The organism is Micromonospora marincola, from assembly GCF_056150385.1.
Genome location: NZ_JAXCFT010000030.1, coordinates 1 through 46,286, shown reverse-complemented (window position 1 = coordinate 46,286; position 46,286 = coordinate 1). Strand labels below are relative to the sequence as shown.

The following is a 46,286-nucleotide window of genomic DNA, read 5'->3' as shown; positions in this document are numbered from 1 at the left end:
CCCGGTCACATTCCGAACCCGGAAGCTAAGCCCTCCAGCGCCGATGGTACTGCACTCGGGAGGGTGTGGGAGAGTAGGACACCGCCGGACAAACATTCAGTCGAGGGCCGCCCCTACCAGGGTCGGCCCTCGACTGCGTTAGCGTTCTGGCGGAAACGCCATCAGGAAGGATGCACCTGTGAGCTCTGGACCGCAGGGCGGGGACCGCCCCCGCCGCTACGAGGATCGCGCCGATCGTGGGCAGGGGCGCGGCGACGCCCGTCGCGATGACCGGCCCTCGTACCGGGGCGGCCGTGACGACCGCGCCGGCGGCGCGCGAGGCGGCGACCGCCGTGAGGGCGGCTACAGCCGCGACGGTCGCTCGGGTGGCGCGCCTGGTGGTGATCGTCGTGAGGGTGGCTTCAGCCGGGACAGCCGTCCCGGCGGTGACCGTCGCGAGGGTGGTTACGGCCGGGACAGTCGCTCGGGTGGCGCCCCTGGTGGTGACCGTCGTGAGGGTGGCTTCCGTGGTGGTGACCGTCGTGACGGTGGCTACAGCCGGGACAATCGCTCGGGTGGCGCCCCTGGTGGTGACCGTCGTGAAGGCGGTTTCCGTGGTGGTGACCGCGAGGGTGGCTTCCGTGGTGGCGAGCGTCGTGAGGGCGGGTTCAGCCGGGACAATCGCTCCGGTGGTGACCGTCGTGAGGGTGGTTTCCGCGGCGGCGAGCGCCGCGAGGGCGGTTTCCGTGGTGGTGACCGTCGTGAGGGCGGGTTCAGCCGGGACAGCCGCTCCGGTGGTGACCGTCGTGAGGGTGGTTTCCGTGGTGGTGACCGTCGTGAGGGCGGGTTCAGCCGGGACAATCGCTCCGGTGGTGACCGTCGTGAGGGTGGTTTCCGTGGTGGCGACCGTCGTGAGGGCGGGTTCAGCCGGGACAATCGCCCCGGTGGTGACCGTCGCGAGGGTGGCTTCCGTGGTGGCGACCGTCGTGAGGGCGGGTTCAGCCGGGACAGCCGCTCCGGTGGTGACCGGCGTGAGGGTGGTTTCCGTGGTGGCGACCGTGAGGGTGGCTTCCGTGGCGGCGAGCGTCGTGAGGGCGGGTTCAGCCGGGACAGCCGCTCCGGTGGTGACCGGCGTGAGGGTGGCTTCCGTGGTGGCGACCGTGAGGGTGGCTACAACCGGGACAACCGTCCCGGCGGTTACCGTGACGCTGGCTCGCGTGGTGGTGACCGTCGCGAGGGCTACGCCGGCGGTGAGCGTCGTGAGGGCGGTTTCCGTGGCGGTGACCGTCGCGAGGGTGGCTTCCGCCGGGACGACCGCGAGGGTGGCTACCGAGGTGCGGGTGCCGAGCGGAACGGCGAACGCCGTGGCTACGGCGACCGGCCGGACCGGGACGAGCACCGGTCGGGCAGTTACGGTCCGCAGCGCGAGCGGCGGGACGAGCGCGGCGAGGGACGTACCGGCGAGGCGCCGGAGCTGCCGGACGAGGTGCTCGCGACCGACCTCGACTCGACCGTCCGGGCCGAGCTGCTCTCCCTTGCCAAGCCGATGGCGGAGACCGTCGCCCGGCACCTCGTCGCGACCGGCCTCCTGATCGACGACGACCCGGCGCTGGCGCTGGCGCACGCCATGGCGGCCCGTCGGCTCGCCTCCCGGATCGCTGCTGTGCGGGAAGCCGTCGGGTTGGCCGCGTACCACACGGGGGAGTGGCAGACGGCCATCGCCGAGCTCCGCACCTACCACCGGATGACCGGCCTTCAGATCCACCTGGCGGTTCTGGCCGACTGCGAGCGGGCCCTGGGCCGGCCGGAGCGGGCGATCGACCTGTTCCGCGGGGCGGACCGGGAGAAGCTCGATCAGGCCGTCGCCATCGAGCTGCTTATCGTGGCCGCCGGTGCGCGGGGCGACCTCGGGCAGAAGGACGCGGCCGTGGCGATGCTCCAGGTCCGTGAGCTGACCGCCGAGTCGTCCGAGCCGTGGGCGGCGCGGCTGCGCTACGCGTACGCGGACGCGCTGCTCGCGGTGGGCCGGCGCGAGGAGGCACGGGAGTGGTTCTCCCGGGCCGCCGACATCGACTCCGAGGGCGAGACCGACGCGGCCGAGCGGCTGCTGGAGCTCGACGGCGTGGTCATCGAGGGCGACGACGAGGACGACGAGCCGGACGCTGACGTGGACGGACCGGACGCCTCGGCAGCAGGCGACACCGACGACGACCTCGACGAAGACGACGACGAGGACGACGACGAGGACGACGACGAGGACGACGACGAAGACGGCGACGGGGGCGACGACGAGAGCGACGACCTCGACGACGAGAGCGACGGCGACGAAGACGACCTCGACGACGACGACCTCGACGACGACGAAGACGACATCGACGAGGACCTCGGCCGTGACGGCGACCTGCCTCGGGGCGGTGACCGCTCCGACGCGGCGGATGCCGTCGACGGCGCCGGTGACGCGGCGCAGGCCGGGTACCGGGACCGCGACGCCGGAGACCTGGGCGACGACGAGCTGACCGACACCGAGGCTAGCTCGCTCGCCACCACGGCCGCGCCGACCGACCCGACCGAGAACCGGCCGGCGGCCGGCGACACCAGGGCCGGTGACACCCAGGCCGGTGACACCGGGGCCGACGGGGACGAGGCGGCGGGGCGCCGGTGACCGGGCACGCCGGGGGCCCCGGCTCGGACACGGGCCGCGCACGGTCCGACCGTGACCGGACGGGCGGGCGGCTGGTCGACGCGTACGCCCTGGTCGTCTTCGACCTGGACGGGGTCATCTACCTGATCGACCGGCCCATTCCCGGCGCGGTCGAGGCGGTCGGCCGGCTGCGCGCCGAGGGGCGGGCGGTCGCGTACGCCACGAACAACGCCTCCCGTCGCTCCAGCGAGGTGGCCGACCTGCTCACCGGCATGGGCGTGCCGGCCGAGCCGGCGGAGGTACTCACCTCCGCGGGCGCCACCGCCGAGCTGCTCGCCGACCGGCTGCCGGCCGGCGCGCCGGTGCTCGTGGTCGGCGCGGAGGCGTTGCGGGCGGAGCTGCGCGCGGTGGGCCTGCGGCCGGTGTCGACGGCCGAGGAGGAGCCCGCCGCGGTCGCCCAGGGCTACGGGCCGCAGGTCGGCTGGTCCGACCTGGCCGAGGCGTCGCTGGCGGTGCGGGCCGGCGCGCCCTGGTACGCCACAAACACCGACCGCACGTTGCCGAGCCCGCGTGGGCCGCTGCCGGGCAACGGCTCGTTGGTGGCGGTTCTGCGTACCGCGCTCGACCGGGACCCCGACGTGGTGGTGGGCAAGCCGGAGCCGGCGCTGTTCGCCACCGCCGCCCGTCGCGCCGGCGCCGGGCGGGCCCTGGTGGTGGGCGACCGGCTGGACACCGACATCGAGGGCGCCCGCCGGGCCGGGTTGGACAGCCTGCTGGTGCTGACCGGCGTCAGCGACGCGGCCGAGTTGCTGGCCGCGCCCGAGCCGCGCCGGCCGGCGTACGTCTCGGTCGACCTGACCGGGCTGTTCGATCCGGAGGCCGTGGTGGCGGTGCCGGGCCGGGCGGAGACCGGCGGCTGGTCGGTGACGGAGGCCGGCGGGGAGCTGGTGCTCGACGGCGCGGGACGGCCGCTTGACGCGCTCGCGGCGCTCTGCGCGGTGGCCTGGTCGACGCCGGCAGGCCCGCGGGCGCGGGCCGCCTCCCCGGCGGCGGCGGAGGCGCTCGCGGCGCTCGGCCTCGGCGGCTGAGCGGGCGGCGTCTCAGAGCAGCTTGCGGAGCTTCATCAGGTCGAACGGGTTCGCCTTGACGGAGACCCGTCGGGCGGCCACCGCGGACATGATGTCGAGCTTGCCGTGCACCAGGGCGACCAGGTCGTCGCTGCCGGCGCTCAGCGCGATCTTGGCCTTCGGGTCGTCGCCGTCGGTCAGGCCGACCAGCCGGCCGCCTTCGAGCCGTCCGTGGAAGGCGGTGTCCAGGTCGGTGATCCGGCAGGCCAGGGTGCGGTCGAGGTCGATGCGCCCCTGCGCCTCGACGTGCCGGTCCAACCGGTCGACGAGGTCCTGCAACGCCTGCCGGCAGTCGTCCACGCTGGCCACATCGTCTCCTCACCACGAGCCACACCGTTGCGGGCACCGTACCGCAACGGTGTGTCCCAGGCGCCCGGTAGCGTGGCACCTGCACACCTCGCCCCGCGGAAGGACTCAGGCATGCAGGACGCGTGGCGCGCCTACCTCGAGCTGGCCATGGGCCTGACGGAGGCGCCCCGGAAGAAGGCGCAGGGCGCGGTGAAGCGTGCCGTCGGCCAGAGTGGCGCCACCGCCGTCGCGCTCCAGTCGCTCGCCGAGGAGCTGGTCGCCACCGGCCTGGCCAACCGGGAGGCGTTGACCAAGTTGGTCCGCTTCGAGGTCGACCGGGCCCTGGGCGCGGTCGGCCTGGCCACCGCCGACGAGGTCGCCGAGCTGACCCGTCGGGTGCACGACCTGGAGCGGCAGCTGCGCGAGGCGCGTGCGATCCCCGAGCCGGCGACCACCACCACCGGGGCCGAGCCGACGACCAGCCCCGCCGAGTCGTCCGCCGCCGATCCGGACGCCGGGCCGCCGCCGAAGGCGGTGGCGAAGAAAGCGGTGGCCAAGAAGGCGATCGCGCGCAAGCCCCCGGCGACGGTGGCGCGCACGCCGGCCGACGGGTCGCCCGCCGCGCCCGCCCGGCCGGCGCGGAAGGCCACCGGTCCCCGGGCGGCCGGCTCGTGACCGCGCCCTACCGGCCCGGGCCGCCGCCGGGGCCGCGTCCCGGGCCGCCCCCGGGGGTACGCTCCGCGCCGGTCGAGGAGGTCGGCGAGGCGCGGCATCCGGCGGTGGACGCCGCGGTGCGGGGCATGGCCAACGCCGAGGCGCTCGCCCCGGCGGACCAGATCGCCCAGTACGAGGCGGCGTACGAGACGCTGCGCGAGACCCTCGCCACCATCGACCAGGCGTGAGCAGAGGCGGAGAACGGACACACTGATGGCTCGTCGTATCCGACTGGACGCCGAACTCGTCCGGCGGGGCCTGGCCCGCTCCCGGGAGCAGGCCGCCGCGCTGGTGGCCGACGGTCGCGTCCGGGTGCGCGGAGTGGTCGCCGGCAAACCGGCGGCCATGGTCGACCCGGCCGACCCGCTGCTGGTGACCGGTGCGGACCCGACCACGGACTACGTCTCCCGTGGCGGCCACAAGCTGGCCGGCGCGCTCGCCGCGTTCGGGCCGGGCGGGTTGGCCGTGACCGGGCGGAGGTGCCTGGACGCGGGCGCCTCCACCGGCGGTTTCACCGACGTGCTGCTGCGCGCCGGCGCGGCCGAGGTGGTGGCCGTCGACGTCGGGTACGGGCAGCTCGCCTGGCCGCTGCGCAACGACGAACGGGTCCGGGTCTTCGAGCGCACAAATGTGCGTACCCTCACGCCGGAGGCGATCGGCGGCCCGGTCGACCTGACGGTGGCCGACCTGTCGTTCATCTCGCTGCGCCTGGTGCTGCCCGCGCTGGCCGGCTGCACCGGGGCCGACGGCGATCTGGCGCTGATGGTCAAGCCGCAGTTCGAGGTGGGCAAGGAGCGCGTCGGCGCCGGCGGTGTGGTGCGCGACCCGGCGCTGCGCGCCGAGGCGGTGCTCGACGTGGCCGCCGCCGCCGCGCGGCTCGGCCTCGGCCTGGCCGACGTGGCGGCCAGCCCGTTGCCGGGGCCGAGCGGCAACGTCGAGTTCTTCGTATGGTTGCGCCGGGGTGCGCCGGCCGCCGATCCCGACCGGGTACGCGCGGTGGTGGCCGCGGGTCCGCAGGGCGCCGCCGCGACGGCGGCCACGATCGAGGAGGTGTCCGGGTGAGTCGCACCGCGCTGCTGGTGACGCACACCGGTCGTCAACGCAGCACCGAGCACGCCCGCGCGGTGGCCGCCGACCTGATCTCGAACGGCTTCGAGGTGCGGGTGGTGGCCGAGGAGGCGGACGACCTCGACCTGCCCGGCGTGGTGCCGGTGACCGGCCCGGAGGCGGCCGAGGGCGCCGAGATCGTCTTCGCGCTGGGCGGGGACGGCACGTTCCTGCGCGCCGCCGAGCTGGCCCGGCCGGCCAAGGCGCCGCTGCTCGGCATCAACCTGGGCAAGGTCGGCTTCCTGGCCGAGGCGGAGATCAACGACCTGGACACCGCGGTGCGCGACGTGATCGGGCGCAACTACACCGTGGACGAACGCCTCACCCTCGACGTGACCGCCGAGTTCGACGGCGGGCCGACCGTCGAGTCGTGGGCGCTCAACGAGATCAGTGTGGAGAAGGGCGAACGCGCCCAGATGCTGGAGCTGCTCGTCGACGTGGACGGCCGGCCGCTGTCCCGGTACGGCTGCGACGGTGTGGTCTGCGCAACCCCGACGGGCTCCACCGCGTACGCGTTCTCCGGCGGCGGGCCGGTGGTGTGGCCCGAGGTGGAGGCGCTGTTGCTGGTGCCGATCAGCGCGCACGCGCTGTTCAGCCGGCCGCTGGTCACGGCGCCGACCTCCACGTTCGTCATCACCGTCGACCCGTTCACCACTCTCGCGGTGCTGTGCTGTGACGGCCGGCGGGTCTACGACCTGCCGCCGGGCGCCCGGGTGACGGTGCGCCGAGGCGCGTTGCCGGTGCGCATCGTCCGGCTGCGGGCGCGCCCGTTCACCGACCGGCTGGTGGCCAAGTTCGACCTGCCCGTGCAGGGCTGGCGCGGCAGCCGTCGCTGACCGGCGGCTCAGGATCGTCCGGCTCGCCCCGAGCGCGCGATACGGTGGGGCCACACGGGTCGCGCCGAGGTGAGCCCGGGCGCGGTGGTGAGGCCCACCGCTTTCCCAGGTGCGCGGCCCGGTGGTCGCGGCCCGATCAGGGGGTGGTCGGGATCGCGACGGTCGGGGTGCCGGCGGGTCGTTGCCAGTCGCACGGCCGGCCGGCACCCCGCCCCACCCCCAGGGCGCGCTGATTCACGGAAAGTGTGGCTATCCGCGGCTGGACAGCCACCCTTTCCGGGAAAGCGCGGAAACGACCGCGGCACGGGGGGGCGTCCACGCTCCACCGTGCCGGCTGGTCAACTGTCACCCGGCGGGGCTACTGTCGGGTGCTGTGCTGGAAGAGCTACGCATCACCGGACTGGGCGTCATCGAGGACACCACGTTGCCGCTGGCCGGGGGGATGAATGTCATCACCGGCGAGACCGGCGCCGGCAAGACCATGGTGGTGACCGGCCTCGGCCTGCTCTTCGGCGGCCGGGCCGACGCCGGCCGGGTGCGGGCCCAGCCGGGCCGCGCGGTGGTGGAGGGGCGGCTGCGGCTGCGCGGCCGGGTGGCCGAGGCGGTGCACGCCCGCATCATCGACGCCGGCGGCGAGCCCGACGAGGACGGGTCGCTGCTGCTCAGCCGCGCCGTCACGGTCGAGGGCCGGTCCCGGGCGCACCTGGGCGGGCGCAGCATGCCGGTGTCGACGCTCGGCGAGGTCGGCGAGCAGGTGCTTGCCGTGCACGGCCAGTCCGACCAACTGCGCCTGCTGCGGCCGGCCGAGCAGCGGGCGGCGCTCGACCGGTTCGCCGGGCCCGAGCACGAGAAGCTGCTCGACGCGCTGCGCGAGACGTACGGGCGGTGGCGGACGGTGGTCGACGACCTGGCCGACCGGCGGCGCAACGCCCGCGAGCGCAACCAGGAGGCCGACCTGCTGCGGCTCGGCCTCGACGAGATCACCCGGGTCGACCCGCAGCCGGGGGAGGACGACGACCTGAAGGCGGAGGCGCAGCGGCTGGAGCACGCGGAGGGGCTGCGCACCGCGGCCCAGGTGGCGCAGCAGTGCGTGGCCGGCGGCGTGGAGGCGACCGACGACACGCCCGACGCGGCCGTGCTGCTCGGCACCGCCCGCCGCACGCTTGAGGCGCAGGCCGGCACCGATCCGGCGCTCGCGGAGCTGGCCGCCCGGCTGGAGGAGGCCGCCACGCTCGTCACCGACGTGGCCGCGGAGCTGTCCACCTATCTGACCGCGCTTGACGCCGACCCGGCCCGCCTTCAGACGATCTACGAGCGGCGGGCCGCGCTGCGCGGGCTCACCCGCAAGTACGCCGACGACGTGGACGGCGTGGTGGCGTGGGCCGAGCGGGCCCGCATCCGGCTGTCCGATCTGGACAACTCCGACGAGCTGCTTGACGAGTTGGACCGCGAGGCGGTTCGGCTCGCCGGTGAGGTGGCCGACCTGGCCGGCCGGGTGTCCACCTCCCGGCGGGAGGCCGCCGTCCGCTTCGCCGAGCAGGTCACCGTCGAGCTGGCCGGGCTGGCCATGCCGCACGCCCGGATCGAGGTGGCGGTGCTGCCCCGGGCGGCCGGGCGGGCCGAGCCGAGCCTGCCGGTCAACGGCGCCGAGGTGGGTGTGGGCGCGGACGGCGCTGACGAGGTCGAGCTGCGTCTGCTGGCCCACCCGGGCGCGCCCGCGTTGCCGTTGCAGCGGGGCGCCTCCGGCGGCGAGCTGTCCCGGGTGATGCTCGCGATCGAGGTGGTCTTCGCCGGTTCCGGCGGTCCGCCCACGCTCGTGTTCGACGAGGTCGACGCCGGGGTCGGCGGCCAGGCCGCGGTGGAGATCGGCCGGCGGCTGGCCCGGCTGGCGCGCAGCCACCAGGTGCTCGTGGTCACCCACCTGCCGCAGGTCGCCGCGTTCGCGGACCGGCATCTGGTGGTGGCGAAGGACACCGGTGGCGCGGTGACCACGAGCGGGGTCCGCGTGGTGGAGGACACGGAGCGGTCCCGGGAACTGGCCCGGATGCTCGCCGGTTTGCCGGACTCCGATCTGGGTATCGCCCACGCCGAGGAGCTTCTGGCCGTGGCGGCCAAGGAAAGACGCCCGTGATGCCCCGATTGTGAGCGCAAGCACACCGGGGCGCGCTCCGGTGTGCTTCCCTGGGTAGGCGGCCCTGCTCAGGCATGTCGCGACAGCGGAACCTGCCACACATGCCAGGATGGTCACGATGCGTCTACCCACACTGCGCCGGACCCGCAACGCGGAACCAGGCTCGATCCTCGGCACCGCGCGCCTCGACCGCCGGACGAAACGTCTGGTGGGCCGCCTGCGTCCGGGTGACATCGCGGTCATCGACCACGTGGACCTGGACCGGGTGGCGGCCGACTCGCTCGTCGCGGTGGGGGTGGCCGCGGTGCTCAACGCCAAGCCGTCGGTGTCCGGGCGCTATCCCAACCTCGGCCCCGAGGTGCTGATCGCCGCCGGCATCCCGCTGCTGGACGACCTCGGCGAGAGCATCTTCGAGCAGGTCCGCGAGGGCGACGTGGTGCGCATCGAGGGCAACACGATCCTCGTCGGCGCGGATCCGGTGGCGCACGGCACGTTGCAGGACGCCGAGTCGGTGGGCAAGTCGATGGCCGACGCCCGGGAGGGCCTGTCGGTGCAGTTGGAGGCGTTCGCCGCCAACACGATGGACTACCTCCGGCAGGAACGCGACCTGCTGCTCGACGGCGTCGGCGTGCCGGACATCCAGACCCAGATGCGGGGCCGGCACTGCCTGATCGTGGTCCGTGGCTATGACTACAAGGCCGACCTGGACGTGCTGCGCCCCTACATCCGGGAGTTCAAACCGGTGCTGATCGGCGTCGACGGCGGGGCCGACGCGCTGGTCGAGGCCGGCTACACGCCCGACATGATCGTCGGCGACATGGACTCGGTCACCGACGACGTGCTGCGCTGCGGCGCCGAGGTGATCGTGCACGCCTACCCGGACGGGCGGGCGCCGGGCCTGGCCCGGGTCAACGGCCTGGGCGTGCCCGCGATCACCTTCCCGGCGGCGGCCACGAGCGAGGACCTGGCCATGCTGCTGGCCGACGAGAAGGGCGCCTCGCTGCTGGTGGCCGTCGGCACCCACGCCACGCTTGTGGAGTTCCTCGACAAGGGGCGGGGCGGCATGGCGTCGACGTTCCTCACCCGGCTGAAGGTGGGCGGCAAGCTTGTCGACGCGAAGGGCGTCAGCCGCCTCTACCGGCAGAGCATCTCCGGCTCCTCGGTGCTGCTGCTGGTCCTCTCGGCGGTGGCCGCGATGGCCTCCGCGGTGGCGGTCTCCACCGTCGGCAAGGCGTATTTGGGCGTGGTCTCCGAATGGTGGGACAATTTCGTGTTCCAACTCGGCCAGCTCTTCTAGCTCCCCGACGATCAAGAGGCTGTAAGCGTGATCAACTTCCGCTACCACGTGGTGTCCCTGACCGCGGTCTTCCTCGCGCTGGCGATCGGCCTGGTGGTCGGCACGGCCGCTCTCAACGGCCCGGTCGCCGACGCGCTCCGGGAGAACGTCAACGGCCTGCGCAAGGACAACTCCCTGATGCGCCAGTCGGTGAACGAGATGCAGAAGCAGCTGGCGACCGAGGACGACTTCGCCGGCGAGATAGCGCAGGTCGTCCTGCCGGGCAAGCTGACCGGCCGCCGGGTGCTGGTGCTCACCCTGCCCAGCGGGCGGGACCAGGCCGAGGGCGTGCTGAAGATGCTCCGCACCGCCGGGGCCGACGTCACCGGCCGCATCGACATGCAGGACAAGTTCATCAACCCGGACAGCAACAACAACCTGCTGGAGTTGGCGGTCACCGCCGCACGCCCGAACAGCGCCCCGGCCTCCAACCTGCCCGGTAACGGGCACGGCGTGGAGACGTCGAGCGCGTTGCTGGCGGCCGTCCTGGTGGACCGGCCGGCCGGCAGCGCGGCGGTCAGCGAGGCCGACCGGGTCACCGTGCTCCAGCAGTACGCCACCGCCGGCTACCTCACCCCGGAGGACAAGATCTCCGGCGCCGCCGAGGCGGTGGTGCTTGTCACCGGCCAGCCGTACGTGGACAAGGACTCGGCGAAGAAGGACGAGTCGGTGGTGAAGATCGCCGAGCAGTTCGACCGGGCGGGCGCGCTCGTGGTCGCCGGCATGGGGTCCAGCGGCGGCAACCTGGTGGCCGTGGTCCGCGGTGACCCGGTGCTGTCGCAGACCATCTCCACCGTCGACAACGCCAACACCGTGCAGGGGCAGCTCGTCACCAGCCTCGCCCTCGCCGAGCAGCTGAGCGGGAAGAAGGCCGGCCAGTACGGCGTGGGCGACAACGCCACCTCGAGGCTGCCTAAACTGCCCCAGTGACCGCGTCGGGCCGGAAGGTCCGTGCCGCGTCGCGTCGAGAGTCCGGATTCAGGAGGGGTCGCGTGAGACTGGGTCGGCTGCTGGCCGTGGGCGCGGGGGTGCTGACCGCCCGCTACGTACTGCGGGAGGTACGCCAGTCGCCGAGCGCGCCGGCGTTGGAACGCACCAACTACCGGGGCCGCACCGTGACCCTGGCCGCCGGCCCTGCCCTGGCCGTGGGCGCCGCGACCGCCGGCGCGCTCGGCGCCGGGAGCGCCCCGGCCGGCGCCGCCGCGCTGCTGGCCGGCGTCGGCGCGGGCGCGGTCGGGCTCTACGACGACGTGGTCGGCGCACGCCCGGAGCAGAAGGCCGCCAAGGGCTTCGCCGGGCACCTCGCCGCGCTCCGGGAGGGTCGGGTCACCGCCGGCCTGGTCAAGATCGCCGGGGTGGGCGCGGCCGGGCTGGGGGCCGCGGCGCTGCTCGCCGCCGACGCCCGGGTCGCCGCGCACCCGCGCCGGCAGCGCGCCGGCGCGTTCGGCCGCGGGCTCGACGTGCTGCTCGGCGCCGGCGTGGTGGCCGGCACCGCCAACCTGGTCAACCTGCTCGACCTGCGGCCCGGCCGGGCGCTGAAGTCCGGCCTGCTGCTCGGCGCGCCGCTGTCCACCGGCCCGTACGGGGGCATCGCGGCGGGCGCGGTCGGCGCGGCGGCCGGGCTGGTCGCCGACGACCTGGACGAGCGGGTGATGCTCGGCGACAGCGGCGCCAACGCGCTCGGCGCGCTGCTCGGGGTGAGCCTCGCCGCGCGTACCGGGCCGCTCGGGCGGGCCGGTGTGCTGGCCGTGCTCGCCGCGCTCACCGCGGCCAGCGAGAAGGTCAGCTTCACCCAGGTCATCAAGCGGACCCCGGGGTTGCGGCACCTCGACGAGCTGGGCCGGCTCCCCGACTGACGTGACGAAACCGGCACCCCTCGCCGCCGCCGGCCGCGTCGCCGGGGCGGCGGCCCTCATCGCCGTCCTCACCGTGGTCAGCCGCCTCGCCGGCTTCGGCCGCACCGCCGTGTTCACCTGGACGCTGTCCACAAGCGACCTCGGCGGCGCCTACCTGGTGGCGAACTACGTCCCGAACTTCATCTTCGAGATCGTCGCCGGTGGGGCGCTCGCGAGTCTCGTCGTACCGCTGCTGGCCGGGGCCGTCGAGGCGGGTGACCGGCGGGCGGTGGCCGCCACCACTGGCGCGTTGTTGACCTGGACGCTGAGCCTGCTGGTCCCGCTGGCGGTGCTGGTGGCGGTGTTCGCCGACCCGCTGCCGGGCCTGCTCGGCCACGGACTGAGCGAGGCCCAGCAGGCGTCCGGGGCGCGGATGCTGCGGGTCTTCGCGCCCCAACTGCCGCTCTACGGCGTGGGGATCGTGCTCACCGGCGTGCTCCAGGCGCACCGGCGCTTCGCCTGGCCGGTGCTCGCGCCGCTGCTGTCGAGCGTCACAGTCATCGCGGTCTACCTCGGGTTCACCGCCGTCGAGGGGCGGCAGGCCACCATCGGGGCGGCCGGTCGCGGCAGTGAGCTGCTGCTCGCCGGCGGCACCACGCTCGGCGTGGTGGTGCTCTCGCTGTCGCTGCTGATCCCGCTGCGCCGGCTGCGACTGCGGCCCCGGCCGGGCTACCGGTTCCCGGCCGACGCCCGGGCGCGCGTCGGTGGGCTGGTGGTCGCCGGCGTGGTCACCGTGGCCGCCCAGCAGATCGCCCTGGCCGTGACGCTCAACCAGGTCACCTACGGCCGGACCGCGGACGTCGGCGTCTACAACCTGGCCCAGACGGTCTACTTCCTGCCCTGGTCGGTGCTTGCGGTGCCGCTGGCGATCGCCGCGTACCCGACGCTCGTGGCGGCCCGGGCGACAGGCGACGAGCGGACCTACCGCGACACCCTCGCCCCGGCGGTGCGCGGGGTGGTGCTGTTCAGCCTGCTCGGCGCCGCCGCGCTCGCCGGCGCTGCGATCCCGCTCGGGCACTTCTTCTTTCCCGACCCGGTCGACGCGGGCACCGCCGCGGCCGGGATCGCCGGGTTCGCGCCCGGCCTGCTCGGCTACGGCCTGTTCGCGATCCTGACCCGGGCGCTCTACGCGCGTGGCGAGACCCGCTCGGCAAGCGTCGTCACGGCGCTGGGATGGCTGAGCGTGCCCGCCCTCGCGGTGCTGTTCGGCCAGGTGCTGCCGCTTGCCGACCGGGTGCTCGCGGTGGCGCTGGCGACCTCCGCCGGCATGCTGCTGCTCGGCGCGCTGCTGCTCGCCGCCGTCCGGCGTGCCGCCGGTCCGGAGGCGCTGGCCGGGACCGGTCGGGCCGGCGCGGCCGGGCTGCTGGCCGCCGCGGTCGCCGCGGCGGGTGGCGCGGTCACCGCCCGGGGTCTCGGCGGGCTGACCGACGGGACCCCGACGACACTCCAGGCCCTCGCACAGGGCATGCTGTCCGGGGTCGTGGTCGGTGTCCTGTTCCTCGCCGTCGCCTGGCTGACCGACGCCCGCGACCTCCGGCCGCTGCTCGCGGCCGTGGCCCGTCGGCTGCGGCGCGGGCGACCGGCCGCCGGCGCCGACGGACCGCCGCCGGACCAGCACCCCGGCGAGCGGGGCGACGGAAAGGAGACCGTTTCCTCATGACGGATGCCTCGCCGGCACCGCGCTGGCCCGGTTCGGTCGCCCTGGTGCTCGCCTCCAGCACCGGCGGGGTGGGTCAGCACGTCCGCTCCGTCGCCCGTGGGCTCACCGAGGCCGGCGCGTCCGTGCTCGTCTGCGGCCCGAGCGCGGTCCAGGACCAGTTCGACTTCACCGGGGCAGGCGCCCGGTTCACGCCGGTGGAGATCCCGGCCAACCCCACCCCCGCCGACGCCCGTGCGGTCACCGCGCTGCGCCGGGCGCTCGCGGAGACGCCTGTCGACGTGGTGCACGCGCACGGGCTGCGCGCCGGCCTGGTCGCCGCGCTCGCGCGCCCGGCCGCCCCGCTGATGGTCACCTGGCACAACGCCGTCCTCGCCGGCGGGTTGCGCGGCGCGTTGTCCCGGCTTGTCGAGCGCGTCGTCGCCCGGTCCGTCCGGGTCGCCCTGGGCGCCTCCGCCGACCTGGTCGAGCGGGCCGCCGCGCTCGGCGCCGCCGACGCCCGGCTGGCACCGGTCGCCGCGCCGGCGCTGCCCGCGCCACGTCGCCGCCGCGCCGCGGTGCGGGCCGAGTTCGGGGTCACCGGCGACCGCCCGCTGATCCTGTCGGTGGGCCGGCTGCACCCGCAGAAGCGGTACGACGTGCTTATCGACGCCGCCGCCCGGTGGCGTACCCGGACACCCGCGCCGGTGGTGGTGATCGCCGGCAGCGGGCCCGCCTACCTGCCGCTTGCGGCGCGGATCTCGGCCGCCCGCGCGCCGGTGACCCTGCTCGGCCACCGCACCGACGTGGCGGACCTGCTGGCCGGCGCGGACCTGGCGGTGGTCACGAGCGACTGGGAGGCCCGCCAGTTGTTCGCGCAGGAGGCGCTGCGCGCCGGCGTACCGCTTGTCGCGACCGCGGTCGGTGGCCTGCCGGAGCTGGTCGGCGACGCCGCGGTGCTGATCCCGGCGGGCGACGTCGACGCCGTGGACGCGGCGGTGCGCACGCTGCTCGACGACGACGCGCGCCGCGCCGAACTGGGCCGCCGGGGCGCGGTGCGGGCCGCGAGCTGGCCGACGGAGGCGGACACCGTGGCCGCCCTCGCCGAGCTGTACGCCGAGCTGACGCCGCAGCACTCGCCGGGGAACCGCTGATGCTGCGCAGGCTGACTCCGGTGCTGCTGACCCTGGTGGTGGTGGCCCTGGGCATCACCGCGCTGGCCGCCCGTCCGAACGACGGCGGGGCCCGGCGCAGCGCCGACTTCGTGGTCCTGGTCGGCGCCGCCGGCCTGCGGTGGGACGACGTGGACCCGCAGAACACCCCGACGTTGTGGCGGATGGCCGAGCGGGGCGCGATCGGTTCCCTCTCGGTACGCTCCGCGCACCGCCCCACCTGCCCGGTCGACGGCTGGCTGACCCTCGGCGCCGGGAACTTCGCGGCCTGGAACGGCACCCGCCCCGGCGGTGGCTGCCCGGCCGGCCCGGTGACCATCGAGCGACCCGACGGGATCGGCGCCAACCTGCCCGACCAGCCGGGCGTCGTCGCGCACAACCAGAACAAGCTGGCGTGGGGCGCCACGCCTGGTGCGCTTGCCGAGTCGGTGCGCTGCTCGGTGGCGGTCGGCCCGGGCGCCGCGGTGGCCGCCGCCCGCCCGTTCGGGCGGGTCGACAGGTACGAGGCGACGCTGCCCGACGACCCGGCGGAACTGCTCGGCTCCTGCGTGCTGAGCATCGTCGACGTGGGCACTGTCGACGACGACGACCCGGCCGTGCGGGCCGCGCAGGCGCGCCAGGCCGACACCCGGCTCGCCCGGGTGCTCGCCGCCCGGCCGCCGCACTCGCTTGTGCTTGTCGCCGGCGTGTCCGACACCGACTCGCCGGCGCGCCTGCACGTCGCCGTCGCGGACGGTCCCGGTTGGGACGGTGGCTGGCTGATCTCGCCGAGCACCGCCCGGGCCGGTTACCTGCAACTTGTCGACCTGGCCCCGACCGCGCTCGCCGCGCTCGGCCGGCCGATGCCGGAGCGGCTCTTCCTCGGCCGGCCCGCCGTGACCGTCGACGACCGGCCGGACGACCTGCGGACCGCGATCGGGTCGCCGGCCGACGCCGACCGGGAGGCCGCCGCCCAGCGCACGGTCGCCGGCTGGTTCTTCACGCTGCTGGCCGCCGCCCAGATGGCGCTCGCGGTGGCGGTGCTGCCGCTGCTGCGCCGGGCCCGCCGGCTCGCCGGTCCGCACGGGCCCGCGCCGGTGTCCCGGCGGGTGGTGGCGGTGGTGGAGCTGCTGCTGATCGCCGCGGCGCTGGCCGTGCCGGCGGCGCTGCTGGCCGACGCCGTGCCCTGGTGGCGCGGGCAGCACGCCGGCTGGTGGTTCGCCTCGGTGACCGCGCTGCTGATCGTCGGTGGCACGGCCGCGGTCCGGTTCACCCCCGGGCACGACCGCACGCTCGGGCCGCTTGGCGCGGTCGCCGGGCTGGCCACCCTGGTGGTCGGCGTGGACGTGCTCACCGGTTCCCGGCTGCAACTCAACGGCGTGGTCGGCTACTCCGCGCTGGAGGGCGGCCGGTATGCCGGCCTGGGCACCGTGGGGCTGGGCGTGTTCATCGCCGGGTCGCTTCTGACCGGCGGCTGGCTGGCCCAGCGGGTGCGCCGGGGCTGGCGGCCGACCGTCATGGTGGCGGTGGGCGGCACCGCCGTGGTGATCGTGGGCAGCCCGTACCTGGGCGCCGACTCGATCGGCGCGATCGCGCTCACCGCGGGTGTGAGCGTGGCGGCGGCGGTCTGCTCCGGCGGCTGGCTCACCGTCAGCCGTCTCGCCTGGGCGACCATGGCCGGGCTGGCGGTGACCATCGGTTTCGCCCTGGTGGACCTGGGGCGGCCGGCGACCGAGCGGGGCAGCCTGGGCCGGTTCCTGGCCGCGCTCGGCGACGGCACCGGCGGGCTCACCGTGCACCGGTCCAGCACGTCGAACTTCGAGACGTTCGTGAACAGTCCACTCACCGTGCTGGCCGTGGCCGGGGCCGCGTTGGTATGGCTGGCCCTGCTCCAGCCGTGGGGCGGGCTGTTGCGGCTGTTCGGCATCTATCCGGCGATCCGGGCGGCGATGGCCGGCACCGGGGTCGCCGCCGGGCTGGGCGGTGTGCTGGGCGGGTCGGCGCTTGACGTGGCCGGGGCGGCGGGCGCGCTCGTGGTGCCGATGGCGGCCCTGGCCGCGCTGCGGGTGCTCGACCACTCCACCGACCGCACCGTGCCCGACAGCGGACCGCCCGGGGGAGAGGGCGGCGCGGCGCCGTCGGACGGGCCCGGTCCCGGTGGCGCGGACCCGTCGGGCGGGCCCACGACGCGGGCGGAGGGGGCCTCACGTGCGCCGACAGCGGGTGCGACGGCAGCTCACGGTCCGAAAGGTGTTACCGTGGAGTCCCGTGGATCGCGTGATCACTTGGCTGATCGGCACGGCGGTTCGCACGACCGCTACGGACGACACGGGAGCAGGCCTTGGCCCCTTCAGCACGGACGACCAGGCACATTTTCGTCACCGGGGGAGTCGCCTCCTCGCTGGGCAAGGGCCTCACCGCCTCCAGCCTCGGCAACCTGCTGACCGCGCGCGGGCTGCGCGTGGTCATGCAGAAGCTCGACCCCTACCTGAACGTCGATCCCGGCACGATGAACCCGTTCCAGCACGGCGAGGTCTTCATCACCGAGGACGGTGCCGAGACCGACCTCGACGTCGGCCACTACGAGCGGTTCCTCGACCGTGACCTTTCCGGCAAGGCGAACGTGACCACCGGGCAGATCTACTCGGCGGTGATCGCCAAGGAGCGGCGCGGGGAATACCTGGGCGACACCGTCCAGGTCATCCCGCACATCACCAACGAGATCAAGGCCCGGATCCTCGGCATGGCCGACCCGGACACCGACGGCCAGGTCCCCGACGTGGTGATCACCGAGGTCGGTGGCACCGTCGGCGACATCGAGTCGCTGCCGTTCCTGGAGTCGATCCGCCAGATCCGCCACGATCTCGGCCGGGACAACTGCTTCTACCTGCACGTGTCGCTGGTGCCCTACCTGGCGCCGTCGGGCGAGCTGAAGACCAAGCCGACCCAGCACTCGGTGGCGCAGCTACGCAGCATCGGCATCCAGCCCGACGCGCTGGTGCTGCGCTGCGACCGGGAGATCCCGGACAAGGTCAAGGAGAAGCTGTCGCTCTACTGCGACGTCGACCGGGAGGCGGTCACCGCCGCCCCGGACGCGCCGAGCATCTACGACATCCCGAAGGTGCTGCACCGCGAGGGCCTGGACGCGTACGTGGTGCGCCGGCTCGGCCTGTCCTTCCGCGACGTCGACTGGACCAGTTGGGACGACCTCCTGGAGCGGGTGCACAAGCCGCGTCACACCGTCACCGTGGCCCTGGTCGGCAAGTACGTCGACCTGCCGGACGCCTACCTGTCGGTGAGCGAGGCGATCCGGGCGGCCGGGTTCGGCCACCGGGCCCGGGTGAAGCTGCGGTGGGTGCCGAGCGACGAGTGCGTCACCCCGGCCGGCGCCGCCGCCGCGCTGGCCGGCGTCGACGGCATTGTGATCCCCGGCGGGTTCGGGGTGCGCGGCATCGAGGGCAAGGTGGGCACCGCCCGGTACGCCCGGGAGAACGGCATCCCGCTGCTCGGCCTCTGCCTCGGCCTCCAGTGCATGACCATCGAGGTGGCCCGTGACCTGGCCGGCCTCGACGGGGCCAACTCGCTGGAGTTCGACGAGGAGGCCGTGCACCCGGTCATCGCCACCATGGCCGACCAGGAGGACATCGTGGCCGGGCGCGGCGACCTGGGCGGCACCATGCGGCTCGGGGCGTACCCGGCGACGCTCGCCGAGGACTCGATCGTCGCGCAGGCGTACGGCAGCACCGAGGTCAGCGAGCGGCACCGGCACCGGTACGAGGTGAACAACGCCTACCGTGACCAGCTCGCCAAGGCCGGCCTGATCGTCTCCGGCACCTCGCCGGACGGCCGGCTGGTCGAGTTCGTCGAGCTGGACCGCGGCCTGCACCCGTTCTTCGTGGCCACCCAGGCGCATCCGGAGCTGAAGAGCCGCCCGACCCGCCCGCACCCGCTGTTCGCGGCGTTCGTGGGCGCCGCGGTCGCGTACTCCGAGGCCGACCAGCTCCCGGTGGACCTGGACGGCGCGGCGGAGGCCGCGAGGAAGCCCGGCCGCGCGGCGAAGGCCACCGCGAAGTGAGCGGCGTGGAGCACAGGTACGAGGTGACGGCGCGCCAGGACGTCTGGTCCGGCCGGATCTTCTCCGTGGTCAGTGACGACGTGACCATGCCCGGCGGCGGCACCGCGGCCCGCGACTACGTGCGGCACGTGGGCGCGGTGGCCGTGGTGGCGCTCGACGACGCCGGTCAGGTGGTGCTGATCCGCCAGTACCGGCATCCGGTCGGCCGGCACCTGTGGGAGCTGCCCGCCGGGCTGATGGACGTGCGCGGGGAGGACCTGGCCGCCGCGGCGGCGCGGGAGCTGGCCGAGGAGGCCGACCTGACCGCGGACCGCATCGACGTGCTCGTCGACCTGCACAGCTCGCCCGGCTTCACCGACGAGGTGGTCCGGGTCTTCCTGGCCCGCGACCTCGCCGACGTGCCGGCCGGGCAACGGCACGACCGGCACGAGGAGGAGGCCGACCTCCAGGTGGTCCGGGTCGACCTCGACGAGGCGGTCCGGATGGTCCTGGCCGGTGAGATCACCAACGCCTCCTGCGTGGCCGGGCTGCTCGCCACCGCCCGGGCCCGGGAAACCGGCTTCACCGAGCTGCGCCGGCCCCAGGCGCCGCTGCCCCGCTGATCGGGAAGGGACGACGGAGGGGCCGCGCGGCGTGTGCCGCGCGGCCCCTTTCCGTGCCCGCCGCTCAGTCGCGCAGCGGGCGGCCCTGGCCGTCGACGCCGCCGTTGACCAGGATCAGGATGCCGTCGACGAGGCCCCAGATCGCGCCGAAGCCACAGGTCACGAGCGTGACGACGAGCTGGATCACGCCGGTCTTGGTGTCGCCCATGTAGAACCGGCCGATACCGAAGCCGCCGAGGAGGATCTGGAGGATGCCCGCGACAACCTTGCTCTTGTCCGAGACGCCCTGCGGGTACTGCTGGTAAGGAGTGGTCATGAGCGGACACCCTAGTGATCGACTCTCGTCCTGTCCGCCTCGCCGCCCAGCCGGTGGGACGATGTTCACCGAAGTGTGTCCTGTCGGCTGAGGGCCGCCTCCACCGCCCAGCCCGGTCCATGCCTGACACTCCGTCAGCACCACCGGGCACCGGATGTCACAGTGTCGGCGCTCCCGGGCGGTCCGCGCGCCTAGACTGCCGCCGGCGGGACCGGTGGACCGCGTCGGCAACGGAGCCGTCGGGGCGCCGCGCTGCCGGGGTGAGCCGCCCCCGAGGAAGGTGTCAGCATCGTGAAGGTCGGAATCCCCCGCGAGGTCAAGAACCACGAGTACCGGGTGGCGATCACGCCGGCGGGCGTCCACGAGTTCACCCGCAACGGCCACGAGGTCTGTGTCGAGACGGGCGCCGGAGTCGGATCGAGCATCACCGACGACGAGTTCGCCGCCGCCGGCGCGAAGATCCTGGCCACCGCCGACGAGGTCTGGGACACCGCCGAGCTGGTTCTCAAGGTCAAGGAGCCGATCGCCGAGGAGTACCACCGGATGCGCGCGGGGCAGGTGCTCTTCACCTACCTGCACCTGGCCGCCTCCCGCGAGTGCACCGACGCGCTCGTCGACCGCGGGGTCACCGGCATCGCGTACGAGACGGTCGAGCTGCCCGACCGGTCGCTGCCGCTGCTCGCCCCGATGTCCGAGGTGGCCGGCCGGCTCGCCCCGCAGGTCGGCGCGTTCTACATGATGCGCACCGGCGGCGGCCGGGGCGTGCTGCCCGGCGGCGTCTCCGGCGTGTACGCGGCCAAGACCGTGGTCATCGGCGCCGGCGTGTCCGGCCTGAACGCCGCCGCGATCGCGCTGGGCCTGCAGTCCGAGGTGCTGCTGCTGGACAAGAACGTGGCCCGGCTGCGCTCCGCCGACGCCATCTACCGCGGCCACCTCCAGACCGTGGCCTCAAACGCGTACGAGATCGAACGGGCCGTGCTCGACGCGGACCTGGTCATCGGCGCGGTGCTGGTGCCCGGCGCGAAGGCCCCGAAGCTGATCTCCAACGAGCTGGTCTCCCGGATGAAGCCGGGCAGCGTGCTCGTCGACATCGCCATCGACCAGGGTGGCTGCTTCGAGGACTCGCGCCCCACCACGCACGCCGACCCGGTCTACAAGGTGCACGACTCGATCTTCTACTGCGTGGCGAACATGCCCGGCGCGGTGCCGAACACCAGCACCTACGCGCTCACGAACGTCACCCTGCCGTACGCCCTCGAACTGGCCAACCAGGGCTGGCGGGCGGCGCTGCGCGCGGACCCGGCGCTGGCGCTGGGCCTGAACACCCACGACGGCAGGGTGGTCTACGGCCCGGTCGCCGAGGCGCACGGCATGGACATGCTGCCGCTGGCCGAGGCGCTGAGCTGAGCGAGGTGCCGAGCTGACCGAACCCGCGACGGACCGGGCCGGCGCGCAACCCGCGCCGGCCCTGCGTCGCGCGGTCCGGGGCTACCTGGACCACCTCACCGTCGAGCGTGGACTGTCCGGGAACACGCTCGCGTCGTACCGCCGGGACCTGGACCGCTACCTGACCACACTTGCCGCCGCCGGGGTGACCGACCTGGCCGCCGCCGGCACCCGCGAGGTCGAGACCCACCTGGCCCGGCTGCGCGCCGGCGACGACGACCACCCGCCGCTCGCCGTCTCCTCCACCGCCCGTGCCGCCAGCGCGGTACGCGGCCTGCACCGCTTCGCGCTGCGCGAGGGACTCACCGGCGCCGACCCCGGCCGCGACGTGCGCCCGCCCACGCCACCGCGCCGGCTGCCCCGGGCGCTGCCGGTCGACGACGTCCGGCGGCTGCTGGAGGCCGCCGGGCCGACCGGAGCCACCGGCGACGCGGCACCCCGCGCGCTGCGCGACCGGGCGCTGCTGGAGTTCCTGTACGGCACCGGCGCGCGCATCTCCGAGGCGGTCGGCGCGGCCGTCGACGACCTCGACCTGGACGCCGGCGCCGTGCTGCTGCGCGGCAAGGGCGGCAAGACCCGCCTCGTCCCGGTCGGCGGGTACGCCGCCGACGCGACGCGCGCCTGGCTGGTCCGTGGCCGCCCGGCGCTCGTCGCCGCCGGCCGGGGCACGCCGGCGCTGTTCGTCAATGCCCGCGGCGGACCGCTCACCCGGCAGGGCGCCTGGGGCGTGCTGCGCGCCGCCGCCGCCCGCGTCGGGCTGCCGGTCGACGGGCCCGACGCGGTCTCCCCGCACACCCTGCGCCACTCCTACGCCACCCACCTGCTCGACGGCGGCGCGGACGTGCGCGTCGTGCAGGAACTGCTCGGCCACGCGTCGGTGACCACCACCCAGGTGTACACGCTGGTCACTGTGGAACGGCTGCGCGAGGTGTACGCCACCGCGCACCCGCGCGCCCTGGGGTGAGTGGTCGGTGTCGCCGGTCGCGGACCGGGCCACCGACGGGCGGCCGACACGCCGACCCGCTACCGAACCTGCTGCTGGCCGGTGGCGTACAGTCGGCATCGGCGCGGGCCTCCAGGTGCGATGGACCGGAGGTGCGCAGCGGCGCCGCGAGGGACGTCGGACGGCTCCGACGCCGGGTGGTCGTCGGGAGGGGGCAACGAGGACATGGCAGGAAACGGTGACCGTGCCGAGACCTGGACGTCGGAGCTCCGTGAGCAGCAGGCGACGCTCGGCGCCGACCTCGGCCCCGCCGACCCGGCCGCGTACACGATGCGCAAGCCGATCCCCGAGCCGATGCCGACCGACCGGCACGGCCCGGCGCGGATCATCGCGATGGCCAATCAGAAAGGTGGCGTCGGCAAGACCACGACCACCATCAACCTGGGCGCCGCGCTCGCCGAATACGGCCGCAAGGTGCTGCTCGTCGACTTCGACCCGCAGGGCGCCCTCTCCGTCGGCCTGGGCGTCAACCCGCACAACCTCGACCTGTCGGTCTACAACCTGCTCATGCAGGACGACGTCACCGCCGAGGACGTCCTGATCAAGACCGACGTGGCGGGGCTGCACCTGCTGCCGGCCAACATCGACCTCTCCGCCGCCGAGATCCAGCTCGTCAACGAGGTCGCCCGGGAGATGGCCCTGGCCCGGGTGTTGCGCACCATCCGCAAGGAATACGACTTCATCCTGATCGACTGCCAGCCCTCGCTCGGCCTGCTGGCGATCAACGCGCTGACCGTCGCACACGGCGTGCTCATCCCGCTGGAGTGCGAGTTCTTCAGCCTGCGCGGCGTGGCGCTGCTGCTGGACACCATCGACAAGGTGCGCGAGCGGCTCAACTTCGACCTCGAACTCGAAGGCATCCTCGCCACCATGTACGACAGCCGCACCACCCACTGCCGCCAGGTGCTCCAACGGGTGGTCGAGGCGTTCGGCGACAAGGTCTACCAGACCGTCATCACCAAGACGGTGAAGTTCCCCGAGTCGACCGTGGCCGGCGCGCCCATCACCACCCTCGACCCGGCATCCTCCGGCGCACGCAACTACCGGCAGCTCGCCCGAGAAGTGATCGCCGCCCAGTCGGACCGGTAGGGGCCACGCCACCCGCCCGCCGCGTCGACTACGGTTTCCCGGTGACCGCACCGCCCCTCGACCCGCCGCACGGCGACCCCGCCGCCGCCGAGGTGCTCCTGGGCGACCCGACCCCGGTGGGGGAGACAAGCGGCTTCACCGTCCGGCTTGACAACTTCACCGGCCCGTTCGACCTGCTGCTCCAGCTCATCAGCAAGCACAAGCTGGACGTCACCGAGGTCGCCCTGCACAAGGTCACCGACGAGTTCATCGCCTACCTGCGGGCCATGGGCGACAAGTGGGACCTGGACGAGACAAGCGAGTTCCTACTTGTCGCCGCGACCCTCCTCGACCTCAAGGCGGCCCGGCTGCTGCCCTCCGCCGACGTGGAGGACGAGGAGGACCTGGCGCTGCTGGAGGCGCGGGACCTGCTCTTCGCCCGGCTGTTGCAGTACAAGGCGTACAAGGAGGCGGCGGCGCACATCGCCGAGCTGGAGGCGGTCGGCGGTCGGCGCTACCCGCGGGCGGTCACCCTCGAACCCCGGTACGCCGAGGCGCTACCCGACCTGGTGCTCGGCATCGGCCCGCAGCGGCTGCTCAAGCTCGCATTGAAGGCGATGAGCCCGAAACCGGTGCCCGAGGTGTCCATCGCGCACGTGCACATGGTCCGGGTCAGCGTCCGGGAGCACGCCGGCGTCATCGCCGAGCGGCTGCGCCGCGCCGGGATCGCCACCTTCTCGCAGCTCTGCGCCGACTGCGAGATGACGCTCGAGGTGGTGGCCCGGTTCCTGGCGCTGCTGGAGTTGTACCGGCAGGGGCTCGTCGCGTTCGTGCAGGAACAGGCGTTGGAGGAGCTGACGGTCCGGTGGACCGGCCCCGCCGACGGCGACGCCGAGCTGACCGTCGACGAGTACGCCGGCGCCCCGGACCCGACCACCACACCCGTCGACTCGTCCGCCGCCTCCGGTGTCGCCGCTGCCGGTGTCGCCGCTTCCGGTGTCGCTGACGTCGCTGCCGGTGTCGCCGCTGCCGGTGTCGCTGACGCCGCTGCCGCACACACCGACCCCGCCATGGCCGACGCCGACGCTGCCGCCTACGCCGACGCCGACGCCGACCTCGCCAAAGCTGCCGGCGACGCCGACCCCGCGAATGCCGTTGCCTACCCCGCGACCGCCGCCGCCGCTGACTCGCGCCGCGAAGCGGCGGACACGACCGCACCGACGCAGGAGTGACCTGATGAGCGACGAGGAGCGCCGCGACTCGCTGGCCGACCAGGCCGCCGCCTGGATCCCCCCGTGGGAGCGCCCCACTCCGCCGACACCCGGCCCCAGCGATGAGGACCCGGCCCAGGCCGACCGTCCCGAGCCCGTGGACTCTGTCCAAGATCTCGACCCCTCGGCAGATCTTGGAAGCGATGGGCCCCCAGAGGGGCCGATTCCTTCCAAGATCGCGTCTTTGGGCGAGACGAGTGGGGATCTTGGTACGGAAGCGCCCCTGAAGGGGCGGGACGGTACCAAGATCTCGGGGGAGACCTCGGTCGGCGATGACGAGGGCGGCGGCGACGAGGGCGGCGACGAGGGCGGCGGCGACGAGGGCTGCGACGGTCGGCCGGGCGATGGCGGGCCGGGCGTTGGTGGGCCGGGCGGCGGTGCAGGGGGCGGTGGTGCACAGGGCGGTGGCGCGGGGAGTGCCTTCGGCGTACCCCCCAGGCGGGGGAAGCGGCGGGCGGCGCCGGAGCCGGCGCCCGCGCCGGTGTTGGACGACGCGGAGCTGCGCGGCGCCCTGGAGGCGATCCTGCTGGTGGTGGACCAGCCGGTCAGCGAGCTGGTCCTGGCCGAGGTGCTGGAGCAGGCCCCGGAGCGGGTGGGGGCGATGCTCGACGACATCGCCGCCGGCTACACCGTCGCCGGGAACGGTTTCGAGCTGCGCCGGGCGGCGGGTGGCTGGCGTCTCTACACCCGGCCGGAATACGCCACCTACGTCGAGCGGTTCGTGCTGGACGGGCAGTCGGTCCGGCTGACCCAGGCCGCGTTGGAAACCCTCGCCGTGGTCGCCTACCGGCAGCCGGTGACCCGTTCGCGCATCTCGGCCATCCGGGGTGTCAACTGCGACGGGGTGCTCCGTACCCTGGTGGGTCGCGGCCTGGTCGAGGAGTGCGGCACCGAAGCGGACAGCGGCGCCTTCCTCTACCGGACCACCATCATGTTCCTGGAGAAGCTGGGGCTCAACTCGGTGGACGACCTGCCGCCCCTGGCCCCGTTCCTTCCCGACGACGTAGAAGAGCTTGCCGATGCGACGCGATGACCGTGCCCCGAAGACCGATGCCCCCGTGTACGAGGGCGCCGAGCGCCTCCAGAAGGTCCTCGCCGCCGCGGGGGTGGGCTCGCGGCGGGCCTGTGAGGACCTGATCTTCCGGCGGCGGGTCACGGTCAACGGGCGGGTGGCGCAGCTCGGCGACAAGGCGGATCCGGCGCGCGACGTGATCCACGTCGACGGCGAACGGCTCCAGGCCGACGTCCGCCTGGTCTACGTGGCGATGAACAAGCCGCGCGGGGTGGTCACCACCATGGCTGACGAGAAGGGCCGCACCGAGCTCGCCGACTTCATCGGCGCGCGGCTGGAGCAGCGGGTCTACCACGTCGGGCGACTGGACGCCGACAGCGAGGGCCTGCTCCTGCTCACCAACGACGGCACCCTCGCCCACAAGCTCATGCACCCGTCGTACGAGGTACTCAAGACCTACCTCGCCGAGGTGGCCGGGCCGATCCCGCGCAACCTGGGCAAGCGGCTGGCCACCGGCGTCGAGCTGGAGGACGGACCGGTGAAGGTCGACGGGTTCAAGGTGGTCGACACGCTGGGCAAAAGCGCCCAGGTGGAGCTGACCCTGCACGAGGGGCGCAAGCACATCGTCCGGCGCCTGATGGCCGAGGTGGGACACCCGGTGTCCCGGCTGATCCGTACCTCGATCGGTCCGATCAAGCTTGGCGACCTGCGCACCGGGCGGTTGCGGCGGCTGACAAACGCGGAGGTCGCCGCCCTGTTCAAGGCCGTGGGTGACTGACCGGAGACGATCGGGGTACGGCTCCCGGTAGGCTTCGACGCGGTCCGCGGGCCGGCGCGCACGCGCCCCCGGCGCCCGCGCGGCGCGGGCATGATTGACGACGACACACATCCGCTCAACGGCGCCGGACAACGGCGACCCGCGAGGTACGGGCTGAGGAGGACAACGGTGGAGGAAAACGTACCGGCCGGGCGCTGCGTGGTCGCTGTGGACGGGCCGTCCGGTTCGGGAAAGTCCACCGTGTCGCGGCGACTGGCGGTGAGCCTCGACGCCCGCTACCTCGACACCGGCGCCATGTACCGGGCGCTGACCTGGGCGGTGCTGCGCTCCGGGGTCGAGCTGACCGACACCGAGTCGGTGGCCAAGGTCGCCGGCGAGGCCGACCTGCGCATCGGCACCGACCCCCGGGGGTACGCGGTGACCGTCGACGGCACCGACGTGTCCACCGACATCCGCGGCGCCGAGGTGACCGCCGCGGTCTCCGCGGTCTCCGCCGTCGGTGCGATCCGTGAGCTGCTTGTCGACCGGCAGCGGCGGGTGATCGCCGAGGCGGGTCGGATCGTGGTGGAGGGCCGCGACATCGGCTCCGTGGTGGCCCCCGACGCCGACCTGAAGGTCTACCTGACCGCCTCCGAGGCGGCCCGCGCCCGGCGGCGTAGTGCCGAGGACGCGGCCGATGTCACGGCGACCGCCGCCGACCTGGCCCGGCGGGACCGGCTCGACTCGACCCGCGAGGTCAATCCGTTGCAGCAGACCCCCGACGCCGTGGTGCTGGACACCACCGAGCTGGGCATCGACGAGGTCGTCGCCCGCCTGCGTGACCTTCTCACCGAGCGGGGCGTCGCGTGAGCGGGGTTCCGTGTGCGCCGCGGGCGCTGTTGGCTCCGTGGGCGTCGCTGGCTCCGTCGGCGCTGCCGGCTCCGACGAAGGGTGGCCGGGCGTGAGTGACGACGACTTCGGTGGTTGGGTGGAGTTGCGCGAGCCGGAGGCCGACTTCGACGAGCCGACCGGCCCGCAGCCCGTGGTGGCCGTGGTCGGCCGCCCCAACGTGGGCAAGTCCACGCTCGTCAACCGCCTCATCGGCCGTCGACAGGCGGTCGTCGAGGACGTTCCCGGCGTCACCCGGGACCGGGTGCCCTACGACGCGCAGTGGAACGGCCGGGCGTTCACCGTGGTGGACACCGGCGGTTGGGAGCCCGACGCCAGGGACCGGGCCGCGGCCATCGCCGCCCAGGCCGAGACGGCGGTGGTCACCGCCGACGTGGTGCTGTTCGTGGTGGACGCCATGGTCGGTTCGACAGATGTGGACGAGGCCGCGGTGAAGATGCTGCGCCGCAGCGCCAAGCCGGTGATCCTGGTGGCCAACAAGGCAGACAACACCACCATCGAGATGGAGGCGACGTCACTGTGGTCACTCGGTCTCGGTGAGCCGTTCCCGGTGTCGGCGCTGCACGGCCGCGGCTCCGGTGACCTGCTCGACGCCATCATGGCCGCGTTGCCCGAGGCACCGAAGATCGTGGAGAACCGCCCGCGCGGCCCGCGCCGGGTGGCCCTGGTCGGTCGCCCCAACGTCGGCAAGTCCAGCCTGCTCAACCGGTTCTCCGGCGAGGACCGGGCGGTGGTCGACTCGGTCGCCGGCACCACTGTCGACCCGGTCGACAGCCTGGTCGAGATCGGCGGCGAGACCTGGCAGCTGGTGGACACCGCCGGCCTGCGCAAGCGGGTCGGGCGGGCCAGCGGCACCGAATACTATGCCAGCCTGCGCACCGCCTCGGCGATCGAGGCGGCCGAGGTGGCGGTGGTGCTGCTGGACTCCAGCGAGGTGATCAGCGAGCAGGACCAGCGGATCCTCACCATGGTGGTGGAGGCCGGCCGGGCCCTGGTCATCGCGTTCAACAAGTGGGACCTGGTGGACGCCGACCGCCGTTACTACCTGGACAAGGAGATCGACCGGGAGCTGCGGCGCATCCCCTGGGCGATCCGGCTGAACCTGTCCGCGCAGACCGGCCGGGCCGTCGACAAGCTGGCTCCGGCGCTACGCAAGGCGCTCGCGAGCTGGGAGACCCGGATCCCCACCGCACAGCTCAACCAGTGGCTCACCGCGCTGGTCCAGGCCACCCCGCACCCGGTACGCGGCGGTCGCGCCCCGCGGATCCTGTTCGCCACCCAGGCCGGGGTGGCGCCGCCGCGGTTCGTGCTGTTCACCACCGGCCCGCTTGACGCCGGCTACCAGCGGTTCGTGGAGCGCAAGCTCCGCGAGGAGTTCGGGTTCGAGGGCAGCCCGATCGACATCTCGGTACGGCCGCGCAAGAAGCTCGGCCCCGGAGGTCGCGGTAAGGCCCACGGCTGAGTCATCCGGGGTGGAAGCCGCCGGGCCATGTGCTCGGCGGCTTCCTTCCTAGGACGCTCTAGGGGGAGTGGCGGAGGCCGCGCTGGGCGGAGGGGCCTGTGCGTGCCGTGCGAGGATCTTGCGCTAAGCTGTACCGGCTGCCGCGGAGAACGTCGCGCGGGGCATCGGGACGTGGCGCAGTTTGGTAGCGCACTTGACTGGGGGTCAAGGGGTCGTCGGTTCGAATCCGGCCGTCCCGACAGTAAAAGAGCAGGCCAGGGCCTTGATTCACTTCGGTGGGTCGAGGCCTTCTTGCTGTTCCGTCTCACAATTCATCACGTACGCGCGTACTGCTGGATTTCGTGTCACGGGTGTCACCCGAACAGGCCCGATTCCAGGTGCTCGGCGGCGACCTTGAGGTGGCTGTTGTTCGGGTGGACGTAGACCCGCTTGGCCAGTGTGCCGCCGTCCGCATGGCCGGCCCAGGCCGCCAACACGACGTCGGGCACGCCGGCGCCGGCGAGGTAGGTCAGGCAGGCGTGACGGGCGTCGTAGGGCCGTACCTTCCGCACGCCGACCTTGGCCATCAGCTTGTAGACCCGGCGGCGCAGCCAGTCGGTGCGTTGTGGGCGGCCGAGTTCGTCGACCAGGACATAGCCGCTGTCGACGTAGGCCTCGCCTGCCTGCAGGCGTTCCTTCTTCTGCTGGGTCTGGAAGGCCTTCAGCGCCTTCGCGACCGTGGCGGGCATCGGTAGCCCGCGCTTGCCGGCCGCGGACTTTGCCTCCTTCTCCTCGACCTCGCAGTCGACAAGCGTCCGAGTGTTGTCGCCGGCGGCAATCGTGCCGGCCTGGAAGTCGACATCGGACCACCGCAGCCCGCACACCTCGGCGGGGCGCAGGCCCATGAGTGACAGCAGGCAGGGGGCCTGCAGGCGTTCGCCGGCGATGCCGGCCAGGAACGCCTTCACCTCGTCCTGGGTCCAGGGCTTGCGCTTCGCCTTCTCCTCGGCGGCGGCCTTCGCGGCAGCCCGGGGAATGGTGACGAACGCCGCGACGTTGCGCACCACGAGTTGGCGGCGGACCGCGACGTTAAGCGCAGTCCGGAGTCGGCCGAGAGTCAGGCGGACCGATCGGACGCCCAACCCGGTTCCCGGCTTGCCGCCACGGCGCCGTCCCTCCGTTAGCATCCAGTCGATCAGCGCCTCGATGTCGGCCTCAGTGACGTCCTGGAGCGGCTTGGTGCCGAGGCGGACGCGGACCGGCAGGAGCGCGTCGCGGTAGTTCGCCGTGGTGGCCTTCTCGACATCGCGGGTGGCGGACGCCAGCCACTCGTCGAGGAACTCGTCGACGGTGATCTTGCCCGGCTTGACGTACGTGCCGCGGTCGGTCTCGTGCTTGATCCGGGCGTACTCCGCCTTGGCCTCCTTCCTGGTGTCGAACGTGTAGGTGCGTTGGTCGCGACGTCCGTCCGGCTTGCGCCCGACGTCGAGGACGAACCGGTAGCGGGTCTTGCCGCTGCGAAGGGTGACCTTCTTGATCGGGTCCGAGGCACTCACGTGCGTCCTGTTCCTTCCATGAGGGATGGGCTGCCGCCCTGCTTTTCGTGCGTCAAGCTACTGCGTACTTGACTCGATGGTACCTAAAAGCGGTACCCATTCGCGGTCCCGTCGGGCTCGTGGGTTGGTGATTGGTGATAGGCGGTGTGGGATGTGGCAACCTCGACTCGTCACCTAGCCGTTCTGACCGTTCGAGGAGTTGAGGCATGCCGCGACAGCGTCCTGTCGCCGAGAACCTGCCGCCGCTGCCGACGCGGGAAAGGCGGGATCAACAGGTCAAGATCCGCCTCACACCTTCGGAGTTGGAGAGGCTGACGGCGATGCGGCCTGATCTCACGCCGTCCGGGATTCTCGCGCTGCTCGTTGACGACGTGCTCGCCGGGCGCTACCGGCCGGGATGGGCTGTGCCGGAGGAGGCAGGAAACGCCGACTGATCACTTGCCCGTAGGTGCGGATGTGCGCTCCTGATCGGCGCCGTGCCGGTAGATGCCGACCAGCCTCAGCAGGTCCGCGGTCCGGACGCGGTATGTCGTGCCGATCCGGAGCACCGGGCAAGGAAACGTGTCCTGCTTTGCGAGCTCGTAGGCCTTCGTCCGTCCGACGCCCAAGGCGCGAGCGGCAGTGGAGAGGTCGACAATCGCGGGAAGTCGCAGCAGTTCCTCATGGGTGAGCGAGCTGGTGATCATTGGCCCATTCCTCCAGGGGTGTGAGGGGAGTGGACGCCGAGGCGACCGGCTGTCGAGGCACTGAACGGCATGCCCTGACACGACGATTGCGGCCGGCCGTTCTCCGGTGCGCTACCGCCACAGCGGTAGCGGGCCGTCGGCGGCACTGGTAGCGGTTGGCTGGGGCTCGGCGGAACCCTGCAACAATTCACCAATGCTGACCTTGCCGGACACGCTCTGCACGCTGGTGCTCCGTACCGACTTCTCCGACGAGGCAGCTTGGGAGGCAGTGTGCTCGGCGAGCATCGCGCCCTCAGCGGATGGGTTCGCGGCGAGTCTGTCCTTCGTCAGCGATCGAGCGTTCGCGGGCCTGGCTCCTGAGCAGGTGGCGGCGCTGCCGACGGCGACCTATCGCAGCTTCCTGTTCCTTGTCGACAGCGTCACCGTGACCAACGTGGAAACGCCGCTCGTTGCGCTGGACCTGCTCCACCAGCCAGGTCGCTGGTTCCGTGTGGTGCCGGCTGAGATGTGGAGCGTTGAGAACAACCTCTCGATCGCCAACATGGACTTCTTCGAGTTCGCCGACGCAGTGGGTTCAGGCGGAGTGTTCCGCGGATTCCCGGCGTAAGGGCGTTGCTGCCTGGCAGGGCGTCTGAGGCGATTTCCGTCGCGTTGCCGACAAGAGGCTCTGGGCAGACCGCTACCCGGCCACTTACCGCTGTTGCTAGTCATCAGCCTCAGTAGCGCGGCGGTAGCCCCGACGATCTGTGGTTGGTAGCTCCGTACCGTTCGGCTCCTGGCGGCGCATCCGTGGTCCGCCTCAGCAGTCGATCGATCAGCAGGGCGTTGTGCGTGTCCACCCGGCGTGGGCGAGCGCGGTCCGGGCGGCGAGCAGGTCCCGCTGCAACGCCGCCAGCTCGGCCCGGTTGATCCCGCCGGTGTCGGGCTCGCCCTCGGCGCTCACGCCCCGCGCGGTCGCCAGCGCCGCCTCCCCGACGTACCCGGTCGTGGTCAGTGCCGCCAGCGCTGCGGCCGCGGCGAGCTCCGCGTACTCCTCAGCGGTGAAACGCACATGGACGCCGTGGTCTCGCCCGGGAGAGGCGTACCGGCGAGACCGTCCCGTCAACCGCGGGATTGTGCCCGCACCTCCCGCGCCGCCGCGCGGCGGCCCGGGCTGCCAACGCGACCATGCCGTAGTCGCTCGATAGCCCCCGGCTGAACCCCGTGCGGGCGACAGGGCCCGTGCGCGACTCGCTAACAAGATCGTGTCCCACCTCGATGCGCTCGGCTTGAAACGCGGACGGGCCGCCTCCCCATTGGGGAAGCGGCCCGTCGACAAGCTAGATCAATAGCGCTAGTGGGCGCCTCCACCGGTGATCGCCATCCACCAGATTCCCGCTGCGTAGCAGACGGTTGCCGTCGCGTGGACGATCTCGACAACCAAGGCGACCCGGTCGCGGTTCGGTGCCGCCTTGCTGGAGTCTCCGGACGGCTCGGGCTGTGTACCAGTACCGTTCTCTTCACGCACGGTGCACTCCTTCGAATCTTCCAACTCGGTTCTCGGAGTGAGGCGGCCCCCTGTTCACGCAGGGGGCCGCTGTTCTTCAGCGGCTGGACGCCTCGCTCCGATGCACTCATCGTCACCCCGCCTCCAGCGGTCCCCTGTCAAGCAACCTTGACGCCGTGGAGCTAGCGTCGTGGTATGGCCAAGCCGTCCAAGCGCGTCGCGAAGACGTCCAAGCAGCGTGTCGCTGAGGCCCAGTTCGAGCGGTGGCTGAGGGAGATGGTCGAAGACCGCAGGTGGGCGTGGGCGCTGTCCGCGAAGGACAGGGCGTGGGCTTGGCAGGACAGCATTCCTATCACCCGCGTGCGCGAAGTCATTGCCGAGTTGTCCGAGAAGTACCGAACCGAGCCGCCGGTATCGGAGATGCAGAACCTCACTGACGGCCGGGCTGCCGCCCTCGCGCACCTGGTCGCAGCGAAGTCCGTGATGAGCATGGCCGAGGACACCGTGGTCAGGTTGGTGGCCGAACTTCGTGCTCGCGGCGCTTCGTGGGATGCGATCGCCCGCTGTCTTGGCTGCACCCGGCAAGCTGCGCATGCCAAGTACGGCAAGACGAATCACAAGATGAACGATCGGTTCCTCGGACCCTGGCTCGCATTCGAACTCGACGCAGCACGCCGCGTCGCAACCGAGATTGCTCAGTCTCCCGACTCGACCGACGAAGAGGTTGCCGACGCGAACGCGTTCCTGGCCGAGCACGACGACCGCGATTGGCGCGAGACGCTTCGCCGTGAACGGGGAGCACCCCGAAGGTACCGATAGCCAAGATCACCGACCGGCTCAACCCCACACGCGCTCCGCTCGTCGATGCCGTCTCGACAGCGCCCACGACCCATCCGAAAGGTAGGTCCGGACTCCGCAAGATCATCCGAAAGCCATGTCCGGACTCCGAAGCGTTCGAGCGGACGGGACAGTTGCGGTGCACGGCTGCCGCACCGGCTGCGCCCGCTTGCCACCGTCGCGTCCGGTTCCAGGTTGCGAGTAATCAAGGCGCAGACCAGTGGCTCGCAAGGTGGGCTCGGAGGTCGACAAGTCGAAGTCTCCGGGCCTACCTTGCGGTTTCCTTTGCCGGGTCACCCATTCGAGAACCAGAACGGTCGCTTGCAAGGGCGATGATCACCGCCCTGTAGCACTATGCCCCGTTGGAGCTGATCGGGACATCGACTATGTCCCGTGCGACCACGATCCCGTCCTTGATGATGTAGCACTCGACAACGTGCTCCCCCCGGAAGACGGTTCGCTCGTGCCTCACGCTGGGGCGGTTCGAGGAGATGATCTGGCCGCGGATGTTGTTCCGGCGCTCGGCCTCGTCCCCTCGGTTCAGCACCTTCCACTTCACGTCATACGGCTTTGGGACGCTGCATTCGGTGATCTTGAAGTCGAGGCTCTTGTTCGCGAGGAGTGGGGTCCCGTTGCCGAGCATCCTTCGCAGCAGGGTCGGTCGCCAGCCGTTCTGCGTGACCTCGCAGTCGATCGTGACCGAATGACCGATGTCGACGGGGAACGAGTTCTCGATGAATTCCTCCGTGTCCTTGAACGAAAGGGCGGACTTGGTGGCTTCGAGCGGAACCGCCTTGCCGAAGACCTCGCGCCACTTCTTGTTCGCAGATGCCTTGCCCTCGTTGGCGATCGCCTCGACGCAGCGGTTGTATGCCTTCTTCGCTTTCGGCTGGAACCGCTTTTTCACCGTCACGCGTTGGTTGCTGCCCAGTGCGAGGTAGTAGTCCTGGTCGGGCTCGTCCGCCAGGAAGTTGAAGAAGTCCCGGACCATGTAATCGAACCAGAGAGAACTCTTGTCGTCGTACTCGGTGGTGGTCGAGAAAAATCGATGTACCAGCGTGTCGATAAGCAGGCCGCCCATGACCACGCCGTTCGTGTCCTTCCACGCCCGCGCCATCCGAGCGAGGTGACGCATGTTCTTCGACGTGCGATCGTTGCAGTTCTTGGTCGCCGTGATCTCTTGGCGCGGCTTGGTGACCTTCCAGCTCTTAGATTTCGTGTCCGGGTAGTCGAAGCTGCCGTCAGCGTTCTCGAAGGCTGGCTGAACCTCAAACTTGAACTTGTTGCTGGTGAACTGCACTCCCACGACGCACTGGTCGACCCGGATCGTGGTGTTCGGATAACGAGCCTTCAGATCATCCCGGACGCGGTTGAGGATCCTTTCCGGCCCAGTCTCGCTGTTGTAACTCGAGCGAAGGTTTGCCGGGAGGATGTAGATCATGTCGAGATCGGATACCCCACGGATGGCCGTGTGTCGCCCGTAGGAGCCCACCATGAGCCGATGCAAGGTGGATCCCTCGACCGACCTGAAATCTTTGTTCAGCGCCTTGGTGATCTCATCCCGACGCGCGGCGATGGTGGTGCTGGCGTCGCCAACCTTCAGGTTCTCGAGAAGGGTGTCGAAGATCTCCTGGACCTTCATGCGGCCGCCTCGCTCTTGTTGAGCCGGAGTGCCTCCGGCAGAAAGAGGTCGATCTCGCGGGACGTGAACGTCAATTCCTCGTTGTTCTTAAGCCCGTCCTGCGCCTTGCCATATGCCTTGGACGTGGTCCTAATACTCCAGCAGGAGATCCGTTTCAGGGCTCGGTGAGGGCTTGTCGGGCGTAGTGGCTGGTCTTGGCGTCGGCTTGATGGCGGCGTCGGAAGATGGACCAGGCGATGACGTCGGCGGCGCGTCGGGCGGGTTCGAGGACCAGCGCGTGGAACAGCCGTCGGAGTTCGTTGACGGTGATCGGGATCAAGCCGTTCGGGCTGGTGGTGCTGGCGGCTGCGGCGGCGGCGAGGAATGCGTGTGCGGCGATGACGAGGGTGGTCCAGCGGTGCCAGGCCCGCCAGCGGCGGTGTTGGTGCTGGTCCAGGCCGAGGCCGGTCTTGGTGGCCTGGAACGATTCCTCGATGCTCCACCGTCGGCCGGCGACGGTGACCAGGTGGTGCAGCGGCACGAGGTTGGGTGACCAGCAGCGGTAGAACGCCAGCTCGCCGGTGGTGCGGTTGCGGCGGATCAGCAGCCAGTGGTGACCTCGGTGCTGGTCGGCGGCCGCCCGGCTCGGCGCGAAGTTAAACCGCACCTGACCCGTATGCGCCACAACGCCACGATCCCGGTGTCCAGGGACAACGACATGACGTGTCGCGGAGCCGGACGATGCGACTCGCCACCCGCCCTAGCGACTCCTCGAGCCTCGGCCTCGGCGGTTCATGGAGCTCAGGTGGCGTCCGGATCTGCCGATGTGCGGGCGTCGAGCCGGAGTGGTGCGGTAGCAATGCGTGACTTGGCCGTCGCCTCGAATGCCCGGCTCGATCTTGCACGTAGACGTATACGCCTATAGGTTGCCGGGGTGCCTCTGAACGCGTCACGGAACAGCCTGGTGTTGCCGATCCTCGGACTCCTCGTCGAGCAGCCGGCGCATGGCTACGACATCACGACACGCCTACGCGAGCGATACGGACACCTATCGGTCACCCGCAGCACCGTCACGTCCCTGCTGAAGGCGCTCGAGAAGGCAGGCATGGTCTCCTCCCGGCTCCCCGAGCGAGTAGGCAACCGGCCACCACGTACGGCCTACGAGTTGACCGCCGCAGGTCTCGCCGACTTCCGCCTCAAGGTCGAGGCTGGGGTGCGCGACACCCAAGCCGCGTCCGTGGACTTCGTCATGGCGGTGGCCTACGTCGGAGTTCTTCCGATCGACCAGGCGGCGTCCATCCTGCTTGGTCGAGCCGACCGGCTCGACCAAGAGCTGGCTGTCCTTTCGGAGCTACTCGACGGCGACGTACTCGAAGTGCACATGCTCGAAGTTGCCTACTGGCGCACCATCGTCGCCGCCGAAGCCACCTGGATCAGGACCCTGGTGCGCCGGATCCGGTCACAGGAGATTGGCTGGCCGACCCAGCAAACCGACGAAAACAGGAGAACAGAAGCGTGAAGTTCGGTATCTATCCGGGCGGACGGGCCGGCACCGTCTGCTCCCACCCACCCGATGTCGCCGCGATCCGCCACCTCGTCGAACGACCTCTCGGGCGGTCGCCCCTTCGTCATCCGCGAGTACGTGCACTTCTTCGGCGACGCGACGCCGCCGGACGTGGTCACCACACTCGGCGCCGAACACGAACTCGCGCACCTCACGATGCCCGACGAGTGGTACGTCGAGGGAAACCGCGAGCTGGACCTCGTGGTCAGCTACATCCCCCGGGCCGCTGACGTCTCCGGATGGCTGACCTTCCTCGACACCGTCATCGACCGCTACGGTCACCTGACGCGGTACCTTCAGGTGACGCTTGAGCCGAACTTCCCCATCCCGCTCATCGACGGAAGCGCACCCGGCGTCCTCGAAGCCCTGACCCTCGGCATCCCACACGCACGCACGACACTGGACCGGCAGGGGCGCCAGCACGTGCGAATCGGCTTCTCCGTCGCCGAACCACCCGAATGGTTGGGCGGCGACGACCAATTCTGGTCGTACCTTGCCTCAATCCCCTACCAGGACTTCGCGGCCCACGTCGACTACGTCGGCCTGGGCCTGTACCCCGACGCCTTCTCTCCCGTCGCCCCGCGGGGCAACCCGGGAGACACCGCATCCCTGACCACCCACGCCCTGCACCACTTGCGGGACGGGTCGCTGCCCCGCGCGCACATCCCGCCCACCACACCCATCCACATCGTGGAGAACGGCACCCCGAGCGGGTCACCGCGCACCGAGCAGGCACAGAGCGATTCACTGTCGGACATGCTCAGCGTCATCCTTACCGAACAGGACTCTGTGAACATCACCCATTACGAACTGTTCAGCCTCAGGGACGCCGACAGCAGTTCCACGGAACCCACCGGGACACTGGGCATCGTCACCGACACCTACCGGCCCAAGCCCGCTCTCACCGTCTACCGCAACATCGTCCACGGCACTGGCCAGCCTCCCGTGACCAGACAACCCTGAGCGCGGCAGACCGAACCGGAGCAAGGCGGGCCGACGTCAACTATCGGCCCACCTTGCCGCGGTCCGAATGCCGACGTACCGACGTGCTATCGACCGCTCGTGTCGCTGACGCGGTATGCCGATCAACGTCCGCACATGCCGCCGTTGGTGTGTTGCTCCTCGGTGGCAACCTTGGAGGGTGACGTCGACACTCAGCGTCACATGGCGAGCGGACGTCCACTATCAGCGGCGACGAGGAGTGCGTTGGTGCCTGGATTTCTCCACGTCGTGATGGCGCTGCTGGAGGTGGGCAGCACGGTGCGGGTACCGCCCTCCTCTGCGTTGAGCACGACGACAGCACCGTCGAGTCCCACCGCGATAGCGTTGTGGTCCGCTATCGACACGGGCGTCGTGAAGTAGCCCATGGGTGAGCCGGCCACTTCTAGCGATGTCTCCTTCCCGGTGACGTCGGCGTCGATCGAGCGTTCCCACACCATCCGGCCGTCGGAGACGTCGACCACTACCAGATTTCCTCGCCAGCCAACCGGGCGCCGGTCGTGATGAATCGCCGACGTCTCCCAGATCGCCAGCCGGCCGGCCGGGGTGAAGGCAAGACCGGAGATGGTGTCGACGAAGCGCTCGGAAGCGGTGTCGTAAGTGGCGCGGTCGATGTCCACGTGGTGCTCCAATCGACCGTTGTCGTCGACCCAGTCGAGCCGGACGTACGCACCGCCCTGAAACGAGCAGGCGGTAGCCAGCAATGTGCCGTCCGGGGAGAAGACCACACAGTTCGTCCGCTCGCCGGCGTCGGCCTCAGCGATGATCTGCCCCGTACTCGCCTCGGCGACAAGTACACGTTCGTCGGGTGTAGCGGCGGCCAACCACCGGCCGTCCGGACTGAAATCCAGCGCAGTCGCGCCGACGAGTTCGGGCATGACGCCGATGACGGTAAGGGTGTCGCCGTGGCGAATCTCCACCGAAGCTCCGGTGGGCGCGACCGCGACCAGTGAGCGACGCGGATGACAGGCCAGCGCCACCAGCGCAGTGTGCTCTGTCGCGACGACCACTTCGGGGACTGATTGTTCACCATGTCGCCAGCGCACCAGCGCTGCGTCACCCATAACGCTGAAACCGAACTCCACCCGGCCGGAGGCGCCCAGCAGCGACACGTCCTTGCCCAGCAGTCGCTGTACCGCAGTCAGGTCGCCGTTACGAGCCGCACGGACCACCGCAGCGTCATCTCTGCCGAGCACGACGCCGACAGTAGCCGGTTCTAACGCCGCCGCGCTCCGCAGCCGCTGAGCCCGGGTCTCGTCCCGGGGACAGCAATAGAAGCGATTCGACACAGCGGAAGGCCATTCGTCCGGCGACATCCTCATCTGCCGCTGATAAAGCGCGGCAGTCCTGAGCAGGTCCGGTCGACGACCGGGCCGTGGGAGCGGGCCGGAAGCGATTGAGCCGCACGGTCGCTGGCCGGGCGTCGGCGTTCGCCAGTGCCGCTCGGGCAAGTAGCCAAGATCTCTAACGATCGACCTGTAGGACGGTCCGTCTCAGCGTGGGGCCGGCGGGTCGAGGTCTGCCGACGGTGACCTCGCGCTGTTTCCGGTGGCCGACGACCTCGTCGGCCAGGACGCGGGAGTGCCAGGCCTCGGCGAGGCGGAGCAGGCCGGCGGCGCCGTCGGCCGCCTCGTACACGCTCTGCATGGGTCGAGGGTGCCAGACCGACGCCGCCGCCGCATCGGATTCCGGGCCCGGCCGGCGGCTCCGCGCGCCGGCGGCCGGTCCGACGCGGGGTCAGCGGCGCCGCGGAAGCCGTTCCGCCAGGGTCGCGCGGAGGCCGTCGGGCAGCCCGTCGAGCGCCAGCAAGCCGGGCAGCAGGCGCGGTGCGGTGAGGTACGCCTGGAACGCCCGCGCGATCGTCACCCCGTGCGCCGGACGGTCCTCCACGGTCACTGGATCACCTGCGCAGATGTCACCCGGCTCCAGCACCCGCAGGTACGCGCCCGGCCGGTTCGCCCGGGTGAAGGTCTTCACCCACCGCGGCTCGCCCATCCGGTGCTGGAACGTGACGCAGGGGATGCGGCCGAACGTCTGCTGGAGCACCAGCCGCGGGCCGACGCGCCACCGCTCGCCGATCACCGCGCCGTTGACGTCGACTCCCTCTGTGGTCAGGTTCTCGCCGAAGAGCCCGTCGGCGAGCGGGCGGTTCAGCCGTGCCTGCCACCAGTCGTAGTCCTCCCGCGCGTACGCGTAGACGGCCTGGTCGTCGCCGCCGTGATTCTCGACGTCGAAGATCTGGTCGCCGACCAGGCCGCTGTGCAGCCCGGTGGTCTTCGGCCCCGGGGCGCGTACGTGGACCAGACGGTCGACCGGCCGCTTGTCGGCGCCCGTGAACCCGACGCCCTTGGCGGGGTTCGGCTGCGGCACCGCCAGGTTGATCGACAGGATCCTGCTCACGCTCCGCAGGGTAGCCACGCCCGCCGTCGTACGTCGCGCCGTTTCTTGGGGGAGCGAGATGGGAGCAGGCGGGCGCACTGAACGGCGTTCAACAGCGTCCAACGGCAGTGAACGGCATCCAACTGCACCACCACGATCTGGACGTTCTCGTTTCCGCAGGTCAGAGTCGGTGCGGCGTCCTGCTTCACACGGAGTGCTCCGCGGCTTCGAGTAGAAGTCGACCGCCTCCTATCTTCCCTGGCTGGGAAGTATGCGCAGGTCACAGCGGTAAGGGGCTGCTGGATAGTCTGGCCTTGCAGGTGGGAGCAGATTGGGCGCACCTCGGCGAAGAGGTCACCGCGCACGAAGAGCTCACCGAACCCGGGCGGGGCGAAAGGGCTTTGACCTGCGGAGGCGTGGGGGAGCGGTCTGGTGTGACCTCCCAGAGAAGACCGAAGTGGTCAGCGCTGGCTGCTCCCCGCTTGGCTGCCGTGGCGTGTCGTTCTTGGCCCGCTGACGCCAGTCACCGGGCCATCACCCATCGACGTGCGGCTCTAGATCCGCCGTGGCGGAGCCTTGTCGGGGTTCCCGCAGTTGAGCCTCGAATCCCACGAGCACCCCTCTGACCAGGGTTTCCTGGGCGCTGACCTCTTCGGCGTACCCGACGGCGTCAGCCGCGCTCTGCTGCCGCTTGTCGGGAAGCGCCCTCCGCCGAGGTCGATGACAAGACGTCTTTGGATCATTGAAAGTCGATGAGACACGAGCCGGGGACCGAATGCGGTTGGTGTGTGGGTCGTCGTGATGGATGATGCCGGATGTGATCACCAGGGAGCGCGCTGTGGCGCTCGTCGAGGCCTTGTTGATCAGGCAGCGACGCGAGGGGCGGCCGGCCGATGTGCCCGAGGTTGCGGTCTGCGGTGTGGAGAAGCACGCGCTCGGGTGGTTGGTCGCCTGGCAGTCTGTGGAGTACCTACGCTCCGGTGACTTCGGAAGGATGCTGGTAGGGCAAGGCCCTTACCTCGTAGATGGAGAAGACGGCAGCATCCATCAGATACCAGTTGCGATATCTGGCTCGGGCCGGTGGGCTGAAGTGTATCTGCGGCAGCACAGGGGCGTCGCGCCTCCGGATCAGCTGCTCGTCGAGGTCCGTGCCCTTGTGAAGCGTGGGGACAGAATGGCGGCGCTGCGGCATGTCCGCCGGCAGGCGCCGCGGATGGGCCTGCGGGATGCCAAGGCGTACGTCGACGCGGTATGTGAGGAAGTTGAACCCTCGGACTGCTTGGCGAGCCTCACGCGGGAGGAGCGAGGGCCGCTGCCGTTAGCGATCGAGACGCTTGCGGGCCCGTGTGACGAGGCTGGGGCATGGGCCAACAACTGCGGGTTGGGGATGCCGCCAGCTCAAGCAGGAGGGACGGCTGTCGAAGGTGACTTGGAGTCAAGGCCGGGTTCCAAAAAGGAGTGACGGTGTGGACCGCTTCGAGGGCCGCTGCTGGCTGGACTGGTGGGCCAACGCCTCAACTCTGCTCGGCAGTGTCGACGTGGCCGTCGTGATCACCATCAGCGATGCCGGCTGGGGCGGCCATGGCCACCTCGTCAGCGACACCGACGAGGATCGCGACGGCTTCGCGTTCCTCTGCGACCAAGATCCCGTCTTCACGCTTCGCTTCGAAGACCAAAGCATCATCGCCGTCACTGCCCACCCCACCGACGACCAACGCCGGTTCACCCTCACCGAATACTCTGGGCCCAGAGGTCGCTCAGTCGAGCACCACAGCGATCTGACCCCAACCATCAGCTGAGACGGAAATATCATGCGCCAGGCAGGACTCTGCAGGGCTCCCACTCGCTCGTGCGGAGCCAGGTCTGCCCACCGCTAAGGCCGGATCCGCACGGAGTCCCCGACGTCCACGGTGGCGAGCACCCCCGAAGACGGCGTTCAGGACGGCTTGCCTATCCACTGTCGCGAAGATGTCGACGTCGAGGTGAGAGGCCCGCCCACTCGTTTCGGCGCCCGTCACCTCGCCGCGTCCGAGGAGAGCGTTGTTGAGCTCATCTTCGAGGTCGCCGCGATCGAGGGCGTCGTAGCGACCGCGATGGTGCTGATTTCGCCAGCTGGGACTCTGATCCCACCTTCAACCCTGTGGGCAGATCTTCCTTAACGCTGACCTCTTCGGCGAGCCGAGAAGCGTCAGCACCGAAGACTCCGCTTCATGGGTCGGCGGCATCCGCTCATGCCGATGAAGGTGCGTAGTCAGAAGGCGACGACGGCGAGATGAGGCCCGCGCGGGGGCGGGCCTCATCTACGACCTGGGTGCAACCGATAACGGTTGCAGGGACACCTCGTACCGCCACGAGTTTGGGCGGCCCCAGGAGTTGCAGGTGCAGTATAGCCTACGCGAGTAGTTCGCTCCCATAATGGGAACATGACATCGATTCTGGTCTGGGCCGCTGTGGACACACGTGGAGTAGCCTCTGTATACATCGCTTCGGACAGTCGAATCTCATGGGGCAAGCAACACTGGGATCAAGGGCGTAAGACCTTCGCCTGCGCCGCGCAGCCGCACATATTCGGCTACTGGGGAGACGTGCTATTTCCTGCTCTGGCCCTTCCGGTAATCACCGATCGAATAGATCGAGCCACTTCCCCATCAACCCGAGGCGCTGTTGACGTAGAGCAAGCCGTCCGACGCTTATGGAGCAGTTATCCCCAAGGGCAGCGTCGAGACGTTGGCATAATCCACGCGGCCAGACTGGGTGACGGTATGACTTCCAAGTTCTCGGTCTCCATTCTCACGTACGAATCATCATCCGACACATGGGCTACCACGAACTTCGGGTTGCCTGACCACTCAGCCATTCTGCGTATAGCGGGAAGTGGATCAACTGCAGTACGCATGGCCCATCGGGCTTGGCAGGGGACTCCGGCGCGGCGCACCAGCAGGGCAGTCTTCAGCGCCTTCTGCGAAGCGCTGAAATCTGGTAGCGACGCCTACAGCGGCGGCCCTCCCCAGCTTGTCGGGCTCTATCGCATCGGCGCGGGACGAATCTACGGTATCGTCCACGACGATCAGCGTTACTTGGCTGGATCACATCTACCAGGAAGTGAGATACCGCAGGAAGTCGAATGGCGCAATGAACTCTTCGAGCGAGTTCACGGGCACACGAAGAGGCTCGTGGATGGCGCGCAGCGGCACAGCCCTCGATGATGTTCAGACGCCGGGCACCATGGTGCACTCTCATGCCGCTGACTGTGCGCGGATCTGGCCGATGAGCGTGCGCCTCCTCGGGCTCCGCCTATGATCGCGCGCATGTTCATCGAGGTCATTGGTAATCATCAGTTGCCCGACGATGTCGATCGCGATGACGTTGAGGACCTACTCGCGGTTGCGCTACGCGCGGATGGCGAAGTATCCGGAGCGGGTAGCGGGTCGGGGCGATGGCATCTTGACGTTGAGGTCTCGGCCGATGCGGATCAGTTTCCACGCGTGCTTCGAAGGCTGGCCACCGCGTTGGTCGGCCAGGATCTTGGATGGGTGGTGCTCCGACCTGAGGGCGAGGAGACGGGGAAGTCGGCTCGCGAGCTTGCCTGAGGTCGCTCACGACATGTCCCTATCTGCCGCGCAGCGGGCGTGACGGGCGGCCCGACATGTGTCGCCTCTTCGCCGGCCGTGCCGTGGGCTTGTCGGGGATACGCGTCGTGGTGCCTGCTGGCGTTCGACGCTGGGGTGAGCTTCTCGTACAGTCCCGGTGTGCTCGATCATGTGGCTGGTTGCTCGTGCTGCGGTGAGCCTCTGGATGGTGTTGACCTTGACATCCGGTCGTCGTTGCCGGACGCGATCCTGGCGCTGCCTGCCGAGCAGCGGGCGTCGGCCTGGGGAAACTCCGATTTCCAGCGGATCGAGGGCGTAGGCGGTTTCCTGCGCTGTCTCATGCCGGTGCACCTGACCGGTGGCGCAAGCGTGACGTATTCGGTCGGGCTGAAGCTCGACGACGAGCAACTGCGCCACGCCAACGCGGTCTGGACCACACCCGAGTACACCGATCTCACGCTCCGGGGTGAGGTCGCGAACGCGATCAAACCATGGCCCGGGCTGCTCGGTGAGATTGCCAGGGCGGAGGTCCGCGATGCCGGAACCTTGCCGTATCTGGTCGCGGAACGGAACAGTCTGTTGTCGCGGGTGCTGACCGAGGCGTGGGACCGCGACGATGTGCTCAGTCGGATCTGGCACCCGCTGCCGCTCTCGGTCCGCCAGCAGATCACCGCGAGCTGGTCCGTGGAACGCACCGCCGGACTGGGCTCGCGAACGGCCGACGGCATCATGATGTTCGCCGGACGCGGCCGGACCGTTCACATCGAAGCATTCGATACCTCGATAGGCATGACAGCCGACGCTGCGATCGCCGAATTCAGCGGGGACTTGCCCGAACGGTGCGACGGCGAGTTGTCGGAGCAACACGGCGAGGTGGTGCGACGGGCATTCTGGCTCACAGTGGTCGTCGACGGTAAGCCGCAGCATGAACTCTACGGTTATGCCGCGACCTCCGAAGGCATCCTCTGTGTCACGTGCATGCACGACGACGCCTCCGACCAAGCGTGGGCTCAAAAGGTCTGGCGATCGGCGCGGTACGACAATACCGAACAAGACGCAGGTCCCCCTGTGTAATCAGCGGCAGAGTCACCCGGGAAAGGGCAGCGCACGGACTTGCTGCAGACCGCGCACGTTGGCTGCCCTGCTTCGAGCCGCTTCGCCTCCGCCTCCGCCTGGGAGATCATGTCGGCATGGCCAGCATCGTCGAGATCCACGTTCCGTTGGTACCAACTCCGGGTCTTGACCCGGGCGCCTATGCGTTCCCCTCGATCGATCAGGTCGAGGACTTCCTGGTCGACTTGGAAGACGAAGGCGTGGTCGAGGTGTACGACGACGGCGAGGAACTCGGCGACGTGTATGTCTTCTTCATCGCCGGAGCGACCGAGGCCAGCTTGCTGACCGCCGCGTCACGGGTAGCGACTCTCGACGGAGTGCCGACCGGCGCGTTCGCCATAGTCACCGATGACGGGAATCCGGACGGAACCGGACGACGGATCGACCTCCCGGTCGCCTGAAGTGCTGGCTATACCCGCCCGCACCTGAGCCCTATTCCGAGGGGGAACGACAAAGGCAGCGCGGGGCCCGGCACCCTAATCTGCCGCTGGCCGCACGCCCGATCAGCGTCCGCTCGTCTCGACGATCGGAGCTGATGGCTCGGCTGGTGGTTTCAGTCCTTGAGTGGATCCCAGTGGTTGCTGTAGCGAAGCAGTGATTGGGCCAGGTCGGGGTGAGCGGCCGCCCACACGGTGTCGAACAGGAACCACTGCTGGTACCCGAATGACTGGCCACAGTGCATGGTGACTTGGGCGAGATGTTCGTCGACCTTGATGCGCGATGCGTCGGGGCATCGGCCGTCGACGTATCGGCCCGTTGTGAGAAGCTCCATGGCTTCGCCGTGGGCGGCGCCGTGCTCCTTGGGCAGGTTGGGCCACGGGTCGGCGTTGAGGTTGAAGCCGGGCCATCTGTTACACCGGTCCAGCGCCGGGGTGATGGCGTCTTCTTCGGGCGCGATGAGCGTTCGCAGGACCAGCAGCTCGGGTGGCCATGCTGCACCGCTGTCGGGGTCCGCGGTCCGGAGATGTCCGGCCAGTTCCCACAACCCGACCCCTGGGAATACCAGCGGCTGGGAGCAGGCGAGGCTTTCGCCGTCGTAGAACGTGAGGAACACCGCGTACGTGCTGGCGTCACCGGTACGGGCGGGCGTAACGACTGTTACCGGCACATCGGCGACGAACGACGTCAACTCACCTTCCCCAGCAGGCAACGGCCACGACTGGAACAGGTATGCCAACCGGTCGGGGGCGGTCGCGACCACCTCGTCATCGAGGAAGAAATAGGCCAGTTCCACCTCGTCGTCATCGGTCCGTACCCGAAGGCTGTGATCGTCGAGGCGGATGAAGTCCTCGTCACCCTCGACGTACAAGTGCTCATGCAGGAGCTCGCGCAGCTCGCTGGTCGTTGCCGGCCGAGACAGGCCGTGCTTCCGTGCCGCCTCGAAGACCGAATCGAGGCCGTAGACGTCACCGCCCAGCTCGTTCTCGACCCAGGACTCCGGATCGTCGCAGTCCCAGCCTCGCCGGAACCAATTCAGCACGGTTTCGTCCGGCAGCCGCCGGACCCGCTTGCTCAAGTGGCCCTCGTAGTGGGAGCGATACACGAAATGCACGGCATGACGGTACTGCAGCCGGTCACGCAGATGTGGACGGCCGGAGCCAAACTTCTGCCGCTGCTAGTACTCCAACGTCACTTGGCTTCGGCGTTGGGCGTGGCGTGGGCATGAGGGCGGCCACCGCGTTGATCATCGATGGTTTGTGAGGACAACCGAAGA

The 46,286-nt window shown here is 70.9% G+C and carries 44 protein-coding genes, 1 tRNA gene, 1 rRNA gene and 2 pseudogenes; 36 read left to right on the top strand and 12 right to left on the bottom strand.

Translation table 11 applies throughout. From position 1 onward, the window contains the following. The 4 genes and pseudogenes from rrf to SM450_RS30415 form a co-directional block, all read left to right on the top strand. A 5S ribosomal RNA gene (gene rrf / locus SM450_RS30430) occupies window positions 1–90 on the top strand; the annotation flags it as partial. Window positions 91–293: 203 nt separating this feature from the next. Beyond that, entirely contained in the window at window positions 294–1,571 is a 1,278-nt protein-coding gene (locus tag SM450_RS30425) for a hypothetical protein (RefSeq protein WP_474623220.1), read from the top strand. Next, window positions 1,526–2,362: pseudogene (locus SM450_RS30420) on the top strand (hypothetical protein); the annotation flags it as partial. The gene SM450_RS30425 and the pseudogene SM450_RS30420, both read left to right, overlap by 46 nt. Window positions 2,363–2,712: 350 nt before the next feature. Next, a complete protein-coding gene (locus SM450_RS30415) occupies window positions 2,713–3,708 on the top strand; it encodes an HAD-IIA family hydrolase (RefSeq protein ID WP_474623223.1) in 996 nt (331 codons plus the stop codon). 12 nt (window positions 3,709–3,720) lie between these two features. Here SM450_RS30415 and SM450_RS30410 read toward each other — a convergent pair whose 3' ends face one another. Then, window positions 3,721–4,056, bottom strand: coding sequence for an SCP2 sterol-binding domain-containing protein (locus tag SM450_RS30410; protein ID WP_281583654.1), 336 nt, complete (start codon window positions 4,054–4,056; stop codon window positions 3,721–3,723). Window positions 4,057–4,167: 111 nt separating this feature from the next. Between SM450_RS30410 and SM450_RS30405 the strand changes: the two genes are divergently transcribed. The 13 genes from SM450_RS30405 to SM450_RS30345 all read left to right on the top strand — a co-directional run bounded on the left by SM450_RS30405 (window position 4,168) and on the right by SM450_RS30345 (window position 19,518). After that, window positions 4,168–4,710, top strand: coding sequence for a phasin family protein (locus tag SM450_RS30405; protein WP_474623219.1), 543 nt, complete (start codon window positions 4,168–4,170; stop codon window positions 4,708–4,710). Beyond that, complete coding sequence (locus SM450_RS30400; RefSeq protein ID WP_474623218.1) at window positions 4,707–4,937, top strand: hypothetical protein; 231 nt, start codon at window positions 4,707–4,709, stop codon at window positions 4,935–4,937. The genes SM450_RS30405 and SM450_RS30400 overlap by 4 nt, the downstream gene beginning before the upstream one ends. A gap of 25 nt (window positions 4,938–4,962) precedes the next feature. Further along, window positions 4,963–5,811 (top strand): TlyA family RNA methyltransferase, encoded by an 849-nt coding sequence (locus SM450_RS30395; protein ID WP_474623217.1) that lies wholly within the window; start codon window positions 4,963–4,965, stop codon window positions 5,809–5,811. Continuing rightward, on the top strand, window positions 5,808–6,692 hold the full coding sequence (locus tag SM450_RS30390) for an NAD kinase (protein WP_474623216.1): 885 nt from the start codon (window positions 5,808–5,810) through the stop codon (window positions 6,690–6,692). The genes SM450_RS30395 and SM450_RS30390 overlap by 4 nt, the downstream gene beginning before the upstream one ends. Before the next feature lie 373 nt (window positions 6,693–7,065). Further along, window positions 7,066–8,823 carry a DNA repair protein RecN gene (recN, locus tag SM450_RS30385; RefSeq protein ID WP_474623215.1) on the top strand — a complete coding sequence of 586 codons (1,758 nt, stop codon included), beginning with the start codon at window positions 7,066–7,068 and terminating at the stop codon, window positions 8,821–8,823. A 118-nt stretch (window positions 8,824–8,941) separates the two neighbouring features. After that, on the top strand, window positions 8,942–10,120 hold the full coding sequence (steA, locus tag SM450_RS30380; protein ID WP_474623214.1) for a putative cytokinetic ring protein SteA: 1,179 nt from the start codon (window positions 8,942–8,944) through the stop codon (window positions 10,118–10,120). Between the two features lie 27 nt (window positions 10,121–10,147). Further along, complete coding sequence (locus tag SM450_RS30375) at window positions 10,148–11,089, top strand: copper transporter (RefSeq protein ID WP_474623213.1); 942 nt, start codon at window positions 10,148–10,150, stop codon at window positions 11,087–11,089. 62 nt (window positions 11,090–11,151) lie between these two features. After that, window positions 11,152–12,015 carry a hypothetical protein gene (locus tag SM450_RS30370; RefSeq protein WP_474623212.1) on the top strand — a complete coding sequence of 288 codons (864 nt, stop codon included), beginning with the start codon at window positions 11,152–11,154 and terminating at the stop codon, window positions 12,013–12,015. A 1-nt stretch (window position 12,016) separates the two neighbouring features. Then, window positions 12,017–13,714, top strand: coding sequence for a murein biosynthesis integral membrane protein MurJ (gene murJ / locus SM450_RS30365; RefSeq protein ID WP_474623211.1), 1,698 nt, complete (start codon window positions 12,017–12,019; stop codon window positions 13,712–13,714). After that, the gene (locus tag SM450_RS30360; protein ID WP_474623210.1) at window positions 13,711–14,844 is read left to right on the top strand and encodes a glycosyltransferase family 4 protein; all 1,134 of its coding nucleotides are present in this window, start codon (window positions 13,711–13,713) and stop codon (window positions 14,842–14,844) included. The genes murJ and SM450_RS30360 overlap by 4 nt, the downstream gene beginning before the upstream one ends. Continuing rightward, on the top strand, window positions 14,844–17,285 hold the full coding sequence (locus tag SM450_RS30355) for a hypothetical protein (RefSeq protein WP_474623209.1): 2,442 nt from the start codon (window positions 14,844–14,846) through the stop codon (window positions 17,283–17,285). The genes SM450_RS30360 and SM450_RS30355 overlap by 1 nt, the downstream gene beginning before the upstream one ends. Continuing rightward, a complete protein-coding gene (locus tag SM450_RS30350; protein ID WP_474623208.1) occupies window positions 17,183–18,916 on the top strand; it encodes a CTP synthase in 1,734 nt (577 codons plus the stop codon). The genes SM450_RS30355 and SM450_RS30350 overlap by 103 nt, the downstream gene beginning before the upstream one ends. Next, window positions 18,913–19,518 carry an NUDIX domain-containing protein gene (locus SM450_RS30345; protein WP_474623207.1) on the top strand — a complete coding sequence of 202 codons (606 nt, stop codon included), beginning with the start codon at window positions 18,913–18,915 and terminating at the stop codon, window positions 19,516–19,518. The genes SM450_RS30350 and SM450_RS30345 overlap by 4 nt, the downstream gene beginning before the upstream one ends. Before the next feature lie 64 nt (window positions 19,519–19,582). On the opposite strand, the gene SM450_RS30340 is transcribed toward SM450_RS30345, so the two are convergent. Beyond that, complete coding sequence (locus tag SM450_RS30340) at window positions 19,583–19,903, bottom strand: TM2 domain-containing protein (RefSeq protein ID WP_474623206.1); 321 nt, start codon at window positions 19,901–19,903, stop codon at window positions 19,583–19,585. A gap of 222 nt (window positions 19,904–20,125) precedes the next feature. Here SM450_RS30340 and ald point away from each other — a divergent pair, with 222 nt between their 5' ends. From ald to SM450_RS30295, 9 genes are all read left to right on the top strand, one after another. Continuing rightward, window positions 20,126–21,241 carry an alanine dehydrogenase gene (gene ald, locus SM450_RS30335; RefSeq protein ID WP_474623205.1) on the top strand — a complete coding sequence of 372 codons (1,116 nt, stop codon included), beginning with the start codon at window positions 20,126–20,128 and terminating at the stop codon, window positions 21,239–21,241. Window positions 21,242–21,254: 13 nt separating this feature from the next. Beyond that, complete coding sequence (locus tag SM450_RS30330) at window positions 21,255–22,244, top strand: site-specific tyrosine recombinase XerD (protein ID WP_474623222.1); 990 nt, start codon at window positions 21,255–21,257, stop codon at window positions 22,242–22,244. 204 nt (window positions 22,245–22,448) lie between these two features. Then, window positions 22,449–23,372, top strand: coding sequence for a ParA family protein (locus SM450_RS30325; RefSeq protein ID WP_281583638.1), 924 nt, complete (start codon window positions 22,449–22,451; stop codon window positions 23,370–23,372). Between the two features lie 41 nt (window positions 23,373–23,413). Beyond that, the gene (locus SM450_RS30320) at window positions 23,414–24,583 is read left to right on the top strand and encodes a segregation and condensation protein A (RefSeq protein WP_474623204.1); all 1,170 of its coding nucleotides are present in this window, start codon (window positions 23,414–23,416) and stop codon (window positions 24,581–24,583) included. A gap of 4 nt (window positions 24,584–24,587) precedes the next feature. Continuing rightward, the gene (gene scpB / locus SM450_RS30315; protein WP_474623203.1) at window positions 24,588–25,655 is read left to right on the top strand and encodes an SMC-Scp complex subunit ScpB; all 1,068 of its coding nucleotides are present in this window, start codon (window positions 24,588–24,590) and stop codon (window positions 25,653–25,655) included. Continuing rightward, window positions 25,642–26,412, top strand: a complete 771-nt coding sequence (locus SM450_RS30310; RefSeq protein WP_474623202.1) for a pseudouridine synthase — start codon at window positions 25,642–25,644, stop codon at window positions 26,410–26,412. Before scpB ends, SM450_RS30310 begins: the two co-directional genes overlap by 14 nt. A gap of 168 nt (window positions 26,413–26,580) precedes the next feature. Further along, a complete protein-coding gene (gene cmk, locus SM450_RS30305) occupies window positions 26,581–27,261 on the top strand; it encodes a (d)CMP kinase (RefSeq protein ID WP_474623201.1) in 681 nt (226 codons plus the stop codon). A 118-nt stretch (window positions 27,262–27,379) separates the two neighbouring features. After that, entirely contained in the window at window positions 27,380–28,762 is a 1,383-nt protein-coding gene (der, locus tag SM450_RS30300) for a ribosome biogenesis GTPase Der (protein ID WP_474623221.1), read from the top strand. A 165-nt stretch (window positions 28,763–28,927) separates the two neighbouring features. Then, window positions 28,928–29,001, top strand: a tRNA-Pro gene (locus SM450_RS30295). A gap of 114 nt (window positions 29,002–29,115) precedes the next feature. Here the strand turns inward: SM450_RS30295 and SM450_RS30290 are convergent. Beyond that, window positions 29,116–30,297 (bottom strand): tyrosine-type recombinase/integrase, encoded by a 1,182-nt coding sequence (locus SM450_RS30290; RefSeq protein ID WP_474623200.1) that lies wholly within the window; start codon window positions 30,295–30,297, stop codon window positions 29,116–29,118. A 206-nt stretch (window positions 30,298–30,503) separates the two neighbouring features. On the opposite strand from SM450_RS30290, the gene SM450_RS30285 reads away from it, so the two are divergent. After that, window positions 30,504–30,731: a hypothetical protein gene (locus tag SM450_RS30285; protein ID WP_474623199.1), complete on the top strand. Its 228-nt coding sequence runs from the start codon at window positions 30,504–30,506 to the stop codon at window positions 30,729–30,731. On the opposite strand, the gene SM450_RS30280 is transcribed toward SM450_RS30285, so the two are convergent. Then, window positions 30,732–30,983 carry a helix-turn-helix transcriptional regulator gene (locus SM450_RS30280; protein WP_474623198.1) on the bottom strand — a complete coding sequence of 84 codons (252 nt, stop codon included), beginning with the start codon at window positions 30,981–30,983 and terminating at the stop codon, window positions 30,732–30,734. Between the two features lie 193 nt (window positions 30,984–31,176). Between SM450_RS30280 and SM450_RS30275 the strand changes: the two genes are divergently transcribed. After that, window positions 31,177–31,590 carry a DUF6924 domain-containing protein gene (locus SM450_RS30275; protein ID WP_474623197.1) on the top strand — a complete coding sequence of 138 codons (414 nt, stop codon included), beginning with the start codon at window positions 31,177–31,179 and terminating at the stop codon, window positions 31,588–31,590. Window positions 31,591–31,797: 207 nt separating this feature from the next. On the opposite strand, the gene SM450_RS30270 is transcribed toward SM450_RS30275, so the two are convergent. Beyond that, complete coding sequence (locus SM450_RS30270) at window positions 31,798–32,034, bottom strand: hypothetical protein (RefSeq protein WP_474623196.1); 237 nt, start codon at window positions 32,032–32,034, stop codon at window positions 31,798–31,800. Window positions 32,035–32,316: 282 nt separating this feature from the next. After that, a complete protein-coding gene (locus SM450_RS30265) occupies window positions 32,317–32,490 on the bottom strand; it encodes a hypothetical protein (RefSeq protein WP_474623195.1) in 174 nt (57 codons plus the stop codon). 174 nt (window positions 32,491–32,664) lie between these two features. Here SM450_RS30265 and SM450_RS30260 point away from each other — a divergent pair, with 174 nt between their 5' ends. Then, window positions 32,665–33,288: a hypothetical protein gene (locus tag SM450_RS30260; RefSeq protein WP_474623194.1), complete on the top strand. Its 624-nt coding sequence runs from the start codon at window positions 32,665–32,667 to the stop codon at window positions 33,286–33,288. A 370-nt stretch (window positions 33,289–33,658) separates the two neighbouring features. Here SM450_RS30260 and SM450_RS30255 read toward each other — a convergent pair whose 3' ends face one another. Next, window positions 33,659–34,948 (bottom strand): nucleotide-binding domain-containing protein, encoded by a 1,290-nt coding sequence (locus SM450_RS30255; protein WP_474623193.1) that lies wholly within the window; start codon window positions 34,946–34,948, stop codon window positions 33,659–33,661. Between the two features lie 154 nt (window positions 34,949–35,102). After that, window positions 35,103–35,564, bottom strand: a pseudogene (locus SM450_RS30250) (IS701 family transposase); the annotation flags it as partial. A gap of 297 nt (window positions 35,565–35,861) precedes the next feature. On the opposite strand from SM450_RS30250, the gene SM450_RS30245 reads away from it, so the two are divergent. Further along, on the top strand, window positions 35,862–36,446 hold the full coding sequence (locus SM450_RS30245) for a PadR family transcriptional regulator (RefSeq protein WP_474623192.1): 585 nt from the start codon (window positions 35,862–35,864) through the stop codon (window positions 36,444–36,446). 54 nt (window positions 36,447–36,500) lie between these two features. Further along, on the top strand, window positions 36,501–37,454 hold the full coding sequence (locus SM450_RS30240; protein ID WP_474623191.1) for a hypothetical protein: 954 nt from the start codon (window positions 36,501–36,503) through the stop codon (window positions 37,452–37,454). A 197-nt stretch (window positions 37,455–37,651) separates the two neighbouring features. Here the strand turns inward: SM450_RS30240 and SM450_RS30235 are convergent, their stop codons facing one another. The 3 genes from SM450_RS30235 to SM450_RS30225 form a co-directional block, all read right to left on the bottom strand. Next, a complete protein-coding gene (locus tag SM450_RS30235; RefSeq protein WP_474623190.1) occupies window positions 37,652–38,686 on the bottom strand; it encodes a WD40 repeat domain-containing protein in 1,035 nt (344 codons plus the stop codon). A 268-nt stretch (window positions 38,687–38,954) separates the two neighbouring features. After that, on the bottom strand, window positions 38,955–39,137 hold the full coding sequence (locus SM450_RS30230) for a hypothetical protein (protein ID WP_474623189.1): 183 nt from the start codon (window positions 39,135–39,137) through the stop codon (window positions 38,955–38,957). 90 nt (window positions 39,138–39,227) lie between these two features. Further along, the gene (locus SM450_RS30225) at window positions 39,228–39,890 is read right to left on the bottom strand and encodes an MOSC domain-containing protein (protein WP_474623188.1); all 663 of its coding nucleotides are present in this window, start codon (window positions 39,888–39,890) and stop codon (window positions 39,228–39,230) included. Window positions 39,891–40,707: 817 nt separating this feature from the next. Here SM450_RS30225 and SM450_RS30220 point away from each other — a divergent pair. The 5 genes from SM450_RS30220 to SM450_RS30200 all read left to right on the top strand — a co-directional run bounded on the left by SM450_RS30220 (window position 40,708) and on the right by SM450_RS30200 (window position 44,973). Next, complete coding sequence (locus SM450_RS30220) at window positions 40,708–41,331, top strand: YrhB domain-containing protein (protein ID WP_474623187.1); 624 nt, start codon at window positions 40,708–40,710, stop codon at window positions 41,329–41,331. A gap of 4 nt (window positions 41,332–41,335) precedes the next feature. Continuing rightward, complete coding sequence (locus tag SM450_RS30215; protein ID WP_474623186.1) at window positions 41,336–41,668, top strand: hypothetical protein; 333 nt, start codon at window positions 41,336–41,338, stop codon at window positions 41,666–41,668. 1,509 nt (window positions 41,669–43,177) lie between these two features. Beyond that, on the top strand, window positions 43,178–43,459 hold the full coding sequence (locus tag SM450_RS30210; RefSeq protein ID WP_474623185.1) for a hypothetical protein: 282 nt from the start codon (window positions 43,178–43,180) through the stop codon (window positions 43,457–43,459). Window positions 43,460–43,618: 159 nt separating this feature from the next. Then, on the top strand, window positions 43,619–44,533 hold the full coding sequence (locus SM450_RS30205; RefSeq protein WP_474623184.1) for a DUF2199 domain-containing protein: 915 nt from the start codon (window positions 43,619–43,621) through the stop codon (window positions 44,531–44,533). Between the two features lie 116 nt (window positions 44,534–44,649). Next, window positions 44,650–44,973, top strand: a complete 324-nt coding sequence (locus SM450_RS30200; protein WP_474623183.1) for a hypothetical protein — start codon at window positions 44,650–44,652, stop codon at window positions 44,971–44,973. A gap of 152 nt (window positions 44,974–45,125) precedes the next feature. Here SM450_RS30200 and SM450_RS30195 read toward each other — a convergent pair whose 3' ends face one another. Beyond that, complete coding sequence (locus tag SM450_RS30195) at window positions 45,126–46,124, bottom strand: hypothetical protein (RefSeq protein WP_474623182.1); 999 nt, start codon at window positions 46,122–46,124, stop codon at window positions 45,126–45,128. Window positions 46,125–46,286: the final 162 nt, after the last annotated feature.

Bases quoted from the DNA above. Each gene is read 5' to 3' on its own strand.
- SM450_RS30405 (WP_474623219.1), top strand. From the start codon at position 4,168: ATGCAGGACGCGTGGCGCGCCTACCTCGAGCTGGCCATGGGCCTGACG.
- SM450_RS30395 (WP_474623217.1), top strand. From the start codon at position 4,963: ATGGCTCGTCGTATCCGACTGGACGCCGAACTCGTCCGGCGGGGCCTG.
- steA (WP_474623214.1), top strand. From the start codon at position 8,942: ATGCGTCTACCCACACTGCGCCGGACCCGCAACGCGGAACCAGGCTCG.
- SM450_RS30360 (WP_474623210.1), top strand. From the start codon at position 13,711: ATGACGGATGCCTCGCCGGCACCGCGCTGGCCCGGTTCGGTCGCCCTG.
- SM450_RS30355 (WP_474623209.1), top strand. From the start codon at position 14,844: ATGCTGCGCAGGCTGACTCCGGTGCTGCTGACCCTGGTGGTGGTGGCC.
- SM450_RS30325 (WP_281583638.1), top strand. From the start codon at position 22,449: ATGGCAGGAAACGGTGACCGTGCCGAGACCTGGACGTCGGAGCTCCGT.
- scpB (WP_474623203.1), top strand. From the start codon at position 24,588: ATGAGCGACGAGGAGCGCCGCGACTCGCTGGCCGACCAGGCCGCCGCC.
- SM450_RS30310 (WP_474623202.1), top strand. From the start codon at position 25,642: ATGCGACGCGATGACCGTGCCCCGAAGACCGATGCCCCCGTGTACGAG.
- SM450_RS30285 (WP_474623199.1), top strand. From the start codon at position 30,504: ATGCCGCGACAGCGTCCTGTCGCCGAGAACCTGCCGCCGCTGCCGACG.
- SM450_RS30280 (WP_474623198.1), bottom strand. From the start codon at position 30,983: ATGATCACCAGCTCGCTCACCCATGAGGAACTGCTGCGACTTCCCGCG.
- SM450_RS30275 (WP_474623197.1), top strand. From the start codon at position 31,177: ATGCTGACCTTGCCGGACACGCTCTGCACGCTGGTGCTCCGTACCGAC.
- SM450_RS30260 (WP_474623194.1), top strand. From the start codon at position 32,665: ATGGCCAAGCCGTCCAAGCGCGTCGCGAAGACGTCCAAGCAGCGTGTC.
- SM450_RS30255 (WP_474623193.1), bottom strand. From the start codon at position 34,948: ATGAAGGTCCAGGAGATCTTCGACACCCTTCTCGAGAACCTGAAGGTT.
- SM450_RS30240 (WP_474623191.1), top strand. From the start codon at position 36,501: ATGTCGCCGCGATCCGCCACCTCGTCGAACGACCTCTCGGGCGGTCGC.
- SM450_RS30230 (WP_474623189.1), bottom strand. From the start codon at position 39,137: ATGCAGAGCGTGTACGAGGCGGCCGACGGCGCCGCCGGCCTGCTCCGC.
- SM450_RS30210 (WP_474623185.1), top strand. From the start codon at position 43,178: ATGTTCATCGAGGTCATTGGTAATCATCAGTTGCCCGACGATGTCGAT.
- SM450_RS30200 (WP_474623183.1), top strand. From the start codon at position 44,650: ATGGCCAGCATCGTCGAGATCCACGTTCCGTTGGTACCAACTCCGGGT.